This window comes from Halorubrum sp. ARQ200, from assembly GCF_005435115.1.
Lineage (GTDB): Archaea > Halobacteriota > Halobacteria > Halobacteriales > Haloferacaceae > Halorubrum > Halorubrum tropicale.
In genome coordinates, this window is record NZ_SGTZ01000010.1 from 53586 (window position 1) to 106561 (window position 52976).

61 protein-coding genes, 1 tRNA gene and 1 pseudogene (2 of these 63 cut by a window edge) are annotated in these 52976 nt (G+C 69.7%); 14 read left to right on the top strand and 49 right to left on the bottom strand.

The window, feature by feature from the left end:
• Nucleotides 1–507, bottom strand: partial view of an alpha/beta fold hydrolase gene (locus EXE50_RS12005; RefSeq protein ID WP_137705186.1) — the 5' portion only. Its footprint begins 264 nt before the window's first position; only the first 507 of its 771 coding nucleotides appear in the window; it begins with the start codon at nt 505–507; its stop codon lies off the left edge, out of view.
• 214 nt (nt 508–721) lie between these two features.
• Between EXE50_RS12005 and EXE50_RS12010 the strand changes: the two genes are divergently transcribed.
• Together EXE50_RS12010 and EXE50_RS12015 are read left to right on the top strand one after the other, a co-directional pair.
• Nucleotides 722–973, top strand: coding sequence for an Hsp20/alpha crystallin family protein (locus EXE50_RS12010; RefSeq protein WP_053770551.1), 252 nt, complete (start codon nt 722–724; stop codon nt 971–973).
• Complete coding sequence (locus EXE50_RS12015; RefSeq protein ID WP_121600067.1) at nt 970–3237, top strand: CDC48 family AAA ATPase; 2268 nt, start codon at nt 970–972, stop codon at nt 3235–3237. The genes EXE50_RS12010 and EXE50_RS12015 overlap by 4 nt, the downstream gene beginning before the upstream one ends.
• Nucleotides 3238–3282: 45 nt before the next feature.
• Here the strand turns inward: EXE50_RS12015 and EXE50_RS12020 are convergent, their stop codons facing one another.
• Nucleotides 3283–3525 (bottom strand): hypothetical protein, encoded by a 243-nt coding sequence (locus EXE50_RS12020; RefSeq protein WP_137705187.1) that lies wholly within the window; start codon nt 3523–3525, stop codon nt 3283–3285.
• Nucleotides 3526–3948: 423 nt separating this feature from the next.
• Between EXE50_RS12020 and EXE50_RS12025 the strand changes: the two genes are divergently transcribed.
• Together EXE50_RS12025 and EXE50_RS12030 are read left to right on the top strand one after the other, a co-directional pair.
• The gene (locus EXE50_RS12025; protein ID WP_137705188.1) at nt 3949–7104 is read left to right on the top strand and encodes an adenosylcobalamin-dependent ribonucleoside-diphosphate reductase; all 3156 of its coding nucleotides are present in this window, start codon (nt 3949–3951) and stop codon (nt 7102–7104) included.
• A 27-nt stretch (nt 7105–7131) separates the two neighbouring features.
• A complete protein-coding gene (locus EXE50_RS12030) occupies nt 7132–7530 on the top strand; it encodes a hypothetical protein (protein ID WP_137705189.1) in 399 nt (132 codons plus the stop codon).
• A 256-nt stretch (nt 7531–7786) separates the two neighbouring features.
• Here EXE50_RS12030 and EXE50_RS12035 read toward each other — a convergent pair whose 3' ends face one another.
• The 3 genes from EXE50_RS12035 to EXE50_RS12045 form a co-directional block, all read right to left on the bottom strand.
• Nucleotides 7787–8230 carry a hypothetical protein gene (locus EXE50_RS12035; protein WP_053770547.1) on the bottom strand — a complete coding sequence of 148 codons (444 nt, stop codon included), beginning with the start codon at nt 8228–8230 and terminating at the stop codon, nt 7787–7789.
• 86 nt (nt 8231–8316) lie between these two features.
• Nucleotides 8317–9294: an aldo/keto reductase gene (locus EXE50_RS12040; RefSeq protein ID WP_137705190.1), complete on the bottom strand. Its 978-nt coding sequence runs from the start codon at nt 9292–9294 to the stop codon at nt 8317–8319.
• 89 nt (nt 9295–9383) lie between these two features.
• A complete protein-coding gene (locus tag EXE50_RS12045; protein WP_053770545.1) occupies nt 9384–9578 on the bottom strand; it encodes a hypothetical protein in 195 nt (64 codons plus the stop codon).
• 125 nt (nt 9579–9703) lie between these two features.
• On the opposite strand from EXE50_RS12045, the gene EXE50_RS12050 reads away from it, so the two are divergent.
• Entirely contained in the window at nt 9704–11380 is a 1677-nt protein-coding gene (locus EXE50_RS12050; RefSeq protein ID WP_137705191.1) for a cryptochrome/photolyase family protein, read from the top strand.
• Between the two features lie 40 nt (nt 11381–11420).
• Here EXE50_RS12050 and EXE50_RS12055 read toward each other — a convergent pair whose 3' ends face one another.
• Both EXE50_RS12055 and EXE50_RS12060 read right to left on the bottom strand, forming a co-directional pair.
• Complete coding sequence (locus EXE50_RS12055; RefSeq protein WP_053770543.1) at nt 11421–11666, bottom strand: hypothetical protein; 246 nt, start codon at nt 11664–11666, stop codon at nt 11421–11423.
• Between the two features lie 75 nt (nt 11667–11741).
• Complete coding sequence (locus EXE50_RS12060; RefSeq protein ID WP_053770542.1) at nt 11742–11921, bottom strand: hypothetical protein; 180 nt, start codon at nt 11919–11921, stop codon at nt 11742–11744.
• A 98-nt stretch (nt 11922–12019) separates the two neighbouring features.
• Between EXE50_RS12060 and eif1A the strand changes: the two genes are divergently transcribed.
• Complete coding sequence (gene eif1A, locus EXE50_RS12065) at nt 12020–12310, top strand: translation initiation factor eIF-1A (protein ID WP_004597376.1); 291 nt, start codon at nt 12020–12022, stop codon at nt 12308–12310.
• Nucleotides 12311–12693: 383 nt separating this feature from the next.
• Nucleotides 12694–13593 carry a RimK family alpha-L-glutamate ligase gene (locus EXE50_RS12070; protein ID WP_053770541.1) on the top strand — a complete coding sequence of 300 codons (900 nt, stop codon included), beginning with the start codon at nt 12694–12696 and terminating at the stop codon, nt 13591–13593.
• Nucleotides 13594–13630: 37 nt separating this feature from the next.
• Here the strand turns inward: EXE50_RS12070 and EXE50_RS12075 are convergent, their stop codons facing one another.
• Complete coding sequence (locus tag EXE50_RS12075; protein WP_053770540.1) at nt 13631–14011, bottom strand: Hsp20/alpha crystallin family protein; 381 nt, start codon at nt 14009–14011, stop codon at nt 13631–13633.
• Between the two features lie 217 nt (nt 14012–14228).
• On the opposite strand from EXE50_RS12075, the gene gap reads away from it, so the two are divergent.
• Nucleotides 14229–15281: a type I glyceraldehyde-3-phosphate dehydrogenase gene (gap, locus tag EXE50_RS12080; RefSeq protein ID WP_137705192.1), complete on the top strand. Its 1053-nt coding sequence runs from the start codon at nt 14229–14231 to the stop codon at nt 15279–15281.
• 93 nt (nt 15282–15374) lie between these two features.
• Nucleotides 15375–16595, top strand: a complete 1221-nt coding sequence (locus EXE50_RS12085) for a phosphoglycerate kinase (RefSeq protein ID WP_053770538.1) — start codon at nt 15375–15377, stop codon at nt 16593–16595.
• Between the two features lie 28 nt (nt 16596–16623).
• Here EXE50_RS12085 and lrp read toward each other — a convergent pair whose 3' ends face one another.
• Complete coding sequence (lrp, locus tag EXE50_RS12090; protein ID WP_004597351.1) at nt 16624–17082, bottom strand: HTH-type transcriptional regulator Lrp; 459 nt, start codon at nt 17080–17082, stop codon at nt 16624–16626.
• Nucleotides 17083–17208: 126 nt separating this feature from the next.
• Between lrp and glnA the strand changes: the two genes are divergently transcribed.
• On the top strand, nt 17209–18579 hold the full coding sequence (gene glnA, locus EXE50_RS12095) for a type I glutamate--ammonia ligase (RefSeq protein WP_053770537.1): 1371 nt from the start codon (nt 17209–17211) through the stop codon (nt 18577–18579).
• A 138-nt stretch (nt 18580–18717) separates the two neighbouring features.
• Here glnA and EXE50_RS12100 read toward each other — a convergent pair whose 3' ends face one another.
• The 3 genes from EXE50_RS12100 to EXE50_RS12110 all read right to left on the bottom strand — a co-directional run bounded on the left by EXE50_RS12100 (nt 18718) and on the right by EXE50_RS12110 (nt 22260).
• Nucleotides 18718–19692, bottom strand: a complete 975-nt coding sequence (locus EXE50_RS12100; protein ID WP_053770536.1) for a phosphatase PAP2 family protein — start codon at nt 19690–19692, stop codon at nt 18718–18720.
• Between the two features lie 45 nt (nt 19693–19737).
• Nucleotides 19738–21051: a YihY/virulence factor BrkB family protein gene (locus EXE50_RS12105; RefSeq protein ID WP_053770535.1), complete on the bottom strand. Its 1314-nt coding sequence runs from the start codon at nt 21049–21051 to the stop codon at nt 19738–19740.
• A gap of 78 nt (nt 21052–21129) precedes the next feature.
• Nucleotides 21130–22260 carry a tRNA (guanine(26)-N(2))-dimethyltransferase gene (locus tag EXE50_RS12110; protein WP_137705193.1) on the bottom strand — a complete coding sequence of 377 codons (1131 nt, stop codon included), beginning with the start codon at nt 22258–22260 and terminating at the stop codon, nt 21130–21132.
• A 191-nt stretch (nt 22261–22451) separates the two neighbouring features.
• Between EXE50_RS12110 and EXE50_RS12115 the strand changes: the two genes are divergently transcribed.
• Nucleotides 22452–23303 carry a hypothetical protein gene (locus tag EXE50_RS12115; protein ID WP_137705194.1) on the top strand — a complete coding sequence of 284 codons (852 nt, stop codon included), beginning with the start codon at nt 22452–22454 and terminating at the stop codon, nt 23301–23303.
• 105 nt (nt 23304–23408) lie between these two features.
• Here the strand turns inward: EXE50_RS12115 and EXE50_RS12120 are convergent, their stop codons facing one another.
• The 27 genes and pseudogenes from EXE50_RS12120 to EXE50_RS12250 all read right to left on the bottom strand — a co-directional run bounded on the left by EXE50_RS12120 (nt 23409) and on the right by EXE50_RS12250 (nt 40047).
• Nucleotides 23409–24116 (bottom strand): universal stress protein, encoded by a 708-nt coding sequence (locus tag EXE50_RS12120; RefSeq protein ID WP_053770532.1) that lies wholly within the window; start codon nt 24114–24116, stop codon nt 23409–23411.
• Nucleotides 24117–24226: 110 nt separating this feature from the next.
• On the bottom strand, nt 24227–25708 hold the full coding sequence (gene secY / locus EXE50_RS12125; protein WP_053770531.1) for a preprotein translocase subunit SecY: 1482 nt from the start codon (nt 25706–25708) through the stop codon (nt 24227–24229).
• A gap of 1 nt (nt 25709) precedes the next feature.
• Nucleotides 25710–26207 (bottom strand): uL15m family ribosomal protein, encoded by a 498-nt coding sequence (locus EXE50_RS12130; protein WP_121600043.1) that lies wholly within the window; start codon nt 26205–26207, stop codon nt 25710–25712.
• Nucleotides 26204–26668 carry a 50S ribosomal protein L30 gene (locus EXE50_RS12135; protein ID WP_137705195.1) on the bottom strand — a complete coding sequence of 155 codons (465 nt, stop codon included), beginning with the start codon at nt 26666–26668 and terminating at the stop codon, nt 26204–26206. The genes EXE50_RS12130 and EXE50_RS12135 overlap by 4 nt, the downstream gene beginning before the upstream one ends.
• On the bottom strand, nt 26668–27315 hold the full coding sequence (locus tag EXE50_RS12140) for a 30S ribosomal protein S5 (protein WP_006114456.1): 648 nt from the start codon (nt 27313–27315) through the stop codon (nt 26668–26670). The genes EXE50_RS12135 and EXE50_RS12140 overlap by 1 nt, the downstream gene beginning before the upstream one ends.
• Complete coding sequence (locus tag EXE50_RS12145; protein WP_053770528.1) at nt 27308–27865, bottom strand: 50S ribosomal protein L18; 558 nt, start codon at nt 27863–27865, stop codon at nt 27308–27310. Before EXE50_RS12145 ends, EXE50_RS12140 begins: the two co-directional genes overlap by 8 nt.
• The gene (locus EXE50_RS12150; protein ID WP_053770527.1) at nt 27865–28326 is read right to left on the bottom strand and encodes a 50S ribosomal protein L19e; all 462 of its coding nucleotides are present in this window, start codon (nt 28324–28326) and stop codon (nt 27865–27867) included. The genes EXE50_RS12145 and EXE50_RS12150 overlap by 1 nt, the downstream gene beginning before the upstream one ends.
• Entirely contained in the window at nt 28319–29029 is a 711-nt protein-coding gene (locus EXE50_RS12155) for a 50S ribosomal protein L32e (protein WP_053770526.1), read from the bottom strand. The genes EXE50_RS12150 and EXE50_RS12155 overlap by 8 nt, the downstream gene beginning before the upstream one ends.
• Before the next feature lie 3 nt (nt 29030–29032).
• A complete protein-coding gene (locus tag EXE50_RS12160; RefSeq protein ID WP_053770525.1) occupies nt 29033–29566 on the bottom strand; it encodes a 50S ribosomal protein L6 in 534 nt (177 codons plus the stop codon).
• A gap of 2 nt (nt 29567–29568) precedes the next feature.
• Nucleotides 29569–29961: a 30S ribosomal protein S8 gene (locus tag EXE50_RS12165; protein ID WP_004597419.1), complete on the bottom strand. Its 393-nt coding sequence runs from the start codon at nt 29959–29961 to the stop codon at nt 29569–29571.
• A gap of 2 nt (nt 29962–29963) precedes the next feature.
• Nucleotides 29964–30137 carry a 30S ribosomal protein S14 gene (locus tag EXE50_RS12170; RefSeq protein ID WP_004597423.1) on the bottom strand — a complete coding sequence of 58 codons (174 nt, stop codon included), beginning with the start codon at nt 30135–30137 and terminating at the stop codon, nt 29964–29966.
• Complete coding sequence (locus tag EXE50_RS12175) at nt 30134–30658, bottom strand: 50S ribosomal protein L5 (RefSeq protein WP_121600040.1); 525 nt, start codon at nt 30656–30658, stop codon at nt 30134–30136. The genes EXE50_RS12170 and EXE50_RS12175 overlap by 4 nt, the downstream gene beginning before the upstream one ends.
• A complete protein-coding gene (locus EXE50_RS12180; RefSeq protein WP_053770523.1) occupies nt 30651–31370 on the bottom strand; it encodes a 30S ribosomal protein S4e in 720 nt (239 codons plus the stop codon). Before EXE50_RS12180 ends, EXE50_RS12175 begins: the two co-directional genes overlap by 8 nt.
• Nucleotides 31367–31723 (bottom strand): 50S ribosomal protein L24, encoded by a 357-nt coding sequence (gene rplX, locus EXE50_RS12185; protein WP_053770522.1) that lies wholly within the window; start codon nt 31721–31723, stop codon nt 31367–31369. Before rplX ends, EXE50_RS12180 begins: the two co-directional genes overlap by 4 nt.
• 2 nt (nt 31724–31725) lie before the next feature.
• Complete coding sequence (locus EXE50_RS12190) at nt 31726–32124, bottom strand: 50S ribosomal protein L14 (protein ID WP_004597429.1); 399 nt, start codon at nt 32122–32124, stop codon at nt 31726–31728.
• Nucleotides 32124–32468 (bottom strand): 30S ribosomal protein S17, encoded by a 345-nt coding sequence (locus EXE50_RS12195; RefSeq protein WP_053770521.1) that lies wholly within the window; start codon nt 32466–32468, stop codon nt 32124–32126. Before EXE50_RS12195 ends, EXE50_RS12190 begins: the two co-directional genes overlap by 1 nt.
• On the bottom strand, nt 32459–32917 hold the full coding sequence (locus EXE50_RS12200) for a ribonuclease P protein component 1 (RefSeq protein WP_053770520.1): 459 nt from the start codon (nt 32915–32917) through the stop codon (nt 32459–32461). The genes EXE50_RS12195 and EXE50_RS12200 overlap by 10 nt, the downstream gene beginning before the upstream one ends.
• 1 nt (nt 32918) lies before the next feature.
• A complete protein-coding gene (rpmC, locus tag EXE50_RS12205) occupies nt 32919–33137 on the bottom strand; it encodes a 50S ribosomal protein L29 (RefSeq protein ID WP_121563060.1) in 219 nt (72 codons plus the stop codon).
• Entirely contained in the window at nt 33138–34082 is a 945-nt protein-coding gene (locus EXE50_RS12210; protein WP_053770518.1) for a 30S ribosomal protein S3, read from the bottom strand.
• Nucleotides 34082–34546 carry a 50S ribosomal protein L22 gene (locus EXE50_RS12215; RefSeq protein ID WP_053770517.1) on the bottom strand — a complete coding sequence of 155 codons (465 nt, stop codon included), beginning with the start codon at nt 34544–34546 and terminating at the stop codon, nt 34082–34084. Before EXE50_RS12215 ends, EXE50_RS12210 begins: the two co-directional genes overlap by 1 nt.
• Before the next feature lie 3 nt (nt 34547–34549).
• On the bottom strand, nt 34550–34975 hold the full coding sequence (locus EXE50_RS12220; RefSeq protein WP_053770516.1) for a 30S ribosomal protein S19: 426 nt from the start codon (nt 34973–34975) through the stop codon (nt 34550–34552).
• The gene (locus EXE50_RS12225; protein WP_049897897.1) at nt 34972–35694 is read right to left on the bottom strand and encodes a 50S ribosomal protein L2; all 723 of its coding nucleotides are present in this window, start codon (nt 35692–35694) and stop codon (nt 34972–34974) included. Before EXE50_RS12225 ends, EXE50_RS12220 begins: the two co-directional genes overlap by 4 nt.
• Nucleotide 35695: 1 nt before the next feature.
• On the bottom strand, nt 35696–35950 hold the full coding sequence (locus EXE50_RS12230; protein WP_053770515.1) for a 50S ribosomal protein L23: 255 nt from the start codon (nt 35948–35950) through the stop codon (nt 35696–35698).
• Nucleotides 35947–36693, bottom strand: coding sequence for a 50S ribosomal protein L4 (gene rpl4p / locus EXE50_RS12235; RefSeq protein WP_053770514.1), 747 nt, complete (start codon nt 36691–36693; stop codon nt 35947–35949). The genes EXE50_RS12230 and rpl4p overlap by 4 nt, the downstream gene beginning before the upstream one ends.
• A 3-nt stretch (nt 36694–36696) precedes the next feature.
• Nucleotides 36697–37713, bottom strand: coding sequence for a 50S ribosomal protein L3 (locus EXE50_RS12240; protein WP_137705196.1), 1017 nt, complete (start codon nt 37711–37713; stop codon nt 36697–36699).
• 4 nt (nt 37714–37717) lie between these two features.
• Nucleotides 37718–38584, bottom strand: coding sequence for a putative RNA uridine N3 methyltransferase (locus EXE50_RS12245; protein WP_053770982.1), 867 nt, complete (start codon nt 38582–38584; stop codon nt 37718–37720).
• Between the two features lie 170 nt (nt 38585–38754).
• Nucleotides 38755–40047 (bottom strand): annotated as a pseudogene (locus EXE50_RS12250) (PQQ-dependent sugar dehydrogenase).
• 107 nt (nt 40048–40154) lie between these two features.
• On the opposite strand from EXE50_RS12250, the gene EXE50_RS12255 reads away from it, so the two are divergent.
• Together EXE50_RS12255 and EXE50_RS12260 are read left to right on the top strand one after the other, a co-directional pair.
• A tRNA-Gly gene (locus EXE50_RS12255) sits at nt 40155–40225 on the top strand.
• Between the two features lie 439 nt (nt 40226–40664).
• The gene (locus EXE50_RS12260) at nt 40665–41507 is read left to right on the top strand and encodes an aldo/keto reductase (protein WP_137705197.1); all 843 of its coding nucleotides are present in this window, start codon (nt 40665–40667) and stop codon (nt 41505–41507) included.
• 11 nt (nt 41508–41518) lie between these two features.
• On the opposite strand, the gene gfo6 is transcribed toward EXE50_RS12260, so the two are convergent.
• The 6 genes from gfo6 to EXE50_RS12290 all read right to left on the bottom strand — a co-directional run bounded on the left by gfo6 (nt 41519) and on the right by EXE50_RS12290 (nt 47781).
• On the bottom strand, nt 41519–42616 hold the full coding sequence (gfo6, locus tag EXE50_RS12265) for a D-xylose 1-dehydrogenase Gfo6 (protein ID WP_137705198.1): 1098 nt from the start codon (nt 42614–42616) through the stop codon (nt 41519–41521).
• 75 nt (nt 42617–42691) lie between these two features.
• Entirely contained in the window at nt 42692–43261 is a 570-nt protein-coding gene (locus tag EXE50_RS12270) for a redoxin domain-containing protein (RefSeq protein WP_137705199.1), read from the bottom strand.
• Nucleotide 43262: 1 nt separating this feature from the next.
• Nucleotides 43263–45074: an acyl-CoA carboxylase subunit beta gene (locus tag EXE50_RS12275; RefSeq protein WP_053770508.1), complete on the bottom strand. Its 1812-nt coding sequence runs from the start codon at nt 45072–45074 to the stop codon at nt 43263–43265.
• A gap of 99 nt (nt 45075–45173) precedes the next feature.
• Nucleotides 45174–46070, bottom strand: coding sequence for a class 1 fructose-bisphosphatase (locus tag EXE50_RS12280; RefSeq protein WP_053770507.1), 897 nt, complete (start codon nt 46068–46070; stop codon nt 45174–45176).
• The gene (locus EXE50_RS12285) at nt 46070–46873 is read right to left on the bottom strand and encodes a class I fructose-bisphosphate aldolase (RefSeq protein WP_121600031.1); all 804 of its coding nucleotides are present in this window, start codon (nt 46871–46873) and stop codon (nt 46070–46072) included. The genes EXE50_RS12280 and EXE50_RS12285 overlap by 1 nt, the downstream gene beginning before the upstream one ends.
• A 197-nt stretch (nt 46874–47070) precedes the next feature.
• A complete protein-coding gene (locus EXE50_RS12290) occupies nt 47071–47781 on the bottom strand; it encodes a helix-hairpin-helix domain-containing protein (RefSeq protein WP_053770505.1) in 711 nt (236 codons plus the stop codon).
• A gap of 163 nt (nt 47782–47944) precedes the next feature.
• Here EXE50_RS12290 and EXE50_RS12295 point away from each other — a divergent pair, with 163 nt between their 5' ends.
• Nucleotides 47945–48802 carry a 3-hydroxyacyl-CoA dehydrogenase family protein gene (locus EXE50_RS12295; protein WP_137705200.1) on the top strand — a complete coding sequence of 286 codons (858 nt, stop codon included), beginning with the start codon at nt 47945–47947 and terminating at the stop codon, nt 48800–48802.
• Nucleotides 48803–48826: 24 nt separating this feature from the next.
• Here EXE50_RS12295 and EXE50_RS12300 read toward each other — a convergent pair whose 3' ends face one another.
• The 4 genes from EXE50_RS12300 to EXE50_RS12315 form a co-directional block, all read right to left on the bottom strand.
• Nucleotides 48827–49507 carry a phosphate ABC transporter permease gene (locus tag EXE50_RS12300; protein ID WP_137705201.1) on the bottom strand — a complete coding sequence of 227 codons (681 nt, stop codon included), beginning with the start codon at nt 49505–49507 and terminating at the stop codon, nt 48827–48829.
• Nucleotides 49508–49589: 82 nt separating this feature from the next.
• Complete coding sequence (locus EXE50_RS12305) at nt 49590–49868, bottom strand: zinc ribbon domain-containing protein (protein ID WP_053770502.1); 279 nt, start codon at nt 49866–49868, stop codon at nt 49590–49592.
• A gap of 76 nt (nt 49869–49944) precedes the next feature.
• Nucleotides 49945–51261, bottom strand: a complete 1317-nt coding sequence (locus tag EXE50_RS12310) for an MFS transporter (RefSeq protein WP_053770501.1) — start codon at nt 51259–51261, stop codon at nt 49945–49947.
• A 117-nt stretch (nt 51262–51378) separates the two neighbouring features.
• Nucleotides 51379–52976, bottom strand: the 3' portion of a protein-coding gene (locus EXE50_RS12315; RefSeq protein ID WP_053770500.1) for a PAS domain S-box protein. It continues 187 nt past the right edge of the window; only the last 1598 of its 1785 coding nucleotides appear in the window; its start codon lies off the right edge, out of view — the gene reads right to left on this strand; the stop codon is at nt 51379–51381.

A 52976-nucleotide genomic window follows, 5' to 3' on the forward strand; every position in this document is an offset into this window, starting at 1 on the left:
GCGCATGGCCGCCTCGGAGAGCTCGACGTACTCCGCGGGCGCGTCATGGAAGAGCCGGTCCGGCTCGTGGAGCAGCGAGACCGCCCGCTCGAAGTCGTCGGCGAGCGCGTCGCGGAGCGGTTCGGCCACCGCGAGCTTCGCGCCCGTGCCGGCGAGCACGAGGCCGTCGAGCGCGAGGTCCCGCTCTAAGGCGACCCACAGCGCGACCGCGCCCCCGAGCGAGTTCCCGCAGAGGACCGTCGCGTCCGTCGCCTCGGCGACCGCGACGACGTCGTCCGCGTACGCCTCGAGCGCCTCGCGGCCGGCGGACGCCGTCGCGTCGCCGCTGTCGCCGTGGCCGGAGAGGTCGACCGCGACCGCGGGGAAGCGGTCCGCGAGCCGCGCCTGCGACTTCCAGACGTCCTTCGTGCCGCCGCTGCCGTGGACGAGACAGACCGTCGGTCCGTCGCCGCCGCGGTCGAACCGGCGGTACGCAGTCTCGCGGCCGTCGTGGGTGACCCGTTCCATGTCCGAGCGGTTCGGCGCCGAGCGGGATAAACGCCGGAGGGATCCGGCCCGCGGACCGGCGATCCGCACCGGCCCCGAATCCGATCGCTCGACGGCGCCCGATCGCCGGGTGATCTAGTCCGAACCGCTACACTACCGATGCGATCGAAAACACTCACGTCATGCGATTTTGAGCGACAAGTTTATATGTCTTTGCGACTAACTCGTAGTTAGGATGAATCACATACAGACCCGATCGACCGGCGAGGGCGCGCTGCTGCGCCGGTACGAGTACGACGACCGGTGGATCGTCGCCGCCGACCTCGGGGCCGACGACGATTCGGTCACCGTCGACACCGTCGGCGAGACGGCGATCGTCGTCGTGGAGGGACCGGACGGTCCGGTCGAATCGGAGTTCGAGCTGCCGGGGACGGCCGTCGACGCGGCCGTGAACAACGGCGTGCTCACCGTGGAGGGCGAGCGATGAAGCTGACCGTCAAGCCGCTGAAACAGAAGGACGCCGGTCGCCGCCTCGCGGCGATCGACCGCGTCGCGGCCGAGGAGCTCGGGCTCTCCGGCGGGGACATCGTCCGCGTCGAGGGCGGCGACGGGGCCGCGATCGCCCGCGTCTGGCCCGGCTACCCCGAGGACGACGGCACCGGCGTGATCCGCATCGACGGCCGCCTCCGCCAGGAGGCCGACGTGGGGATCGACGACCGCGTCACCGTCGAGGACGTCGACGTCTCGCGGGCGGACGCGGTGACGATCGCCTTCCCGAGCCAGCTGCGGGTGCGGGGACAGATCGCCCCGTTCATCCGCGACAAGCTCTCCGGACAGCCCGTCACCGAGGGACAGACGATCCGGACCTCCCTCGGCTTCGGGCTGATGGGCGGCCAGTCGCAGGCGGTCCCGATGAAGATCGCCGAGACGAGCCCCGGCGGCACGGTCGTCATCACCGACGAGACCGACATCTCGATCTCGGAGATATCCGCCGAGGAGATCGCCGACCGCGGCGACACCGCCGGCGGCACCGGCGAGGGCCCCGACGTCACCTACGAGGACATCGGCGGGCTCGACGACGAGCTCGAACAGGTCCGCGAGATGATCGAGCTGCCCATGCGGCACCCGGAGCTGTTCAAGCGCCTCGGCATCGACCCGCCGAAGGGCGTCCTGCTCCACGGCCCGCCGGGCACGGGGAAGACGCTGATCGCGAAGGCGGTCGCCAACGAGATCGACGCGGACTTCCACACGATCTCCGGCCCGGAGATCATGTCGAAGTACTACGGCGAGAGCGAAGAGCAGCTCCGCGAGGTGTTCGAGGAGGCGTCCGAGGAGTCGCCGGCGATCATCTTCATGGACGAGCTCGACTCTATCGCGCCCAAGCGCGAGGAGGCCGGCGGCGACGTGGAGCGTCGCGTCGTGGCCCAGCTGCTGTCGCTGATGGACGGGCTCGAGGAGCGCGGCGAGGTCGTCGTCATCGGGGCGACGAACCGCGTCGACGCCATCGACCAGGCGCTCCGCCGGGGCGGCCGCTTCGACCGCGAGATCGAGGTCGGCGTCCCCGACCGCGACGGCCGCAAGGAGATCCTCCAGGTCCACACGCGGAACATGCCGCTGACCGACGGGGTCGACCTAGACGAGTACGCCGAGAACACCCACGGGTTCGTCGGGGCCGACCTGGAGTCGCTCGCGAAGGAGTCCGCGATGCACGCGCTGCGGCGCATCCGGCCGGAGATCGACCTCGAAAGCGACGAGATCGACGCCGACGTGCTGAACAGCATCCAGGTGACCGAGGCGGACTTCAAGGAGGCGATGAAGGGCATCGAGCCCTCCGCGCTCCGCGAGGTGTTCGTCGAGGTCCCGGACGTCAGCTGGGACCAGGTCGGCGGCCTCGAAGACACCAAAGAGCGGCTCCGCGAGACGATCCAGTGGCCGCTCGAGTACCCCGAAGTGTTCGAGGAGCTGGACATGGAGGCCGCCAAGGGCGTCCTGATGTACGGCCCGCCGGGCACGGGGAAGACCCTGCTCGCGAAGGCGGTCGCCAACGAGAGCGAGTCGAACTTCATCTCGATCAAGGGGCCGGAGCTGCTGAACAAGTACGTGGGCGAGTCCGAGAAGGGCGTCCGCGAGGTGTTCAGCAAGGCCCGCGAGAACGCGCCGACGATCGTGTTCTTCGACGAGATCGACTCGATCGCCACCGAGCGCGGGCAGAACTCCGGCGACTCCGGCGTGGGCGAGCGCGTCGTCTCCCAGCTGCTGACGGAGCTCGACGGGCTCGAATCGCTGGAGGACGTGGTCGTCATCGCGACGACGAACCGCCCGGACCTCATCGACTCGGCGCTGCTGCGCCCCGGACGGCTGGACCGGCACGTCCACGTGCCCGTCCCCGACGAGGCGGCGCGCCGCCGGATCTTCGAGGTCCACACGCGGGACAAGCCGCTGGCGGACGACGTCGACCTCGACGCGCTGGCGCGCAAGACCGAGGGGTACGTGGGCGCCGACATCGAGGCGGTCGCCCGCGAGGCGTCGATGAACGCCTCACGGGAGTTCATCGGCAGCGTCACCCCGGAGGAGGTCGGCGAGTCCGTCGGTAACGTCCGCGTGACGATGGCCCACTTCGAGGACGCGCTGCGCGAGGTGAACCCGAGCGTCACCCCCGAGACGCGCGAGCGCTACGAGGAGATAGAACAGCGGTTCAAGCGGTCGGAGGTCGACCGCGACGAGGCCGAGCCGGGCGCCGCGTTCCAGTAAGCCGAGCGCCCGTCCCGTTGGCGGGGCGGCTCCCCCGTCGATTCGTTATACGACGCCCAGCGTCGACAGCAGGTAGAACGCGGCCACGACGACGATACCGATCGTGACGAGCCGCCACGCGAGCTTCAGCACGAACTTGCCGACGACGATGATCAGCGCGACGGCGACCAGGGCGACCAGCAGCTGGCCGATCTGACTGCCGAGCAGCGCGGCCTGTGCCGGCGCGACGAGTCCCGCGAACGCGAACGACGGTGCGGTCATGTCCGGGGTCACGGCGAGGCCGGGCATAAGCTTGTGGGACGAGGGCGGACCCAGTTGTCGATCGTTGATATATCGGCGGCGAGAACTGCGTCGAGCCCGCCGCGCGCTCCGCCCGAGGACGGACACAGAGAGACGAGCGGCCGTCGTTACCGGGGAAATCGCCGGCCGACAACCCCCCTTTTGTTCCGGTGGGAGGCCGCTTCCGTCGCACGGTTTGGTCGTTCGACGACCAGTTTCACTCCGGTCTACCCATGCTTATGTGTACGGAGTCCGTCCCTTACCGACGTACCGTAGTCAGCGTCAGACGCGCCGGACCGACGTTACATACCGAATCGGACATGTAGATGCCGGGCAGGTCCGAACATCCGAACCTACAAGGGCCCGCCTCGCCAGTACACCAACACTACAGATGACCCATATCCCACGCCAAGCCAGCGGGGTGGCCGCCGAATGAGCAGCGACGGCGTCACCGCGGACGGAGTCGAGCTACCGATCAAACGCACCACGGGCGACACCATGGAGGAGCGGCTCACGGGCAACGCCTACCACAACATCCTGCCCGCGCGCTACCTCCGGAAGAACGCGGACGGCGAGCCGGCGGAGGACCAGGAGGAGCTGTTCGACCGCGTCGCGCGCAACGTCGCGCTCGCGGAGGCCGTCTTCGAGGCCGAGAAGCAGGGCGTCGAGGTCACCGTCACGCCCGACCAGCTGAAGCCCGACCACCCGCGACGCGACGAGCTCGCCGAGGAGGTCTTCGGCGCGGGCACGACCGCGGCGGACGACGCGGAGACGACGCTCACCGCCCACAACGTCAACAAGTTCGCGTACGAGACGGTCGTCCCCGAGCTGCCCGAGAGCGTGCGCGACCACGTCGAGGCGACGGCGGAGACGTTCCGGCAGGGGATGGAGTCGCTCTCGTTCATGCCGAACTCCCCCACCCTGATGAACGCGGGCGACGAGCTCCAGCAGCTCTCCGCCTGCTTCGTCGACTCGCCCGGCGACGACATCACCGACATCCACCAGACCGCCAAGGAGGCGGCCGAGGTGTTCCAGTCCGGCGGCGGCATGGGGTACGCGTTCTGGCAGCTCCGCCCGTACGGCGACTCGGTCGGCTCCACCGGCGGCATCGCGTCCGGTCCGATCACGTTCATGCGGACGTTCGACCAGATGTGCGAGACCATCGCGCAGGGCGGCGCGCGCCGCGGCGCCCAGATGGGCGTCATGCGGGTCTCGCACCCCGACGTCATCCAGTTCATCCACGCGAAGAACAAGGACGTCTCCCTGGCCCACTCGCTGCGCCTGAACGACCCCGACGACTTCACGCACAACTCCTTCGCGGACGCCTTAGAGGAGGCCCGCGACCTCATCGACGAGGACGGGAAGGTGCCCGAGCACCTCCGGAACGCCGTCGAGGGACACCTCTCGAACTTCAACATCAGCGTCGGCGTCACGGACGACTTCATGGAGGCGCTGGAGAACGACGAGGAGTTCACCTTCACCAACCCGCGCACGGAGGAGCCCCACGTCGCGACGCCGGAGACGAAGGAGCTGTACGACATGTTCGGCCTCGGCGAGCACGTCGAGGTCGGCGAGGAGCTCTCCGTCCCGGCGGCCGAGATCTGGGACCACATGATCGAGGGCGCCCACGAGAACGGGGAGCCGGGCGTCGTCTATCTCGAGCGGATCAACAAGGAGCACTCCTTCGACGTCGAGGAGCATCCGGAACACCGGATCCTCGCGACGAACCCCTGCGGCGAGCAGCCCCTCGAGGAGTACGAGGCCTGTAACCTCGGCCACATCAACCTCTCGACGCTCGCCGACCTCAACGCGCCGGACTGGCGCGTCTGGTCCGACGAGCACGCCGACGAGTACGACTCCGAGGCGGCCGCCGTCGAGGCGTTCCTAGACGAGGCGATCGACTTCGAGGCGTTCGACGAGCGGATCGCGTACGGCACCCGCTTCCTCGAGAACGTCGTCACGATGTCCGACTTCCCCGTCCCGGAGATCGAACAGAAGGTCCGGGACATGCGGAAGATCGGGCTGGGGATCATGGGGCTCGCGCAGCTGTACGTCCAGCTCGGCGTCCGCTACGGCTCCGAGTCGGGCAACGAGATCGCCCGCCAGCTGATGACCCACATCAACCACGAGTCGAAGCTCGCCTCCCACGAGCTCGCCGAGGAGCGCGGGACGTTCAACGACTGGGCGGACTCGAAGTACGCGAACCCGACCGAACACCGCGACTGGTTCGAGCACTACACCGGGCTCGACGCCGACGAGTGGGCGGACGGCTTCCCGATCCGCAACCACAACACGACGACGATCGCCCCGACGGGCACGACGTCGATGATCGGCAACACGACCGGCGGCTGCGAGCCCATCTACAACGTCGCCTACTACAAGAACGTCTCCGACGACGTCCAGGGCGACGAGATGCTCGTCGAGTTCGACGACTACTTCCTGCGCACCCTGGAGGCCAACGACGTCGACGTCGACGCGGTCAAACAGGAGGCCCAAGAGCAGATGGCCGAGAACGCGTTCGACGGCGTCGAGGGGTTAGAGACGGTGCCGGACGCGATCGGCGAGCTGTTCGTCGTCACCGGCGACCTCTCCGCGAAGGACCACGCCGGCGTCCAGGTCGCCTGTCAGAAGGGCGTCGACTCCGCCATCTCGAAGACGGTGAACGCGCCGAACGACTCCACGCTCGACGACGCCAAGGAGGTCTTCGAGTACATCTACGAGAACGGCGGGAAGGGCGTCACCTACTACCGCGACGGCACCCGCTCGAAGCAGGTGCTCACGACCCGCGCGCAGAACACCGAGTTCGCCGACGAGACCGAGGCCGCCGAGACCATCGTCGAGCAGATCAACGACGTGTTCGGCGGCGTCGAGGCGTTCCTCGACAACGAGGACGTCCGCGCGGCGATCGACGCCGAGGTCGCGGACCTCCTCGAAGCGACGGAGCAGCCCCGGATCGACTACAGCGAGCGCAGCCCGCGCCCCGACTCCCTGAACGGCGTCACGCAGCGCGTCGAGACGGGCTACGGCAAGCTGTACGTCACCATCAACGAGGACGAGAACGGGCTGCCGTTCGAGCTGTTCGCGAACATCGGCCACTCCGGCGGCTACACCAACTCCTTCACGGAGGCGCTGGCGAAGGTCATCTCGACGGCGCTGCGCTCCGGCGTCGACCCCGAAGAGATCGTCGACGAGCTTCAGGGCACCCGGAGCCCGAAGGTCGCCTGGGACAAAGGCGAGCAGATCCAGTCGATCCCGGACGCCATCGGCACCGCACTGCGGCGCTACCTCGACGACGACGTCGACAAGGGGATCCCCCAGCAACAGAGCCTCGACGACGTCGAGGAGGCCGCCTCCGGCGCGGGTCGTCCGAGCCAGACCGACGGCGGCGCGGTCGACGCCGGCACGGCGACCGACGCTCCGAGCGGGCCCGGGCCGGCGGCGGACGACGACGCCGCGGGCGCGGACGACTCGACGCAGGAGCTCATCGCGGCGGGCGAGTCGCCCGAGTGCCCCGAGTGCGGCGGCATGAATCTTTACTACTCCGAGGGCTGCAAGACGTGCGAGTCGTGCGGCTGGTCGGAGTGTTAAGCTAACACACCTCTTCTCTCGTGTTTTATGACGAATAGTTCGACGCCCGAACACCGGCACGCTCATCCAGACGCCGATTACTCGGTTCCGGTAAAGTACGGACGCTCCCGAGTCAACGTGGAGATAGGTATTACTGACGGGAGCGTCGACTGGTTTCTCGTTCAACTGGAAGAGAACATCGGGGAACAGTACGGAGAGCGTGACTGGCGACAGGTCGCTCGGTTCGACCACCACCCTGATTCAGCGTGGGGGCACGACGTCGAGTCGGAACGTCTCCACCTTGACCTATATCGAGGCGGCAAGAAAGTTGACGTTCAGCGCGGGTTCCCGGCAGTAACGGCGGAGAACGCGCCAGCGTACTGTGAGCGATTCCTCACAGAACGTGCTGACGACCTTCTCGAAAGATACGGTCCGCAAAACGGCTAATACCTACCGCTCTTCTTCTGGGACCGATTCCAAGTCGTCGAGTTCTGGAATCGGTTTGTCGTCCGCGGAGAACGTATCCACTGGTTCATCCGTTTTTTCGGATAAAACTGCCTCCGCGGATTTTGTTTCGTGTGTAGGCATGTTTTCGTACGCTGGAATTGTTTCCCTTAGACAAATAGCTTGTTACTGATTTTCGTGGAGCTCGATCTAAACACTGTATCGTACTGAGTGGAATAAAAGAGGCGACGGCTCGCGTTTAGTCGTCTTCGAGCGCCTGCGCGATGCGCTGGAGCTGGCGGGTCGCGTCGCGGACCTCGTCGCGGAGCTGGCGCACCTCGCGGACGAGCTCCTCGTTGCCGCCGTCGTCGCCGCGGGGGCCCTGCTCGCCCTGCGCGCCGGGGCCGCCGCCCATGCCGGGCGGGCCGCCCGCGCCGCCGGGACCGCCGCCGCCCATCATGCCGGACATCATCTGCGCGAAGGGGTTCCCGCCGCCGCCACCGCCCATCCCCGGCGGGCCGCCGCCGCCCATCATCTCCTCGGGGTCGGGGCGGTCGCCCTCCTCCCGCTCCTGCTCGCGTCGCTCGCGGATCTCCTCGACGCGCTCGCGGAAGGACTTCTCCTCGCCGTCGTCGCCGTCGGCGGCGTCGCCCTGTTCGCCGGCCTCGCCGTTCTCGGGGTCGGTGGCGTCGTCGTCTGCCATGCGCCACGGTTCGGCGGCGCCGCCGAAAAGGGTTGCCGTGGCGTCCGCGACGGTGCGTTTATAACCCGGGGCGGCCGGTCGGCCCCTCACTCGTGGCCGGAGACGCGGACCGGCTCGTACGGCGCTTCGAGCCAGTCGAGGTCGGAGTCGGAGAGGTCGACGTCGAGCGCCTCGACCGCGTCTTCGAGGTGTTCGACGCTGGTCGTTCCGACGATGGGCGTGTCGACCCACTCCTTGTGGAACAGCCACGCCAGGGCGATCTGCGCCATCTTCACGCCCTTCTCGGCCGCGAGCTCCTCGACGCGCTCGTTGACCTCGCGGCCGCCGCCCTCGCGGTACGGGTGCGCGTAGAGGTGCTCTTCGGTCTCGCCGCGGAGGGTGGCGTCCACCTCCTCGTGGGGGCGCGCCAGGTAGCCGCGCGCGAGCGGGCTCCACGGCATCACGCCGACGCTCTCCTTCTCGCAGAGCGGGAGCATCTCGCGTTCCTCCTCCCGGTACGCGAGGTTGTAGTGGTTCTGCATCGTGGCGAACCGCTCGTACCCCTCGCGCTCGCTGACGCGGAGCGACTCCGCGAACTGGTGGGCCCACATCGAGGAGGCCCCGACGTACCGCACGTCGCCGCGCCGCACCGCGTCGTCGAGCGCGGCCAGCGTCTCCTCGATCGGGGTGTCGTCGTCCCAGCGATGGATCTGATAGAGGTCGATCGTGTCGGTGTCGAGCCGGTCGAGGGAGTTCGACAGCTCCTGTTCGATCGCCTTCCGCGAGAGCCCGCCCGAGTTCGGGTTCGACTCGTCCATCTGGAAGTACCCCTTCGTCGCCACGACGAACTCGTCGCGGTCGTGGCCGTCGAGCGCCTCGCCGAGGACGCGCTCGCTCGCGCCGTTCGAGTACATGTTGGCGGTGTCGAAGAAGTTCACGCCGAGCTCGATCGCGCGTTCGACCAGCTCTTTCCCGTCTTCCTCGTCGAGGACCCACTCGCGCCAGTCGGGGTCGCCGAAGCTCATACAGCCGAGACAGATCTTCGAGACGGTCGTCCCCGTGTTCCCGAGCGTCGTGTATTCCATGCCTCGATCAGTGCGAGGCGCGGCAAAAAGCTACGCGCGGCGGCGGAGGGGGCCGGGAACCGATCGGATCGCCGGCGGGCGTCGGCGCGTCAGTTACGGAACGACGCGGTGTACACGAGGAACGCGCCGGTGAGGATGACGAAGGCGAGGAACGTCACGAGCGCGAGCACGTTCGCGATCGGCGAGAGGGGGTCGAGGAACGACTGGCCGGTCGAGTCGAGTACCAGGACGGCGAGGAGGGCGGCGATCAGACCGAGCAGCCAGTTCGTGAGGATCTCGTCCATGAACCGCCCGACACGCGGGGGCGACAAAAAGCCGCGGATGCCGCGACGGTGCGGGACGCTCGGCGATCGGGGGAAATCCGCGGCGCCGCCGGAGCTATGTCGGTGGCGCCCGTGGATCGGGTACCGTGAGCGACCGGACGACCTGCTGGCTGCTCGGCGACCAGCTCAACCCCGACCTCGACGTCCTCGACGCCGCCGACGACGTGCTGCTGATCGAGGCACACGGCTTCGCCGACCGGAAGCCGTACCACGCCCACAAGCTGACGCTCGTGTTCTCGGCGATGCGGCACTTCCGCGACGAGCTCCGCGAGCGCGGCCACGACGTGACCTACGTGCGGGCCGAGTCGTTCGGCGAGGGGCTCGACGAGTTCTTCGCGGAGCGGGACGCGAACGGAGGAGACGGCCCGCGCCTGCGGCTCATGCGCCCCGCGAGCCACGACGCCGGCGAGCGGCTCCGCGGGCTGGTCGCCGAGCGCGGCGGGACCCTCGACCTCGTCGACAACGAGCTGTTCTGGACGACGCCGGCCGACTGGCGCGAGTGGGCGGGCGACGGCGACGGACCGCTCGTCGGCGACGACGGCGCCGCCGAGCGCACCTTCCGGCAGGAGAACTGGTACCGGCACGTCCGCCGCGAGACGGGGGTGTTGATGGACGACGGCGACCCGGTCGGCGGGGAGTGGAACTACGACGACCTGAACCAGGAGACGCCGCCCGACGGCTGGGAGCCGCCGGCGCGACCGGCGTTCGAGCCGGACGGGCTGACCCGCGAGACCCACGCGTGGGTGTGCGAGCGGTTCGACACGTGGGGGAACGACTCGCTCGACGAGTTCGCGTGGCCGGTGACGCGCGACGGGGCGCGCGAGGCGCTCGACCGCTTCGTCAGCGACGGGCTCCCCGCGTTCGGTCGGTATCAGGACGCGATGGTCGGCGGCGAGCCGTTCTGCTCGCACTCGCTGCTCTCGCCGGCGATCAACCTCGGCCTGCTCGACCCGCGCGAGCCGGTCCGGGCGGTCGAGCGCGCCTACGCGGAGCGCGGCGTCGACCCGGGCGGGTACGACCCGGCGGAGCACGGCGCGTCGGGCGGGGCGACGGCGTCGCTCGACGACTTCGGCGACGGCGCGGAGTCGGCGGAGTCAACGGAGCCGGCGCCCGTCCCGCTCAACGCCGCGGAGGGGTTCGTCAGGCAGGTGATCGGCTGGCGAGAGTTCGTGCGTCACGTCTACCGCGAGGCGATGCCGGAACTGGCCGACGCGAATCAGTTGGGACAGGACCGGGACCTCCCGCCCGCCTACTGGGACGGCGACACCGACATGCGGTGTCTCTCCGAGGCGGTCGACCACGTCCGCGAGTACGGCTACGCCCACCACATCGAGCGCCTGATGGTGCTGTCGAACTTCGCGCTGGTGTACGGCGCCGACCCGGCCGAACTGAACGAGTGGTTCCACCTCGGGTTCGTCGACGCGTACCACTGGGTGACGACGCCGAACGTCGTCGCGATGGGGTCGTTCGGCACGGACGTGCTCTCCTCGAAGCCGTACGCCTCCTCCGGGAGCTACGTCAACCGCATGAGCGACCACTGCGCGGACTGCCCGTACGCCGTCTCGCGGACCACCGGCGAGGGCGCCTGCCCGTTCAACGCGCTCTACTGGGACTTCCTGAAGGAGAACGAGGATGCGCTGCGCGGCACCGGGCGGATGGGGCTGATGTACTCGCACGTCGACGGCAAGGACGACGCCGAGTGGGAGTCGATCCGCGAGCGCGCGGCCCGGGTGCGCGAGCTGGCGGCCGACGGAGAGCTGTGAGCGTTCGGGGAGCGTGCGGGACCGAGGGGAGAAGTAGGTCCTACTCGCCGCTCGCGAGCCGGCGCAGCCGCGGGAGCGCCTGCTCGTAGCCGAGGCCGACGAGTCCGACGTACAGCGCGATCAGTCCCATGCCGACGGCCCACGCGCCGAGCACGAGGTCGCCGCCCGAGACCGCGGAGAGCCCGAACCGTTCGAGCACGACGCCGACCGCGGCGGCCGCGCCGGCGCCGACGGTGACGGCGAGGAGTTCGACGAGTTCGACCGCGACGGCGGGTACTTCGACCATACCGGAGGGGAACGGTCGGTGATTATGACTCTTTCGAGACGCCGGGATTCCGCGCTCGGGGCGACCGCGGCGGCGTCACTTCAGTCCGAACGACCGCATGGCGGTGTCGACGAGCCCCTTCGCGATCAGCGCGAGGCCGGCGAGCAGCACCATCACGGCGCCGGCGATGACCGGGTCGCGGACGGCGATGATCCCGACGGCGGCGACGACGACGACGAGGCCGGCGATGCCTTCGAGTCCGAGCGTGTCACGCATATCGTCGGGTGGTCGTCGGTCGTGCTTAAAAGGGGCGGATGCGCGCTCCGGCGGAGAGCGGCCCTTTTATTTCGACGAGCGCGTATCACCGCGTACGCATGAGCAACGGAGACGGCGGCGGTCGGAACGACCTCCGGATGCCCGACGACGACGAGGTGTTCGCGGAGGTCGTCGAGATGCTCGGCGCGAACCGGGTCAAGGTGCGCTGCGCGGACGGGAAACAGCGAACCGCCCGCATCCCCGGTCGCATGCAGAAGCGCGTGTGGATCCGCGAAGACGACATCGTCCTCGTCGAGCCGTGGGACTGGCAGGACGAGAAGGCCGACATCTCGTGGCGCTACGAGAAGAGCGAGGCGGAACAGCTCCGCGAGGAAGGCCACTTACAGTGAGTCGTCGAGGGTGAGTTGGCGATTGAATCCTTCGGGTGTCGGACCATTTATAAATAAATAACTGGCCGCGGATCGGCGGCGAACAACGCCGAAGCCCCAGCCGGGAGGCGGCCGTACGCTCGCTGCGCTCCTCGGTCGCTCACTTCGTTCGCTCCCTGTGGTGCTTACGTCGCCTACGGCCGCCTCCCGGCTGCCCCTTCGAGTCCCGCCCCGCACAGCACCGCACCTCACGCCTCCCCAGCCTCGTCGCTCCCTCCGGTCGCGACTCCCTCGCGCGTGCTCCTCGCGCCCGAGGGGCGCTCGGAGGCACGCGCCACCGCGAAATGTTGTCGCCGTCGTCGCGCTCGCACCGCGCTTAAGTCCGAACGGACCCCAGCGAGCGTATGCTCAGGCTCGCGATGACCACCGACGCGGAGACGTTCGAGCGCGTGCGCGGGCCGCTCGCGGACCGCGGCATCGACGTGGGCCACGTTCAGGCGAAAGAGCGGACGCTGCGGGTCTCGGAGGGCGAGGCCGGCGAGGGAGTCCCGGCCGACCCCGACGAGTTCGAGGGGTTCGACGTGGGACTCGTCTACCCCACCCGCCTGATGGAGGGCGCGGTCGTCGACGAGCGCCTCGGCGTCCCGTGGGTGAACGGCCGGGACGCGGTGGTGACCTCGCGGAACAAGGCGGGCGTGCTGGCCGCGCTGTCGGCCGCGGGGCTGCCCACGCCGAAGACGACGCTCGTGTCGAACCCCGTCGACGAGTCGGCCGTCGTCGACGCCGCCGCGGAGTTCTCCTATCCCGTCGTCGTGAAGCCGAACTCCGCGACCCGGGGCGTCGGCGTCGCGACCGCGACCGACCTCGACTCCCTGCTCGGCGTCGTCGACTACCTGAACCTGATCCACGACTATCGCGCCACCGGCGACAAGTCGTTCCTGATCCAAGAGTACCTCCCCGACGCGCGCGACTACCGCGCGATGGTCGTCGACGGCGCGTACGCCGGGGCGGTCGAGCGCGTCCTCGACGACGACGCGCTCGCGGCCGGCCGGTGGAAGCACAACGTTCACCGCGGCGCGACCGCCCGCGGCGTCGACCTCGACCCCGAGGCGCGCGACCTCGCCGAGCGCGCGGCCGCGGCGCTCGGGATCGACTACCTCGGCGTCGACCTGCTCGCGACGGGCGACCGGCTCGTGGTCAACGAGACGAACGCGCGGCCGACCGTCGACGCCGCGACGAAGTACGAGGACGGCTTCTACGACCGGTTCGCGGCGCTGATCCGACGGACCGCCGATGACGGGTGAAGAGCGGGGGCGCCGGGCGATCGGGGGCCCGACCGACTCAGGCCAGGTCGATCGACGCGCTGTCGTCGTCGCGGTCGAACGAGACCTCGAGGACGCCGTTGTTGAACGTCGCGTCCGCGGAGTGCTCGTCGACGGGGGCGGGGAGCTCGACCGTCTCGTCGTACTCGCGCCGGTCGGAGACCGCGGAGATGGTGAGCGCCTCGCCGTCGCAGCGCAGCGAGAGGTCGTCCTTCGAGACGGCTGGGAGGTCGGCGACGAGACGCACCGACTCCTCGGTGGTGTACGCGTCGACGTGGGTGTCGGAGCCGAACCCGGCGTCGTCGGCCGACGGAGCGTCCGCGTTGGCCATCTCGTTCATCATCCGCTCGATCTCCTCGAAGAAGTCTCCGAACGGATCGTCGCGGTCGTCTCTGTCCATACCTTCCGTGAAGTCGGTGACCCCGATAAGCCTTCTGTCGGTCGCCGTATCGGCCCCTATCCGCCTCGCGCCGGGGGTCGACGGCCGACGTCGGGCGACGGCGCTCGGTCGACCGCGCCGGCGATAGGCGATACCGGGCGTAACAAATTCTAACGATTATGACGGTCTCGGCGCGACTGGGCCGGATTTAAGTAGTTGCGTCTCGGCTTTTTCGAACATGAGTAAATCGTATCTGTCTGCCGGTGACGACGTGAGCGACGACGAGGTCGTGCGGGTGGGGCTCAACGGCTTCGGTCGCATCGGGCGCAACGTGTTCCGCGCGGTGGTGGAACACCCGCGGATCGAGCTCGTCGGGATCAACGACGTGATGGACTTCGACGACATGGGGTACCTCGCGAAGTACGACACCGTCATGGGCCGGCTCGACGGCGTCGAGCGCGACGGCGACGAGCTGACCGTCGGCGGCACGTCGGTCCCGCTGTTCAACGTCCAGGACCCCGCGGACCTCCCCTGGGACGAGCTCGACGTCGATGTCGCCTTAGAGTGTACGGGGGTCTTCCGTACCCGCGACGACGCGAGCGCGCACCTCGACGGCGGCGCGGACACCGTGATCATCTCGGCGCCCCCGAAGGGCGAGAAGCCGGTCAAACAGCTCGTCTACGGCGTCAACCACGACGAGTACGACGGCGACGACGTGATCTCGAACGCCTCCTGTACCACGAACTCCATCACGCCGGTCGCGAAGGTGCTCGACGCGGAGTTCGGCATCGACGCCGGCACCCTCACCACCGTCCACGCCTACACCGGCTCCCAGAGCCTCATCGACGGCCCGATGAGCAAGCGGCGCCGCGGGCGCGCCGCCGCGGAGAACATCGTCCCAACGTCGACGGGCGCCGCGGGCGCCGCCCAGAAGGTCCTCCCGCAGTTGGAGGGGAAGATCGACGGGATGGCGATGCGCGTCCCGGTCCCGACCGGCTCGATCACCGAGTTCGTCGTCAGCCTCGACGAGACGGTCACCGAGGAGGAGGTCAACGCCGCCTTCCGCGACGCCGCGGACTCCGGCCCGCTCGCGGGCGTCCTCGGCTACACCGACGAGGAGGTCGTCTCCTCCGACATCGTCGGCCTCCCCTTCTCCAGCTACGTCGACCTCCAGTCGACGAACGTCGTCGCCGGCGGGAAGCTGCTGAAGATCCTCACCTGGTACGACAACGAGTACGGCTTCTCGAACCGGATGCTCGACATGGCCGCGTACGTGCGCGACGAGGCGTAAGCGCGGCCTCCCGTCCGACCCCGAACCGCTTCCCGACGGCACCGCAGCCCAGGAGCGCCACCGCTTAAGTGACTCATCGACGACCGTTCACCCATGCCAGCCTTCGACACCATCGACGACCTCCCGGCAGACAGTCGCGTCCTCGTCCGACTGGACCTCAACTCCCCCATCGAGGACGGCGACCCGCAGGACAACCGCCGGTTCGAGCGCCACGCCGAGACCGTCCGCGAGCTGGCCGACGCCGGCCACCGCGTCGTCCTCATGGCCCACCAGGGGCGGCCCGGCCGCGACGACTTCACGTCGCTCGCCGGTCACGCCGACATCCTCGCCGACCACGTCGGCCGCGACGTGGCGTTCGTGGCCGACACGTACGGCGAGGCGGCGCTGGACGCCATCGACGCGCTCGGCCCGGGCGAGGTCCTCTTACTGGAGAACACCCGGATGTGCGACGACGAGCTCCCGGAGGCGTCGCCCGAGGAGAAGGCCGAGACGGAGTTCGTTGAGACCCTTGCTCCGCGCTTCGACGCGTACGTCAACGACGCCTACTCGGCGGCGCATCGGAAACACGCCTCGCTGGTCGGCTTCCCGCTCGCCCTCCCCGCGTACGCGGGCCGCGTGATGGAGACCGAGTACGAGGCTAACACCGCCATCGCGACCCGTGAGTTCGACGGCCCGGTCACGATGGTCGTCGGGGGGACGAAGGCGACGGACGTGATCGGCGTGATGGACGCCTTGGACGACCGCGTCGACCGCTTCCTCCTCGGCGGCGTCGCCGGCGAGCTCTTCTTACGCGCCGCGGGGCACCCCGTCGGGCGCGACGTGGGAGAGATGGACCTGTTCGACGAGCAGTGGGAGGGGAACCGCGAGCTGATCGAGTCGGTCCTCGACGAGCGCGGCGACGCGGTTCGGCTGGCGAGCGACCTCGCGTACGAGGGGGCCGACGGCGACCGCGCCGAGGTCGCCGTCGACGACATCGAGGAGAAGCGGGAGGCGTTCCTCGACGTGGGCGCCGCGACGGTCGCCGACTACGAGCCGGCGATCCGCGAGTCCGACGCCGTCTTCGTGAAGGGCGCGCTCGGCGTCTTCGAGGACGAGCGGTTCGCCGACGGCACCGTCGGCGTCCTCGAGGCCATCGCCGAGACTGACTGCTTCTCGGTCGTCGGCGGCGGCGACACCTCGCGGGCCATCGAGATGTACGGCCTGAGCGAGGACGACTTCTCGCACGTCTCCATCGCGGGCGGCGCGTACATCCGCGCGCTGACGGGCGAGCCGCTCCCGGCGGTGGAGGTCCTGGAGGCGGCGGCGGACCGGTAGGCGGGAATCGGTCCGGAGACGGGGCGAATTACTCCTCGACGTCCAGGTCGAACTGCTCGTTTTCCGTGACCGCGTTGAGGACGACGCTCGTGTTCGACTCGCGGATGTCCGCGTCCGTGAGGATCGACTTGATCTGGTCGTTCATGCCGTCCGTGTCGGTGAACTTCCCGATGGCGATCACGTCGTAGTCGCCGGTGACCTCGTAGACGCTCACCATCTGCTTCTCCTGGCGCAGCTTCTCGGTGACGTCCGGCAGCGCGCTCCCCTCGACTTTGAGCTGGAGCACCGCGGTCACGTCGTAGCCGAGCTTGTCGTAGTCGACGACGGGCGTGTACCCGCGGATCACGCCTTCCTCTTCGAGGTCGCGGAGGTGGTTCGAGACGGTCGTCACGGACACGTCGAGCTCGTCGCCCAGGCTCCGGAGGCTCGCGCGGCCGTTGCTGAGCAGCGAGTTGATGAGCTTCGCGTCGAGGTTTTCGTACGTCATCACACCCAACCACGCTTTCGGGGGTTTAGAATTTTACGAACGTCCAGCAGTTTTGCCTGTCCGGCGGTTCATGCGCCAAGCGATAAGGCCTTTATACTGGCAGATAACGAATCAAACGTCCAGAACATGACGGACGAACAAGCGAAACCGGACGGCGGCCTCACGGCCGAGGAACAGGCTGTACTCGACGAGATCGAAGAGAAGAACGTCGACTTTCTGCGGCTACAGTTCACCGACATCCTCGGCGTCGTGAAGAACGTCTCCGTGCCCGCCCACCAGGCGGAGAAGGCGTTCACCGAAGGCATCTACTTCGACGGCTCCTCCATCGAGGGGTTCGTGCGTATCCAGGAGTCGGACATGCGGCTCGTCCCCGACCCCGACACGTTCGCGGTGCTCCCGTGGCGCAGCGACGGCGACGGCGACAGCGGCGCCGCGCGGCTCATCTGTGACATCGTCGACACCGACGGGGAGCCGTTCGCCGGCGGTCCGCGGCAGGTGCTGAAAAGCGTCCTCGCCGAGGCCGAGGAGATGGGCTACTCCGTCTCGATCGGTCCGGAGCCGGAGTTCTTCCTGTTCGAGAAGGACGAGGACGGCAACGCGACCACGATCCCGCACGACAACGGCGGTTACTTCGACCTCGCCCCGAAGGACCTCGCGTCCGACGTGCGCAAGGAGATCATCTTCACGCTAGAGGAGATGGGCTTCGAGATCGAGGCCTCGCACCACGAGGTCGCCGAGGGCCAACACGAGATCAACTTCAAGTACGACGACGCGCTCTCGACCGCGGACAACATCGCGACGTTCCGCGCCGTCGTCCGCGCCGTCGCCGAGCAGCACGACCTCCACGCGACGTTCATGCCCAAGCCCATCGCCGACATCAACGGCTCGGGCATGCACAGCCACATCTCGCTGTTCGACGAGGACGGCAACGCGTTCGCCGACGACGACGACGAGTTCAACCTGAGCGAGACCGCGTACCAGTTCATGGGCGGCATCCTGAACCACGCGCCCGCGTTCACGGCCGTGACGAACCCGACCGTGAACTCCTACAAGCGGCTGGTGCCCGGCTACGAGGCGCCGATCTACGTCGCCTGGTCCGACACGAACCGCTCGGCGCTCGTCCGCGTCCCCGACGCCGCGGGCGTCTCCGCGCGCTTCGAGGTCCGCAGCCCCGACCCGTCCTGTAACCCCTACCTCGGGATGGCGTCGCTCATCGCCGCCGGCCTCGACGGGATCAAGACCGGCGCCGACCCCGGCGACCCGGTCCGCGAGGACATCTACGAGTTCGACGACGAGAAGCGCCAGGAGTACGGCATCGAGACGCTGCCGCCGAACCTCGGCGCCGCCGTCGAGGAGTTAGAGGCCGACGAGGTGCTCCAGGAGGCGCTCGGGCCCCACACCTCCGAGAAGTTCGCCGAGGCGAAGTCCCAGGAGTTCAGCGAGTACCTCACACAGGTGTCGCAGTGGGAGGAGGACCGCTACCTGGAGACCTTCTGAGGCGACGGCGCGGCCGCTCGGCGCACGGCACTCGTTCGACTCGCCCTCGATTTTTTGCGGTTCACCGCCACGCTCCCCGACAGGTCTCTGTACGTCCGGTCGGGCCGTCGGGACGCGTGAGAGAACGTTCGCGACCGCTCAGGCCGTCCGCCCCGCGTATCGGGGCAGCGCCGGTAGCGCGACGACGGCGACCACGGCGGCGGTGGTCGCGACCAGCGTCACGGGGAGGGTCCCCGCGAGCGCGTCGGCGCCGACCCAGAGCCCGCCCGTGACCGCCAGCGCCGGGACCGCGACCCGGACCGGGACCGCGGGCTCGTCGCCCTCGACGAGCCGCCAGCCGACCGCGCCGCCGGCGCCGGTGGCGATCCCGACCCCCGCCTCGACGACCTTGCCGGTGTACCCGCCGGCGACGGCGACGGCCAGCGCGCCGGCCGAGACGACCGCCGCGAGGAGGAACGCCGGCGCGGGGTTCAGGTCGGCGGTGGGGCCGGCGGCCGTCTCCGCGCTCGCCGAGCGGCGGACCCGCGGGTCGCCGGCCAGCCACAGCGCGACGGCGACCGTCCCCGCGCCGACGGCGAGCCCGGCGAGCACGTCGACGAGGAAGTGTACCTCGATGACCACCCGCGAGGCCGCGACGGCGACCGCGACCGCCCCGGCGGCGAAGTAGCGGGCGCGGTCCGTCCAGAGCCGGTCGTACAGCAGCGCCAACGCGAGGTACGCGGCCGCGCCGCCGGTGGCGTGGCCGCTCGGGAATCCGAACCCGTCGGAGAGCACCTGCGCCTCGTACCACCCGGTCAGCAGCGCGGGGAGCCACGTCGGCACGTCGGCGGGCGGCATCGCGCCGGGCGGCCGGGGGACCGCGAACCACGCCTTGCCGAGCGCCGTCGCGGCGTACGCGCAGGTGACGGCCGCGATGGCGGTCGCGCCGGCGCGGCGCGGCGACCCCGCGACCCCCTCGCTCGCGAACCAGTAGCCGACCGCGAGCAGCGCGAAGAGGAACCACGGGTCCGCCAGGTGGGTGACGGCCGCGAAGAGGACGACGACGAACTCGGGGAGGGCGTCGACGACCGCGATCTCGCCGAGCCCGCGGTCGGGGGCGACGATCCCCGTCACGGGTCGGTCACTCCGGGAGGCGTCGACGGCGCGGCGGTCGCCGCGTCAGTCATCCCCGCGGCGGCGGGCGTAGTCGAGCGCCTTGCCGGGCGTCTCGATCAGGTTGAGGCCGATGCCGACGACGACGAATATCGTGTACAGCCCGAGCGTCGACAGCCCGAGGACGACGATGGCGCCGACCGCGTAGATCCCCTGTAGCGATGTCAGCGCCGCGAGCGTCAGCACCGTCCCGTACAGCAGCACGAGGTACGGTCCCCAACCGCGGGCGTGACCGCGCCGCATCCGCGAGCGGACGTACCGCTTCAGCTCCGACTCGACCTCCGGTTTGTCGACCGTGCGGCGTTCCACGTCGTCCTCGAACTCGTCGAGCTGCGACCGCAGCTCGCGGACCTCCGCTTCGAGGGCGGCGACGTCCGGCGCGCCGCGCGGCCGTTCGCCGTCGTCCCCGTCGGGGTCCGACTCGCCGTTCATACCCGTGGGTCGGTCGCGGTCCTGTTGTAACTGCCGGTCCGCGGCGTCGTTCGGGAGGCCGGCGGGCCCGACCTCGCGCTCGTACGGGCGGCCGTCGCCGGCGCCCCCCCGCTCGGCGAGCACGACGTTGACCACGCCGCCGAGGACGACGACGACCGCCGCGAGGTACAGCCAGGTGACGAGGAGGAGGATCCCGCCGATGACGCCGTACGCCTGATACTGCGCGGCGCCCGCGGCGTACACCTGGAACCCGGCCTGAAGCAGCGTCCAGCCGACGGCCGCGAACGCCGCGCCCGGCAGCGCCTCGCGGACGCCGACCGCCGGCTGCGGGAGGAGGTAGTACATCGGGAGGAACACGACCGCGAGGAGGACGGGCAACGCGAGGACGCTCGCGACCTCAACCAGCGGGAGCGCGTCAGCGGCCGCGACGAACGCGCCGACGGCGACCATCGCGCCGAGGCCGAGGCCGACGCCGACGACGACCGAGGCGGCGTCGGCGACCTGCTTGAGGAACCCGGGCGTCTGGTCGCCGCCGTACAGCGAGACGAACGCCGTGTCGAGCCCGCGGAACACCTTCAGCGTCGACCAGAGCAGCACGCCGACGCCGAGCAGGCTCGCGCCGGTCCGGCCGCCGGCCGAGGAGACCGCGAGGACGACCGCCTCCTCCCCGGCCGGCGTGAGGAAGTCACCGGTCGCCGCGACCAGCTGCGCGGCGATGGTCTCGCCGAAGACCGCGGTGGCGACGACGACGAGCAGCAGGAGCGCGGGGACGAGCGAGACGAACGCGTAGTAGGCGATGGCCGCGGCGAGGAACGTCACCTGGCGGTCGACCGCGAGGTCGGCGACGCGCCGGACCGTGCCGAACGCGCTGCGCGAGTGTCGGGACACGCCCGGCAGTTCGACCGAGGGCGACAAAAACCAGCGGGTGCCGGCCGCGCGACGGGGTCCCCGCCGAGGCCGGCGTCGTCAGTCCGCGTCCTCGCCGAGGACCGCCTCGCGCATCTCGGGGATCGAGGCCGTGCTCTTGACCGCCGTGCCGCGGTAGTGCGCGCGGCTCGCCTCGTGGCCGGCCCCGCGCAGGCGCTCGACGAACTCGTCCATCCCGATGGCGGGCTCGCCCCACTGCTTGTACAGCCGGTGCTGGTCGTAGTGCGTGGGGGTGTCGAGCTCGCGCGCGACGGTGCCCAGGAGCTTACGCGCGCGTTTCGCCTCGCCCATGTCGTCGGTCACCTCGCGGCGGACGGCGCGCGCGAAGTCGGGGTCGGCGACCGGCCCGAGCCAGATGGGGCCGGCCGTGAGGACGCGGTCGCCCCCGCACTCCGGACAGGCGTCGACCGGGTCGGCGACGTGCCCCGGCGTCGCCGCGCGCCAGAGGCAGTCCTCGCAGTGGTCGACGTACCCGACGCCATCGAGGCAGTCGTCCGCCGCGCGGGCGCCCGACTCCAGTTCGAGGTAGGTCCGCGCGTAGTGGCGGGAGACGTGCGAGAGGACCGGCGTCGCCGCCTTGTCGTAGCGCGCGGCGGTCCGGACGAGCGCCGAGATCAGCGTCCGGAGTCCCATCTCCGGGTGGTAGTCGGTGTTCCGCGGGACCGCGCCGTACTTGCGGATCCCGCTCTGGAGGTGGGCCCCGCACAGCGGCGCGGTGTCGGTGGCGGTGACGCAGACCAGGTTGCGACCGTTCGCGAACGCCGCGTCCGCGAAGGGGATCGGCGTGCCGTACGGGTCGAGGTCGACGACGTCGAACGGGCCCTCGTCGTACAGCAGGGCGTTGACGTCGCGGTGGACCGCCTCGCCGTCGAGGTCGTTGACGTCGAGGTTCGCGGCGGCGAGTTCGACCGCCTCCTCGTCGACGTCGGCGCAGGTGACCCGGTACCCCTCGGCGGCCGCGCGGACGCCTCGGATCCCCGAGGCGGCCATCGCGTCGAGGTACGAGGCCGCGCGCGGCTCGCGGTCGCGGTAGGCGCGCAGCGTCGCGACCGTCACGTCGCGGTTCAGTTCCTGGGTCGGGTTGAAGAAGACGCCGCCGCCGGTGCCCTCGCTGGCGCCGTCGCGCGCCTCCGGGACGGAGACGGTGAGTCCGCCCTCTTCGATGTCCATACCGTCGATTCGGCCAGCCCGGGCTAAAAGGACCCCGCTCCGGGACCGGCGGGCCGCCGAAGCGCCGAACGGCGCCCGGGGACGGAGACAATGAGTGGCTTTTACGCCGTCGGCGCGGAAGGTAAACGTATGAACGGAGACGCCGCACGGGGACGGCCCGCCGCAGTCGACGACGGAACGGAGGGGCGAGGATGGTAAGTCCGGCGCGAGTGGACGCGATAACCGACATCGCGTACGGCGCCCTGATCGTCTTGTCGATCGTGTTGATCGCGACGACGCAGATGAACAACGTCGCGATCGCGTTCGGGATCGGGGTGTTCGCCTCCTACGTGATCCACGTGGTCTGGAAGATGGCGCGGTTCGACCCGGACTGGATGACCCGCGAGGTGGCGGACCAAGTCGGCAAGAAGGTCGAGGAGAGCGTCGGCGAGACCGTCGACAAGGAGGTCGAGAAGACCGTCGGTGAGACCGTCGAGAAGACCGTCGGCGAAACGGTCAACAAGGAGGTCGAGAAGACCGTCGGCGAAACGGTGAGCAAGGAAGTCGAGAAGACCGTCGAGGAGACCGTCGGCGAGAAGGTCGAGGAGACGGTGAGCAAGGAGGTCGAGAAGAGCGTCGGGGAAACCGTCGAGAAGACCGTCGGCGAGACCTTCAACAAGGAGGTCAGCGAGGTCGCCGACGACGTGAGCGACACCGTCAGCGAGGAGGTCACGGGCAAAGTCGAGGAGACCGTCGGCGAGACGGTTGAGAAGACCGTCGAGGAGAAGGTCGGCGAGGCCGTCGAGGAGAAAGTCGGCGAGACCGTCGAGGAGAAAGTCGGCGAGACCGTCGAGGAGAAAGTCGGCGAGACCGTCGAGGAGAAAGTCGGCGAGACGGTGGAGAAGACCGTCGAGGAAACGGTCGGCGAAAAGGTCGAAGAGACGGTGGAGGAGACCGTCGAGGAAACGGTCGAAGAGACGGTGGAGGAGACCGTCGAGAAGACCGTCGGCGAAACGGTCGAAGAGAACGACGACGAGGAATCCGAGCGGCGCGGCGAGTCGTAGCTCTTCTCGGGCGGTGACGTCCGACTTCCGTGTCGGTGGTGTAGCGCGACCCGGTTCCCCGTCGGCCGCGTATCAGAGCGACTGACGCGACGGCGTCGGCGGGCGTCAGTAGTCGCGGTCGACGACGATCACCGGGTCGTCGGTCTCGTTCGCGATGCGGTCGGCGAGCGTCCCGAAGACGTGATCGCCGAGGGTGGACTCGGGTTCGTACATCACGACCGCGTCGTAGTCGGCCGCCACGCGGAGGATCTCCTCGTCGTGCTCGTCCCCCTCGACGACCAGCGTGTCGAGCGCCGCGGCGTCGAACCCGTCTTCGATCAGGCGGTCGCGCGTCTCGGAGACGATCTCCTCGCCGCGCTCGCGGGGCTGCTCGCCCTCGACGACGTGGAACAGCGTGATCCGCTGGGTCGAGTCCTCGCTCAACACGCGGATGAACCGCGGGAGCCGTTCGAACTCCGCCACGTCCGGGAGCGGCACGAGGATACGCCGCACGCCGTCGGTCGGCGCGGGGTCGAGTTCGGCGGCGCACCCCTCGTCGGTCGCGACCTGCTGGATCGCGGCGGCCCGGTCCTTCCCGAACACCAGCCGCGTCCGGACTGACGCCCCCGCGTTGGCGAAGGCGTCGGCGACCTCGTCGAGCGTCGCCCGCGCCGCCTCGCCGAACTGCTCGCGGGCGGAGCTGGCCGGCGTCTGCTCCGGGAGGGCGTAGTGCCCGAGCACCACGACGTCAAGCGACGAGAGGTCCTCGATCAGCAGCGGCGACAGCGGCTCGGGGTCCGGGAGTTCGAGCGGCACGAGGATCGTGTCTGCCATGCGGCACGATTGGTCGGCGGGGACAATAAACGCGGAGATCCCGGGTCGAACGGACGAACCGGCGGCTGGGAGGGGCGGTACTCGACGCGAAAAGGATGTGTCGCGGAGCGCTACTCGTTTCCGAACATCTGGCGCATCATCGGGTGCATCTCCATCAGCTGCTCTTCCGCGATCTCCTCGTACAGCTTGTACGTGATAGAGACCGCCAGCAGCAGCCCGGTTCCGGAGACCTGACCGATGGTGCCGAGCAGGTTCGCCATCACGGCGAGCAGCCCGACGAGGGCGCCGCCGATGACCGTCACCTGCGGGATGTACCGCTCCATGACCTTCTCGACGACCTGCGGGTTCCGACGGAACCCGGGGATCTGCATCCCGGAGTTCTGGATCTGCTTCGCGGTCGCCTCCGGCCCCATACCGGTGGTCTCGACCCAGAAGATCGCGAAGATGGCGCCGCCGACGATCATGAACGTCAGGTCGACGGCGAGCCGGACCGCGATCATCCACGGCTCCACGGAGGCCGGGATCTCGCCGAGGAACCACATCCACTGTCCGCGGCTCTGGATGGGGTTCAGGTAGTAGAACAGCCCGGAGATGGGCTGTCCGGCGTCGCTGTACTCGCCGAGGAACGCCGGCATCCCCGCCCACTGCGAGGAGAGGATCTGGCCGAGGAACTGGATGTTCGCCTGCAGCGCGCGAACGAGGATCATCGGCAGGACGGACGCGTAGATGAGCTTCACCGGGAAGCGTCCGCGAGCGCCCTTCACGCGGGCGTGCGACAGCGGGATCTCGACGCGGACGGACTCCGCGTACACGACGATCCCGAAGATGAACACCGTGGTGAAGAGTGCCAGAATGTTCCCGGGGTCGAAGAGGAGGTTCTGGAGCCCCTCGGCGGTGAACGGCGACATCGACACCGGCACGTTGCCGAAGATGACGCCGTACCAGCTCGCGAAGAAGCCGGACGCGCCGAGCGCCGAGAAGCTGAAGAAGCCGCCGACGATCTGCTGGCTCACCGACGCGATGATGAACAGCCCGACGCCGGAGCCGACGCCCCACTTGCTCACGATCTCGTCCATGAACAGGATGAGGATGCCGCCGACGAAGATCTGCGCGAAGATCAGCAGCTGCACGCCGAACGTGCCGATGCCGAGCGCGCTCGCGACCGCGTCGTCGGCCGGGAGGAAGCTCCCGGTGAACACCATCGGCGCCGCCGTCAGCGCCGAGACGATGATCACGAGCAGCTTCTGGAGGCCCTGATAGAGGACCTGGTCACGCGGGTCGTTCTCCGTGTCGAGCCCGAGGAGGTTCGCACCGCCCAGCAGCTGGAGGACGATGGACGCCGTGACGATCGGTCCGATACCGACCTGCAACAGCGACCCGGACGATCCGGCCAGCACCGACCGGAACTGCCCGAAGAAGTCCGACCCCTGCCCGACCGCCAACCCGAACGGGTTGATGTTGGTCAGGAAGAAGTAGACGATCAGGATTCCGGCCGTCCACGTGAGCTTCCGCTTGAACGGGACGTGCCCCGCGGGCCGCTCCACGACGGGCATCCGCGAGAGCACCGGTTCGGCGGCCTCCTTCCAGCTCATGTTACGCCTCGTCGTTCTCGTCGTCGGAAGTGTTTTCCGGTTCGTCAGCGGGCTCTTCGGCGCGCTCCGAGAGCGTCGCCTCGCCGCCGGCCTCCTCGATGAGCTCGACCGCACCGGCCGTGAACGCGTCGGCCGTGACGCGGAGCTCGCGCCGGACCTGCCCGCCGCCGAGCACCTTCACGACGTCCGCCTCGTGGCCGTCCTCGACGACGTCGCGCGCGTCGAAGACGTACGCGTCGCCGTCCTCCTCGGCGAGGCCGTCCGCGGCGTACAGCGCCGCGTCCTCGTCGAGCTTCTGGACCTTCACTTCGAGGACCTCCGTCTGGGCGTCCTCGGGCCGCTTGAACCCGTGCTTGCCGAGCGGGCCGTAGTTGTGGTACTCGTGTTTCGCGCGACCGGCCGCGCCGCGGCCGCCGCGGTGACCGGCGCCGCGCCGATTCTTGTGCGTGCCGCCGCCGTGCGTGCGAGAGCCGCGCTGTCGTCGTTTCTTGCTCGTCATCGCATCGCCTCCAGGAGACTGTCGATCTCCTCGGTGGTGTGTTTCCCGAGCTCGCCGCCCTCGATCACGGGGTGTTTGATGCCCTCGTGACCGCCGCGGGGCGCGTGGAGCCGGAGCGTCGGCGAGAGGCCCTGCTCGCGCAGGGTCGTCTCCTCGTCGACGAGCGCTTCGGCCAGCGCCTCGAGGTCGGCGTAGTCGGTGTTCGATCCGATCCACTCGTCGTCGACGTCGGCCGAGCCCTCGAGGGGCTCGCCGCGCCGCGCGACGGTCCGCGCGACGGCCTCGGCGCTCGGTTCCCCGAACGCGACGACGTCGTTGACCTTCGTGATCATGCCGCGGTACGAGTCCGTCTCGGGGACGAACGTCGCGTGGTTGACGCGCCCGACGTTCAGCATGCCGAGCGTGTCCTCGACGTCGTAGTCCAGGTTGACGTCGCCGCGGAGCTGAACGATCGCCTGCATCACTCGCTCACCTCGTCGTAGTGGACCTCGCGCGCGTGCTGCGGAGTGCGGGACTGCGCCGCGTTCTCCAAGGCGTTGAACGTCGCCTTCGCGAGGTTCACCGTCGTGCGCGTGTTGCCGTCGGAGTTCGTCCAGGCGTCCTCGACGCCGGCGAGCTCTAAGATGTTGCGGACCGTCTCCGCGGCCGCGAGGCCTAGCCCCTGCGGGGCGGGCTTGATCTCGACGGTGACGGAGCCGGCCTTCCCCTTCGCCGTGCGGGTCAGGGAGTTGGTGCCGCCGGGCTGGTCCTCCCAGGACCCGGAGCCGCGGTCGACCGAGATGATGTTCAGCTTCGCGACGTCGATCGCCTTCTGGATCGCGCCGCCGACCTGGTCGTCGCGGGCCTGCGCGTAGCCGAGGTAGCCGTCGCGGTTGCCCACGGCGACGACGCAGCGGAACTTCACGCGGCGGCCGGAGTCGGTCATGCGCTGGACCATGTTGATGTCCAGCACCTCGTCTTCGAGCCCCGGGAGGAGCTGGTCGACGATCTCCGCCTCCTTCAGCGGGAGGCCGGACTCGAGCGCCTGTTCCATCGACGTGATGTCGCCGTCCTGTACCTTGCGGCCGAGTCGCGTCCGCGGTTCCCAGCCGTCGTTGTGTCTACTCATGGTCCTCCTGGATTGTCGCGAGCACGTCGTCGAAGTGCTCGGGTAGCTCGCTGGCGTCGAACTCGCCGCTGTACAGCGGCTCGTCGAGCTGCTCTGCGTAGTCGGCGATGTGTTCGCCGCGCGTGCGCGACCAGTCGGCCAGCACGTCGTCGTTGTGCGGGATATCGAGGCCCGCGTCGATCGCTCCTTCCTGTACCGCGAACGTCTTGTTGCCGGGCGTCGCCGTGTTGAGCCCGATGTCGAGGACGGCCTCGTCGAGGCCGGCGTCGACGGCGCGGGCGCCCGCGAGGAAGCCGGTGAGGTACGCGCTGGGGAGGTTGCCCGTGGGGGCGTCCCAGCCGTACTCGCCGAGCTCCTCGCTGGAGGCGGCCGCGTGGGTCTCGTCGCCGTCGGGTCCGGGGGTCACCAGCTGCGCCCTGACGTGAGCGTTGCTCACCCGGGCGACCAGGCGAGGCTTGCCCGATTTCAGCAGGCGCAACCTCTGATGGTAATCCGTCCGCACCTCGCGGCGGCGCCGCATCGGCACCTTGTATCGTGGTCCTGTCGCCATTAGTCCGTCACCTCGTAACCGTACTGCGTCTCGATGAACGCCTCGAGACGGGCGACGTCCTCGAAGTCTCCCCCGCTTGCCTTGTTGTAGAGCGTGCGGTACTCGGAGGCGTCGAGCACGTCTTCCTCGTCGCGAAGCTCCTTCAGGCGGGCCCGCTGTGCGCGGATGCGCGCCTTCCAGTCGTCTTTCGTGTTCTGCCGCGCGCCGGAGCGCCCCTTGCGGGAGCCGGCGCCGGACTGGTGTCCGTACGAGCGCTTGTCGGCGCGCTCGCGGGCGCGACCGCGCGAGTTCGTCTTCGCGTCCTTCGCGCGGATCGTTCCCTGGTCGATGAGCTCGCGGACGTCCTCGCGGGTGATCGCGTCCGCGATCTCCTCCTGTGCGTCGGGGTCGAGCCAGACGCGGCCCTTGCCGACGTCGAGCTCGTCCGCTGCGAGCCGTTTCTGCGCCTTCAGATCACTCATCGTTGACCTCCACTTCGACGTAGGTCGGGTTCAGCACGCGGATGCCGCGCTCCTCCGCCTCGTCCTCGATCAGTTCGCGCTTGCGACCGCCGACCTTCGAGGCGATCCGCACCGCCTGCGTGTCGCCGTCGACGCCCTCGAGGTCGTCCGTGTTGTGAACGCGGACCTCCTCGAAGCCGCTCGGGTGCAGGTCGCGCGACGCCTTGGGCGAGCGGAAGCCGGCCTCGACGACCGGCCCCTTCGACTTCATGCGGCGGCGCTGCTTGGAGAGCCCGCCGCGCGGCTTGCGCCACGACGTCGGGATCCGCTTTTTCTTGTGGTAGTCCTGCCGGTTGAACTGCGGTTTCCCCTCGCGGTGCTTCTGCGCGAGCGCGCGAGCGGTCTCGTCGTCCAGTTCCGGCGTCTTGTCGGCGTGGCCGCGGGGGCGAAGCTCCGTCTCGACCGCCTCGGACTCCTCGGCCTCGTCGGCCGCCTCCTCCTCGTCGGTCTCGTCTTCGATCTCCGCGTCCGCCTCCTCGTCGACCTCCAGTCCGCCGACGTCGGCCTTGATACGCGCGGCGAGCGCGTTGCCGACGCCGTCGACCTCGGAGAGCTCCGACTGGGAGGCGGCCTTCACGTCCTCGACCGTCTCGTAGCCGGCCTCGCGAAGCGCGTCCGCCTTCGAGGGACCGACGCCGCTGATGTCTTCCAGTTCGTCTGCCATTGGTTAGGCACCTCCGGTGGGCTTCTCGACGATGTACACGCCGTCCTGGAAGACGCGCGTGTCCTTGTCGGTCACCTTCGTCAGCTGTTCGATGTCGGCGGCGGTCTGCCCGACGGCCTCCTTGTCGGAGCCCGTCAGCGTGACCGTCTCGCCGTCGACCTGTACGTCCGTGTCTCCGCGGATCGGGGTGCGCCGCGCGGCGCTCTCTCCGAGGAAGTTCTCGATGACGACCTCGTCGCCCTCCACGTTCACCTGCATCGGGAAGTGGGCGTAGTACACTTCCATCGCGTACTCCCAGCCCTCGGTGACGCCGTGGATCATGTTGGCGACGTGGCTCTCGAAGGTGCCGACCGTGGCGTTGGTCTTGGCGTCCTCGTTCTCGGTCGCGATGACCACCGCGCCGTCCTCGACAGACACGTCGACGTCGGGGTACCAGAGGCGTCGCGTGACGCTTCCGTTGGGCCCCTCGACGGTGAGTTCGAGGTGGTCGGTCTCGGCGGAGACGTCGTCCGGAATCTCGATTTCGACTCTGTTCATTGTTAGTAGACGTATGCGATCACTTGGCCGCCGATGCCCGCTTCGCGGGCCTCGTAGTGGCTCATGACGCCGTGGCTCGTCGTGACGATGAGCGTCCCGTAGTCACGGGCGGGGAGGTATCGCTTCTCCCACTTCTCGAACTCGTCAGCGCCCGCCGAGTAGCGGGGCTTGACGGCGCCACACTCGTTGATCGCGCCTTTCAGTTCGACCTCGAACTTCCCGGCCTTCCCGTCGTCGACGTACTCGAAGCCGTCGACGTACCCGCGGTCGTAGAGGACCTCGAGGACGGAGCCGATGATGTTCGAAGCGGGCTCTACCGTGTACGACAGGTGGCCAACGCTCTCGGCGTTGTCCATGCCGGCGAGCGCGTTGGTGAATGGATCGTTTCCCGTCATGATCAGCTGTACTTCTCGAATCCCATGTCTCGGGCGACCTCGCGGAAGCACTGGCGGCAGAGGTTGATGTCGTACTTGCCGACGAGTCCCTGCTCGCGGTCGCACCGCCGGCACGTGTGCCGGGAGTCGGTGCGCTTCGCGGCGTGCTCGCCCGTGTCGTTGTTCGCTTCGCTCATTCGCTTACCTCGACGTCGAAGTTCGTTTCGAGGAACGCGGCCGCGTCCTCGGCTGTCATCCGGTGGCGGGCGGGGATGGTCCCCGTCGCCTTGTCGCGTTTCGAGACGCGGTAGCCGGGACGGACGATCGTTGTCGTCACGTCGAGGCCGTAGATCCCGGTGTTGGGATCGTACTCCTGGCTCGGGAAGTCGGTGTGGTCCTCGACCCCGAAGCTGAGGTTACCCGTGTCGTCGAACTGGCTCCGGCCGACGTCGACCAGGTCCAGCGCGGTCTCGAGGAACGCGTGCGCGTCCTCGCCCCGCAGCGTCACCTTCACGCCGATCGGGTCGCCCTTGCGGATCCCGAACTCGGCGATGGTGCGCTTCGAGGTGGTCCGGACCGACTGCTGGCCCGTGATCTCCTCGATGATCTGCTCGGCGTCGGCGAGGGGCTCTCCGCCCTGTCCGACGCCCATGTGGACGACGACCTTCTCGAGGTACGGCTCGCGCATCTCGTGGTCGGCGCTCTCGGCTTCACTCATCCGAATCACCCGCCTCGTCGTCGTCCGTGAAGTTCTCGTCGATCACGACGACGTACTCCTCGATCGTCTCGTAGCCGCCGCCGTCGCTGGCGACGGTGACGGTGTTGTCGCCGGAGCCGAGCGTCACGTCGATGTCGTCGATCTCGCCGATCTGACCGGCGTGCTGGCCGGCGACGGCGGTGACGAGGGCGCCCTCCTCGTACTCGAAGTGGGCGACGATCTCCTTCGTCTCGTTGTCGACGACGATCGAGTCGTTCGTCTCGTAGTCCGCGTCGTCGTCCACGCGGACGTTCGTCCCGTCGTGGAGCGTCAGCTGGACGACCCCGCCGGGGACGACGGTCTTGTTCGTGATCTTCCCGAGCCGGCTGCCCGCGGCCTCCTCGTCGACGGGGGTCAGCGCGAGCCGACCGCCCTCGTCGGGGAAGACGCGGAAGTACTCCCCGCGCTCGGGGAACGCCAGGATGTCGAACATCCCGATCGGACGCTGCTCGTCCGAGATGGCGTCCCCGTTGACGAGGATCGAGTCGTTGTTCAGCGCGTAGCGCGCCTCCTTCGTCGAGTCGACGTAGCCGAGCACGTCCCGCAGCAGGACGACGAGGGGAACGCCCGCCTCGCCGTGCGGGCCCGCGCCCGCCTTCACCGTGAACGTGTTCGTCTTGCGCTCGACCGGCCAGGAGTTCGGTACTGACAGTCGCTTCTGGTGTCGCGTCATTCGTTGTCCTCCTGGAGCCGCGCCTCGCGGCGCTCGTCTTCGAGGTCCAGTTCGGTCACCCGGACGTTGCTCGCCGGGATGGGGCGGGGAACCTCCTCCCCGTCCGCCTTCTCGACGGTGACGTCCTCGACCGTGATCCGCTCGGCGGACAGGTCGACGGAGACGACCTCCGCCTCCGTGCCGGCCGCGTCGCCGCGAAGCACCTCGACGGTGTCGCCGGCGTTGACGCGGACGTTCCGCTGTCCGTACTCGTCGCGGAGATCCTCGGTGAGGGTGGCCCGGACCTGGTTCTGCCGCTCGTGGAGCGGCGCGGTCTCCGACCGTTTTCGTTGTTTGCGTGGCTGGTTCGTCATAGTTAGACGATCATCGTCGCGGTCGAGGCGATGCTCCCGAATCGTTCGGCGACCTCGCGGGCGACGGGGCCTTTGATCTCCGTGCCCCGCGGCTCCTCGAGGTCGTCGATGATGACGGCCGCGTTGTCCTCGAACTTCACGCGCGTGCCGTCCGGACGGCGGATCGGCTTGCGCTGGCGGACGACGACCGCCTCCAGCACCTGCCGCCGCATCTCCGGCGTCCCTTTGGTGACCGAGACGGTCACCTTGTCGCCGATCCCCGCCTTCGGGTGGCGGTTCTTCGTGCCGGAGTAGCCCGACACGGAGATCACCTTCAGCTCACGGGCGCCGGTGTTGTCGGCGCACGTAATCAGCGAGCCCTTCGAGAGCCCCTGCGTGACGTCGGCCTTGAGCGCCTCCATCACTGATCACCCGACAGGATCTCGACGACGACGTGGGACTTCGTCTTCGAGAGCGGTCGCGTCTCCGCGATTTTCACTTCGTCACCGACTTCGAGCGAGTCGAGCACGCCCGGCACGTGGGCCGGGATGCGCGAGCGACGCTTCATGTACCGGTCGTATTTCGGTACGAACACGTCGTACTCTCGCTCGACGATGACGGTCTTTTCCATATCCGTCGACACGACCGTTCCCTCGCGGGTCTGGCCGCGGACGGAGAGCTGCCCGTAGAACGGGCACTTCTCGTAGTCGTAATCCTCCGGGTTGTCTGGCTCCGGAGGCGTGGGTACGTCGATTCCTATCGCCATTGTGTGGCACCTCGTTCGGTGCGTTCGGCGGGCCGATGTCGCAACCGATCGCCATCCACCGTCGCGTAGACCGCGTCTTTGCACTCGCCTCGTCGGCTCGCCGGGCCCGCGCCGTCACCGTCGACGGCGCTTTCGGACCCGGACGGGCCAGACTGACGGGGGCGGACCCCCGTAGTATCCGACCCGAGTTGGGACGCGGACCCCGGCGACCCTCCGTCGCCGGCGGCTTCATCTGTGCGAGCGGTCGGCGTCTCGACGACGCCGAACTCGAACGTCGCGCCCGACTTGGGCACGCGCTTGTCCCCCGACCCCGTCCGGACCACGAGGGTGCCGAACGTCTCGTCGAGCACGCGACCCGCGATGCCCACGTGGGCGTCGCTGTCGGCGTCGACCACCCGAACCGGGAGGCCGACGAGCTCGTGTCGAACGAGCGTGTCGGGGGAGATCATCTTACTGTTCCTCGTCGTCGAAGTCGCCTTCTTCCGCCTGGATCGTCTTGATCCGCGCGATGGTCTTCTTCAGCTCGTTGACGCGGCCCGGGCTCTCCGGCATGCCGCCGGCCGCCCGCTGCGCCTTCGAGTTGAGCAGCTCGGTCTCGAGCTCCTCGAGTTCGACCTGCCGCTCCGCCGCGGTCATGTCGCGGATCTCGTCGGTGTAGAGGATCGCCATTTACTCGTCCCCCTCGTCTTCCTCGTCGGCCGCCTCCATCTCCGCGACGAGGTCGGCCGCCTCGGACTCGATCTCTTCGTCGAGGTCGTCGAGCTCGTCGGCGTCGACGTCCTCGTCGACCGGTTCCTCCGCGGCGACGTCGGTCGCCTCGGCGGCCGTCTCCTGGGTCTCCTCGACGACCTCTTCGACGACCTCCTCGTCGATGACCTCCGCGGGGTCCTCGTCGGGGACGTCGACGTCGGCGTCGCCACCCACGTCCGGGACCTCGTCGGGGTCCTCTTCGAGGAGCGACTCGACGCCCTCGTCGGCGTCGGCGTCGACCGCCGCCTGCTCGACCTCCGGGACCTCGGCGTCCTCGCGGACCTGGAAGTCGTCCGGGAGCGTCGCACCCGGCGGGATGATCTTGACGTTGACGCCGATCGTCCCGAGCTTCATGACGGCGACGCCCTGGCCGTGGTCGACGACCTCCTCTGCGGGCTCGCCGTTGTGCTTGATGTAGCCGCGGTTGAATTTCTCGACGCGCGAGCGCGCACCGGTGACCTTCCCGGACAGGACGATCTCGGCGCCCAGCGCGCCCGCGTCCATGATGCGGTCGATCGTGGTGTGACCGGCCTTCCGGAAGTACCAGCCGCGTTCGAGGGCGTTCGCGAGACGGTCCGCGACGATCTGGGCGTTCAGGTCGGGCTCGTCGACCTCCTGAACGTCGATCTGCGGGTCGTCCATGTCGAAGCGCTCCTCGAGCTCGGTGGTGATCTTGCGGATGTTCTTCCCGCCCTTCCCGATCACCATGCCGGGCTTTTCGGCCTTCAGGACGATCTGGGTGCCCATCGGCGTCTGGGCGACGTCCATCCCGCCGTAGCCGGCGCGGCCGAGCTCGTCCGCGAAGAACTCGTTGATCTGGGAACGGCGAAGGCCGTCCTCGATGAATTGGTGTTCGTCAGCCATTAGTTGTCAGCCTCCGGCTCCTCGATGATCAGTTCGACGTCCGCGAGCGTGGTGTTCCACTCCGTCGCGCCCGCGGCGCGGGGGTTCCGGCCGGGTCGCTCGCCGACCTTGTGGGGGGCCACGTGTTTGATGACCATCTCCTCGCCGTCGAACCCCTGTTCGTCGGCGTTGTTCTTGACGTTCTCCAAGAGCTTGAGGAAGTCCTTGGCGGCCTTCTCGGGGTACCGTCCCGCGTCCCAGCCGTCGACGTCGGAGCGGTGTCCCGCGCCGGCGTTGTGCTGGCGCATCGGGACGGACGACTCCTCGTCGATGACCTCCTGGAGGAACTCCTCCGCGTCGGCGACCGTCTCGCCTTTGATCTCTCGGGAGATCTCCTTGCTGTCCTTCACGCTGATGGGCCGGTCGCGGAGCATCCCCTTGGCGGTGGTCTCCGGGTCGGCCTCGACGCTGTAGTTGATTCCCATGGGTTACTTGAGGGGCACGAACTTCGAGGACCGGGTCGCGCCGATGCCGGCCTGACCGTGTTCGACGGTGCTTCGGGTGAGGTGGAACTCACCGAGGTAGTGCCCGATCATCTCGGGTTCGACCTGAACGCGCTCGAAGCTGTGTCCGTTGTACACGGCGAAGGTGACGCCGACGAACTCCGGCAGGACCGGCATGTCGCGCAGGTGCGTCCGGATCGGGTCGTCCGCCGTCGTCTCCTTGTCGCGGCTCCGGACCGTCTCCAGCAGCTTCTGCTGTTCGGTGCTGAGACCGCGAACGATGCTTCGCCGCTGGCGTGCGGGGAGCAGTTCCGCGACCTCCTCTACGTCCATCTCCTGCAGCTCGTCGAGCGAGTGACCGCGGTAGGCGAACTCCTTGCCCTCGCGGCCGGTTCGGTAGTCTGAACTCATTTGTTGCCACCTCGTCCGGTGCGCTTGGATGCGATGTCACCGACCTTGCGTCCCGGCGGGGCGTCCCGCGAGACGGACTTCGGCTGGCCGGGGTGTTGGCGACCACCGCCACCGAAGGGGTGGTCGACGGCGTTCATCGCGACGCCGCGCACGCGCGGATACTTGGTGCCGCGCGCTTTCATCTTGTGGTGCTTGTTGCCGGCCTTGACGAAGGGCTTCTCCGTCCGGCCGCCGCCCGCGACCACGCCGATCGTGGCGCGGCACTGGGGGTCGAGTCGCTTCACTTCGCCGCTGGGGAGCTGGACGACCGCGACGTCGCGGTCGTGGGTGAGAAGCGTCGCGGACACGCCGGAGGCGCGCGCGAACTTCCCGCCGTCCCCGCGGTTGCTCTCGACGTTACACACGGGTACGCCCTCGGGGATCTCCGCCAGCGGGAGCGTGTTGCCCGGCTTGATCTCCGCCGAGACGCCGACCTGGATCGTCTCGCCGACGCGCACGCCTTCCGGGGCGAGCACGAGGCGACGGTCGTCGTCCTCGAACTCGACCTCCGCGAGGGGGGCCGAGCGGGCCGGGTCGTGTTCGATCCCGACGATCTCGCCGGTGATCGTGTCCACGTCTTCGAGCTTCTTGTGCGACAGTTCCGCCTTGTAACGGTGCGAGGGGGCCCGGAACGTCGGGCCGCCGCGTCCGCGCCGTTGTCCTTGGATTCGTCGTCCCATCTCAGAACACCCCGATGCGCGAGGCGATTTCGGTCGCGTCGTCGTCCTCCGACAGGGTGACGATCGCCTTCTTCTCGCCCTGCGGCGTCACCTGCGTGTTGACGTTCGCGACGCCCACGTCGTAGCGCTCGGCGACCTCGGAGGTGATCTCCGGCTTGGTCGCGTCGACGTCGACGAGGAACAGCAGCTTGTTGTTGAAGTCCATCTCGTTCATCGCCTGCTCGGTGACGATCGGATGCTCGATGATCGAGTTCATCGGTCGGCCACCTCCGCGACGGCGCTTTCGGTCCACAGCGTGAGTCGGCCCGGATGCGCGCCCGGCGCGAGGTCCTCGGCGTTGACCTCGCGAGCGGTCGCGACGTCGACGCCCGCGAGGTTGCGGGCGGCGCGGGACGGCTCCTCGCTGGTGACGACGAGGACGGACTTCGGCTGGCGGTACTTGCGGCCGCGGGCCTTCCCCTGTCCGGCGCGGACGGAGCGGCCCTCCTCGGCGCGCTCGATGTCGGCGTCGACGCCGACGGCCTCGAGGACGCCCAGGGCCTCCTGGGTCTTCTTCAGGTCCTCGAACTCGTCGCTCACGACGAGCGGGAGGTCGAGGTCCTCGTCGAACGCGTGACCGCGCTCGGCGACGAGCTCGGCGTCGGTCGTGGCCGCGATGGCCGACCGGATGGCGAGCTGTCGCTCCTTGTCGTTCAGTTGCTTCGACTGGTCCTTCTCGGCCTTCGGCGGGTGCGCGGCGCGGCCCGACACGGCGTGCGGGACGCGGCGGGCGACGTTCTCCTGTCGCGGCACGTGCGCGAGCCCGCGCCCGGAGCCGAACGACTCGGCGGGCGTCCGCAGCCCGGCGAACTCGTCTGCCCCGTAGGCCTGCTTCCGGTTTGCCTGGGCGGCGCCGACCGCGCGACCGATGAGGTCCGGTCGGAACGCGGTCTCGAAGACGGCCGGCAGCTCGATGCTGCCCGCCTCGTCGCCGTCCAGGTCGTGTACTGTTGCGTTCATTGGTTATCCCTGGTTGGATTCGGTGGAAACGTACCGGACCTCGGGGTCGAGGCGCGGCTGGTCGTTCGGCCGGATGGCCGGGCGGAACCGCAGCAGACGCTGGTCCGGTCCGGGCAGCGAGCCCTTGATGAGCGCGTACTCGCCGTCGACCTCGCCGTAGTTGACGAAGCCGCCGTCGACGGAGGCGTCCGACCCCTCGCCGAAGTCGATGAGGCGCTTGTTGAGCTCGGTGCGCTGGTGGTAGCCGGTCTGGCCCTGCTGGGGCACGGTGGAGCGGACGCGGGAGGGGTTCCACGGACCGAGGTTGCCGATCCGGCGCCGCCATCCCTGGCGGGCGTGTTTGCCCTTCCGCTTCTGAACGCCCCAGCGCTTGACGGGACCCTGCGTCCCCTTCCCCTTCGTGATGCCGGAGACGTCGGTGTACTGCCCGGCGCGGAAGACGTCGCCGAACTCGTGGGCGCCGCCCTCGGCGACCAGGTCCAGCGCGAAGTCGGCGCGCTCCTCGAGGGAGCCGCCGCCGACGCGCGTCTCCATGACGTCGGGCTTCTTCTTGGGGACGTTCGAGAGCTCCGAGGGCGCCGTGTGCGTGATGACGCGCACGTCGTCGACGACGCCGTCGTCGAGCAGCGCGCGCAGCTCGTCGGCGTTCTCCTCGAAGGTGTCTTCCGCCGGCAGGTCGAGCGCGCGGTCGAGCTCCTCGTGGAACTCGGTCGCCCAGACCTCTTCGACCGGCTTCTGTCCGTACGGCGTGTCCTCGTAGGCTCGGACTGCGACGGCGTACATCGGCGGCGTCTCGACGACGGTGACGGGGACGGCCTCCTCCATCCCTTCACGCGGCGAGTTCGCCTCGTCGTTGACCATCATGACGTGGGTCATCCCGGCCTTGTAGCCGGCGAATCCCTGCAGCGCAGGGGCCCCGTCGTCGTCTGGCCACGAACGGATGCGCGGCACCTCGCTGTCTGCGCGGGTGCGCGGGCCGTAGCCCAGCGAGCCTTTTCGTGGTCGGCTTGGTTGTGGCATGTGTTTACTCCGTGAGTGTGAGCGAGCCGAGGGTCGCGAACAGAGCCTCCTCCGTCCGGACGACCTCGCTCGCTTGTGCCGGGATCGTGTTCAGCCAGAGGTCGAACCCCGGATCGGGTTCGACCGAGCGGCCGTCGGCGACGGCCGCCCGAATGCGGTCGGGCGAGAGCCCGAGCATCTCCGGAAGCCCCCGCTCGGGCGCGCCGAAGGCGACGGTGTAGCCGCCGGCCTCCCGCGCGTCCGAGACGAGGTCGCCGAGCCGCGAGACGGAGAGTTCCGCCCCGTGTCGCGACGTCGCGACGGCCAGTCCGTCGCCGGCGAGCGCTTCCGACAGGTCCGCGGCCACGACCTGGAAGCCGACCTCCGGCTTCCCGGTGATGCGGGCGCGGACCGGTTCTCTCGAAGAGACCCTGATGGTGACGCGCTCCCCCCGCTCGACCTCCATTCCGGAGGGGACGAGCAGGGAGATCGGGTGTTCCCGCAGCGGGGAATTGACCCGGACGCGGCCTTCAGGTCCGACCTCGGTCACGAGTCCCTGTGTTTTCGACTCTCCCCCGCTAGGGGTCGAGCCGGTCCGCCACGGCACGCGGAGCGGGGGAAGCACGCCGACGTACCGGAGCTCGTCGCGTTGCCCCCAGAGGTCCTTTCGGAGCTCCGGCGGCGTCGCGGCGTACCCCAGTACGGTGCGGACGTACTCCCCGCCCCGTCGACCCTCGCCTTCCCTGTCGGGGAAGACGGCGAGCCGATCCGCCCGGAACACCGCCGCCGCACGGGCGACGTAGCCGAGTTTGCGAGTCGCCTCGCGGTCGTCCTCGGCCTCCCGGACGAGCGAAGACGGAACACATATCGTGAGCCCGTCTTCGGTACGCATCGTGGCGAGACTGTACCCCTCGATTTCAGACGGCACCGTAAAAGGATAGCGGTCCCGATTTCGGGCTGTGCCGCGTTCACACGGGGTTTGGCGCGGGATCTGGCCTCCGAATCGTGCCAACCGTCACCGCGGTGACCGGGACCGATCCCGAACGACCCGAGCGGTCGAGGTCACGCCGGGACGATCCGGGCGACCGGCGCGTCGCCGGCGTCGACCGCGACGTAGAGGTGCCCGGTCTCGGGCTCGACCGCGACCGCGCGCATGCGCCACTCCCGGTCGTCGAGCAGCGGTTCGCGCTCGGTCACGACCGCGTCCTGTCCGTCGCCGTCGACGGTGAACCGCCCGAGGTACTGCGCCGCGAGCGTGCCCGCGAACAGGTCCCCGCGCCACTCTGGGAACGCGTCGCCGTCGTAGAAGACCGCGCCGCTCGGCGGGAAGCCCCCGGAACCGCACGGCCAGTAGTGGACCGGCGCGGTCACGCCGTCGCGCTCGCCGTGCCCCGGCGCGACCGGATCGTCGGTCCCGTACCGGCACGCCTCGCTGGCGACCGGCCAGCCGTAGTTGCCGCCGGCCTCGATCACGTTGATCTCGTCGCCGTCGCGCTCGCCGTGCTCGCACTGCCAGACCGCGCCCGTCTCGGGCCGCACCGCCATCGCCTGCGGGTTCCGGTGCCCGTAGCTGTACAGCGCGTCCGCGGCGTCCGCGTCGCCGGCGAAGGGGTTCTCGGGGTGGGGGTCGCCGTCGGGCGTCAGCCGCAGCGTCGCGCCCAGGTCGTTCGAGCGGTCCTGCGAGACGTGGTCCGGTCCGAAGTCGGTGTCGCGGCGGTCGCCGACGGTGACGAACAGCGCGCCGTCGGGGCCGAACGTCACCCGCGACCCGAAGTGGAGATCCGTGCCGCGGAACGGCTCGGCGACGAACAGCGCCTCGAACCCGTCGAGCGCGGGCGCGTCGCCGTCGAGCGAGAGCCGGCCGGCGCCGAGGTGAGTGGTCGCGCCCTCCGCGCCGTCGCCGGCCGGGCTGTCCGCGGCGCGCGCCGAGTACGTCAGGTACACGCGCGGGTCGGCGGGGTAGTCGGGGTGGACCGCGACGTCGAGCAGGCCGCCCTGTCCCGCCGCGAACACCTCGGGCGCGCCCGCGATCGACTCCATCGTCCCGTCAGCGGGGTCGGCGAGCGAGAGCCGCCCCGGGCGCTCGGTGACGAGCAGGCGACCGTCGCCGGGCAGGAACGCGAGCCCCCACGGGTTCTCGAACCCCTCGGCGACATGTTCGACGTCGTAGTCCACGTCGCCGCCGTCGTCCGGCAGAGGGTCCTCGTCGGGGGCGTCGCTCCCGTCGTCGTTGGGGCCGCTTCCGGTTCCGTCGCCGAGACAGCCCGAGAGCGTCTAGAGGGCGGCGGCGCCGGTGAGCCCGCCGGCCGCGCGGAGGGCGGTGCGTCTGTCGATGCGGTCGGAAGAGTCGGGCATCGTTCGAGTTCGGATCGACGTGGGGGCGCGACGCCGATGACCCTTCCGCCGGCGCTCGTTCGGAACCCTTATATCTCCGACCCGGGCTACAATCGGATGCGAAGCACGCACCGGTAGTGTAGTGGTATCACGCAACCTTGCCATGGTTGCAACCCGAGTTCAAATCTCGGCCGGTGCATTTTGCGAACGAAGTGAGCAAAATCACCGAGAGAGATTTGAACGCTATCAGTCGCGCGCAGTGAACGCAGTGAGCGAGCACGTCTGATTCTGAGTTCAAATCTCGGCCGGTGCATCTTCTCGCTGCGCTCGAAGATCCACCGGCCTGACTCCCGCTCGCGGGAGTCTCGGCCGGTGCCGTTCCTAATTACATAAGTCGAACCGAGAGGGATTCCTGCCGGTCGCAACAACCCGAATAGTTAGGCCTCTCGCGGCACCGCACAGCACCTCACGCCTCCCCAGCCTCGTCAGTCCCCGTCGCTTCGCTCCGGCGACTGACTCCCTCGCACGCGCCGCTCGCGCCCGGCGGGCGCTCACGGGCGCGCGCCACGGCGTCGTTTTGATCGGGGCATCGTTCCCCGACCGGTAGTTTCAATCGGCGATCCGCCGAAGCCGTTCGCGTGACCGTTCCAACGAAGACGCTCCCGAGCGGCGCAGAGCTGCCGGCGCTCGGACTCGGCACGTACGACCTCGACGACGGCGAGACCGTCGACAGCGTCCGCGCGGCGCTCGACGCGGGCTACGGCCACATCGACACGGCCGAGGGGTACAAAAACGAGGAGGCCATCGGCGACGCCCTCGCGGCGGGCGGCGTCGACCGCGACGACGTGTTCCTCACCTCGAAGGTGCTCGCGAAGAACCTCAACTACGAGTCGGTGATCGCATCGTGCGAGGCGTCGCTCGACCGCCTCGGGGTCGAGTACCTCGACCTGTACCTGATCCACTGGCCGAACCCCGCCATCTCGCTGCGCGAGACGCTCCGCGCGATGGCCGAGCTTCGTGACCGCAGGCTCGTCCGCGACATCGGCGTCTCGAACTTCAGCGCGTACCAGCTCAGCTGCGCGCACCACATCTCGGACGCCCCCATCGCGGTGAACCAGATCGAGTTCCACCCGTGGTTCCAGCGCCCGGACCTCGTCGAGTACTGCCGCGAGATCGACACCGTGGTCGAGGCGGCGGCGCCGCTCGCGCGGACGGACGTGTTCGGCGACGAGGTCGTCGCGGAACTGGCCGAGAAGTACGACAGGCATCCCGCGCAGGTCGTCGTGCGGTGGGCGATCGACCGCGGCGTCGTCCCGCTCCCGCGCTCGTCGACTCCCGAACACGTCCGGGCCAACGCCGAGATGGACTGGGAGCTGGACGACGCCGATCGGCGGCGGCTTGACGGGCGCGACCGGGATCGGCCGGTGTACGACACCCCGGCCCGTGACTGGACGAGCGACGTGTACGGGATCGAGCAGTAGCGGGCCCGAGGTTACGCCGCGTCGCCGAGCGCGACCGGCTCGCCCGTCTCGGCCGACTCGTAGACGGCGGCGAGCGCGCGGCTGTCGGTGAGCGCGTGCTCGCCGTCGGCGTGGAACGGCTCGCCCGCGAGCAGCTGGTGGCCGAAGTACCCGAACTCCGCTTCGATCTGGTGGACCTGGTCGAACTCCACGTCGACCCGGGTGCCGTCCCGGACGACGGCGAAGCCGCGGTCCTCGCGCTCGTAGAACGCCGGGTCCAAGATCAGTCTGGCGTCCGTGCCGGTGACCTCCAGCCGGCTCGCGTGTTGGGCGTTCTGACTCACCGAACACTGCGCGTCGACGCCGCCGGGGAACTCCAGCCTGAAGGTCGCGTGCTCGTCGACGTCGGCGAACGCCGCGTGCTCCGAGCGCGTGCGGCCCGACACGCGAACCGGGTCCTCGCGGAGCGCGAACCGGGTCGTGTTGATCGGGTACACCCCCAGGTCCATGACCGCGCAGCCGCCGGAGCGGTCCGGGTCGAGCCGCCACTGGTCGTGGTCGCCGCCGAGCTCGCCGAGCATCGTCTGCGTCATCGTCGCGTGGACGCCGACCACGTCGCCCGCGACGCCCGCGTCGATGAGGTCGCGGAGCCGCCGGACGGCCGGATCCGTCTGCATCCGGTAGCCGACCATCAGCGGCACGTCGGCGTCGCGGCACGCCGCCACGAGCCGGCGCGCTCGCTCCGGCGTCGCCTCCAGCGGCTTCTCGCAGAGGACCGCCTTCCCCTGGTCGGCGGCGGCCTCGACGTACTCCAGGTGGGTCGCGTTCGGCGTCGCGACGTACACCGCGTCGTATGCGTCCGCGACCGCGCCGGCGCGGAACTCGTCGGGCGTCACGCCGGTCGCCTCGCGCTCGGCGGCGACCGCCTCGACGGCGGCGGCGTCGACGTCGGTGACGACGGTCGCCTCGGTGTACGCCGACCGCGCGATCCCCGGCAGCGCCCACTCCCGGGCGAACCAGCCGAGCCCGACGACCGCGACGCGGACCGGGTCAGTGACGGCGGCCGGGTCGAGCGTCTCCCAGTCCCGGCGCGTGAACTCGTCGAGGTACTCCGCGAAGGCGGCTTCCATGCCGACCCCTCGGCGCGGGGGCGTCAAATAACCACGGCGACGCCGTCCGCCGGCGGGCGTCCGGGCCCGCGCCGCTCACCACTCCCCGTCGTAGTCCACCCGCGGCCGCGCGGCGTCGACCCCGAGGTCGCGGAGCGCCCCGGTCGCGCGCTCGACGGGCGCGGGGTCGACGCGGTCGAGCGCGTCGTCGGCCGCCGCCGCGAACCGGACCGTCCAGTCGCCGTCGACCACGACCGCCGCGCGGCGCGGGACGTCCGAGTGGCCCTCCCACGAGTCGGCGAGCAGGTCGTACGACTCGGCCGCGCCGCCGTGGAAGTCGGCGACGACCGGGAATGAGAGGTCGAACCGGTCGGCGTACGCGAACGCGGCGTACAGCGAGTCGCCGGTGAGCGCGACGACGGCGAGGTCGTCGCGGTCGTCCCAGCCGGCGTCGCGGACGGCGGCGAGCTCGGCCGTACACGTCGGGACGAACGTCGCGGGCGCGAACAGGAGCGCGACCGCGTCGTGCGCCTCGACGAGCCGGAACAGCGCGAGTTCGACGGCGGCGCGGTCCGCGGAGCCGTCGCCGACCGCGTCCCGCCCGGCCGGTCCGACCGCGACCGCCGGCGCGGCGAAGTCGGGCGCGGTGGCCCCCTCGTCGATCACGTCACAGCACCGTCCCGTGTTTCTTGTCGGGCAGGTCCTTCCGAACGTCCTCATAGAAGTCGAACCGCGCGGCCAACTCGGCGCGGAGGTCGGACGGGGGAACGATCTCGTCGATCACGACCTCGCTGGCCATCCGGTGGACGTCGATCCCCTCGCGGTACTCCTCGCGCAGGCGCCGTTCCTCGGCCGCGCGCTCCTCCGGATCGTCTATCTCGGCGAGCTTCCGAGCGTAGACGGCGTTGATCGCGGCCTCGGGACCCATGATCCCGATCTCGCCGGACGGGAGACCGATGACGCTCTCCGGGTCGTAAGCGGGCCCGCCCATCGCGTAGATCCCCGCGCCGTACGCCTTCCGGACCACGACGGTCTGCTTCGGCACCGTCGCCGAGGAGGTGGCGTAGATCATCTTCTTGCCCTTCTCTAAGATCGCGTCCTTCTCGACCTGCGAGCCGGCCATGAAGCCGGGCGTATCACAGAGGTACAGTATGGGGATCTCGTAGGCGTCGCAGGTCCAGATGAACTCGGCCGCCTTCTCGGCCGCGTCCGGGAAGATGGCGCCCGACCGCTCCGTCGGCTGGTTGGCGACGACGCCGACCGGCCGCCCGTCGATCCGGCAGAACGCCGTGACGATCTCCGGGCCGTACCCCTCCTTCAGCTCGAACACCGACTCGGCGTCGGCGATCCGGTCGAGGAGGTCGTGGGCGTCGTACGGCCGGTTCGGCGCCTCGGGGATCAGCTCGTCGATCCCGTCGGGCGAGTACTTCGGCGGCTTCGTCTCGCGCGTCGGGGGCTTCTCGCCGGCCCGGTCCGGGAGGTACCCGATCAGCTCGGCGACCAGCTCGCGGGCGTGCTCCTCGTCGCGCGCGATCAGGTCCGCAGAGCCGGACTCCTCGGCGTGGACGCGCGGGCCGCCGAGGTCGTCTAAGTCGATCTCCTCGCCGGTGACCATCTCGACCATCCGCGGGGAGGCGATCGCCATCGCGGACATCCCCTCGACCATCACGGTGAAGTCGGCGAAGACGGGGGTGTAGGCGGCGCCGGCGATACACGGCCCGTAGAGGACGCAGATCTGCGGCACCGCGCCGGACAGCATCGAGTGGTTGTAGTAGTACTTCCCGATCCCCTCGCGGTTGGCGAAGAAGCCGGTCTGCTGGTCGATCCGGCCGCCCGAGGAGTCCATCAGGTAGAGGACCGGGTTCCCCGTCTTCAGCGCGCGCTGTTGCATCCGGAGGAACTTCTCGACGCCCTTCGACGCCATCGACCCCGCCTTCACGGTGAAGTCGTTGGCCATGAAGTGCACGTCGCGGCCCTCGAACTCGGCGGCGCCCGTCAGCAGGCCGTCGCCCGGGAGGCGGTCGCCGCCCGCCTCGTTCCGCTCCCCGTCGTCGCCCGCGGGCGCGTCCGGGTGCCAGTCGTCGAAGGCGGCGAACTTCCCGTCCTCGAACGTCACGCCCGTCGGGTCGCCGTCGGCCGCGTCCGCGTCGCCGGCGCCGCGGGTCCCGCCCTCGCCGCCGAACCAGAGGTCGAGGCGGTCGCGGACGAACAGCTTCCCCTGCTCCGAGAGCCGGTCGCGGTACTTCTCCGGGCCGCCCTCGCGGATGTCGGCTATCTCGGCGCGGAGGTCGCGCTCGCGGTCGGTCGGCCCGAGGTCGTCGTCGAGCGGGTAGCTCGGTTCGGACGGCTCGGCGCTCGCGACCGGCGTCTCCCCGTCGCCGACGTGGACGTCGACGTCGACGCCGAGGTGTTCGGCGAGCGACTTCGCTATCGCTTCGGCCTCCTCGGGGGTCGCCGCCGCGCCGACGTGGACTTTCATGGACGCAAGATTTGCGGTAGATCCTAAACAGTTTTCCATGCGAGATTCGGCCCGGACCGCCGGGACCGCCCGCGCGGAGCCGCCGCCTCGGTCGCCGTCCTAGTCGCCGACCGCCGCCTCTAGCCGGTCGATCAGCGCCTCGTTGCCGACGTACAGCGGCGTGCGCTGGTGGACCGCCTCGGGCTCGACGTCGAGGATCGAACCGGTCCCGTCCGAGGAGGCCCCCCCGGCGCGCTCGATGACGTAGGCGATGGGGTTCGCCTCGAACTGGAGGCGGAGCTTCCCCTCCGGCGCGCTCCGGAGCGCGGGGTACGCGAACACCCCGCCGTAGGTGAGCACCTGGTTCACGTCGCCGACCATCGCGCCGCCGTAGCGGAGCTTCAGGTCGTCCTCGACCGCCCGGGCGTACGCGCGGAAGTCGGCGGGCCAGTCGGGGACGCGCCCGCCGAACCCGTAGACGGTCGGCGTCGCCGGGAGCGTCAGGTCGCCCTCGACGACCGAGCGCTCGACCCCGTCGCCGTCGGGCGCGCGCTCGACGACCTCCTCGCGGACGCCCGCCTCGTCGGCGACGACCATCGTCGTGATCGGCCCGTAGAGGACGTAGCCGGCCGCGACGAGGTCTCGGCCGCGCGCGGGCAGCGGGGCGTCGTACACCCCGACGACGGTCCCCATCGCGTTGTTCGACCGCAGGTTCGACGAGCCGTCGAGGGGGTCGATCGCCACGGCGTAGGCGTCGTCCGGCCCGCCCCCGACCGGGCCGCCCGCGTCGACCGCTTCCTCGCGCTCCTCGCTGACGAACGAGCCGACGCCGTCTATCGCGGTGAACGCGTCGCCGAGCAGCTCGTCGGCGTACAGGTCGCCCGCCAGCACCGACTCGCCGGAGGCGTTCTCCATCCCGCTCTCGACGCGCCGGCCGGGGAGCGCGGCGCGGATCTCGGGCGCGGTCGCCGCGACCGCGTCGAAGACGGCCGCGACGGTCGGGTCGGAGGAGGCCATCAGTCGTCGCTCTCGGCGATCGCCAGCGCCTCGGCCGGGTCGACCTCGTCGAAGATCACGGCCTCCAGCGCGTCGAGGATGCGCTCGGGCTCGTCGCGCTGGAAGACGTTGCGGCCGACGGCGATGCCGGTGGCGCCCGCGTCGATGGCGTTCGAGACGTTCCGGAGGAACGCCTTGTCGTCGCGCATCGTCCCGCCGGACATCACCACGTCGGCCGGCCCGGCCATCTCGACGGCGTCGCCCATCGCCTCGGCGGAGCCGGGGTACTTCACCTTCACCACGTCGGCGCCGAGCTCCAGGCCGAGCCGCGCGCCGTACGAGATGACGTCCGGGCTCCCGTCGTTGCGGAGCCCCTGTCCGCGCGGGTACGACCACATGACGACGGCCATGTCGTGTGCGCGGGCGCCCTCCTGGGCCTCGCGGAACTCCTCGGCCATCTCGACCTCGTGGTTCGACCCGCCGTAGACGGTGAACCCGACCGCGTCGGCGCCCAGCTCGGCCGCGTACTCCGCCGTACAGTTGACCGCGCTGTCCGGCTCGCCCATCCAGAGGTTCGAGGTCCCGTTGAGCTTCAACAGGAGGTTCACCTCGTCCTCGTAGTGGGGGTAGTACGCCTCCGCGAGCCCCTTCTGGACGGCCAGCGAGGTGACCGCCTCGTGGGTGGCGAGCTCGAAGACCCGCTCCGGGTCCGCCGTGTCCGGGTTCGGCTCGAAGTCGACCGGCCCGTGTTCGAGCCCGTGGTCGTACGCGAGGATGAGCGACTTGCCGTCGCGCGAGATGTCGTCGGCGGCGTGAGGAAGCATCGGGCTAATCATACGCACACATATATAAAAAGGACGGTGGTGAACGGCGACCGTTCCGTCGAGAGAGTGGCTAAAATGAGGCCGCTACTGCCCCTTCGCGTGGATATTAGATAACAATAACACTACGGGAATAGTAAATTTCTGGCCGTCATGAACGGTGTCTGAAACTCTTCGCAGCGGATCGCGGGCGGGGTGAGTCAGTGTTGGGCGTCGCGCGCCGCTGCGTGCCAGCGGTTGACACGGTCAGGGTCGAGCGCTAACACGTCGGCGACGCGGTCGGGATCCGCCGCTGCGAGGCTCCGGACGGAGTTGATCCCGGCGTCCGCCAGTAAGTCGACCGCGTTCCCGTCGGCGGCGACCGCCGAGAGCGTCGACAGCGGCGTCGGCGCTGACCGCTTGCGCCACGCCGCCTCGGCCGCGGCGGGGTCACCGCTTCCGTCGGCCGCCGCGGCGTCGTCGAGCGCGTCGTCGTCGTTCGGGGGAGCGTCGGCAGCGCCACCGACCGACGGCCAGTCGCCGGTTGCCTCCCAGTCGCCCGTAGTCGAGTCCGCACCGTCGCCCGCGTCGTCCGGTTCGGGGTCGACCGGTTCGGAGCCGTCGGACGCCCAGTCGCCGGCGCTGGCGGCCACCCAAGCCGCTTCCTCGCTGCCGAGTCCGCGGACCTGCGATGAGCGGCGGTCGAGTCCGTCGCCGGCCTCGAACGACCACGACAGGGAGTGCTCGCGACGGATCTTCGCCGCGACGCCGGGGTTCACGCCGGCGTCGACGAGGCCGCGGTACGAGACGCCTTTCTCTCGGAGTGTGGCGGCGGTCAGGTCGGCATCCGAGAGAACCCTCTCTGTCGCCGGCCCGATCCACTTGAGGTCGACGAGTTCTTCGCGCCCGCGGTCCGCGGCCTCGTCGTCCATCTCGATTTAAACTTAGCGGACGTTCTTAAGAATCTTCCCCCGACGACGACGCTGAATGATAATTAGCGGGACCGTAACGCGTCCGTGACGTGTCGCCGCGGCCGGGACGCGGAGCCGCGTCGCCTCCGCAATACTTACGATCCGCGCGGGGGTTGGACATGGCATGCCGTCACTCTCTGAGGTCGAAGCGATCGGTGTCGTGGGGGCCGGGACGATGGGCAACGGGATCGCGCAGGTCGCGGCGACCGCGGGCTACGACGTGGTGATGCGCGACGTGGAGGCGGAGTACGTCGAGCGCGGCCTCGACAGCGTGGAGGACAGCCTCGACCGGCTGGCCGCGAAGGACGCGCTCGACGAGGAGCCGGACGCGATCCGCGACCGAATCACCGGCACGACCGACCTCGACGACCTCGCGGCCGCCGACCTCGTTATCGAGGCCGTGATCGAGGACCTCGACGTGAAACGCGACGTGTTCGGCGACCTCGACCGCGTCACCGACGACGGCGTCGTCCTCGCGACGAACACCTCCACGCTGTCTATCACCACCATCGCGAGCGCGACCGACCGCGCGAGCGACGTGGTCGGCCTCCACTTCATGAACCCCGTCCCGATCATGGACGGCGTCGAGGTCGTCGTCGGCGAACGCACCGACCCCGCGGTCGTCGACTTCGCGCACGCCTTCGCCGAGGACCTCGGCAAGGAGACGTGGGAGGCCGACGACAAGCCCGGCTTCGTCACCAACCGGATCCTGATGCCGTGGATCAACGAGGGGATCCGCGCGTACGACGAGGGGGTCGCCGACAAGGCCGACATCGACCGCGGGATGAAGCTCGGCACGAACGTCCCGATGGGTCCGCTCGAACTCGCCGACCACATCGGCCTCGACGTGGCGCTCGACGCCAGCGAGACGCTCCACGACGAGCTCGGCGACCGCTACAAGCCGGCGTACCTCCTCAAGCGCAAGGTCGAGGCGGGCGACCTCGGCAAGAAGACCGGCCGCGGCTTCTACGAGTACGAGTAGTCGGAGATCGGTTCCCGAAGGGCGCTACGCGCCCTTCGCGCCGCCGTCGCGGTCGTCGTCGGCCGTCCACCGGCGCGCGCCGGGCAGCAGCCCGACGAGCTTCGTCACGTAGCCGAACCGGAAGAGTCCGAGCTGCGAGAGCGTCCCGAGGGCGAACACCGCGAGGAACGCGGGCGCGGAGAGGTCGAAGAGGAGGGGCTCGACGGTCGTCTCCGCGGCGGCGGTCTCGAAGCTCGCCGGCGTCAGCGACCGCGAGGCGAACGCCGCGCCGATGAGCGCCGTCGAGACCACGAGCGTCGTCCGCGTGAGGACGAACCCGAACAGCGCGCCGACCGCGACGCCGGCCAGCGTCGCGCCGACGAGCAGCGCCGTCCCCTCGAGCCCCGCCGCGTCGGCCGCGTAGAACGGACCCACCGCGAACCGCCCGGCGAACCCGCCGACCACGGCGCCGATTCCCAGCACCGCGAACGAGAGCCCGGCGTACGCGAGGAAGCCACCGAGGAGGCCGCCGACCGCGACCGCGCCGGCGGTCAGGACCGCGCCGTCGACCGCGACGAGCCCGACCACGTTCGGCGCGAACAGGTAGCCGGCGCCGGCGCCGACGAGCAGCCCCGTCAGCGTCACCGCGTAGACGGAGACCGCCGCGCCGACGAACGCGAGCGCCAGCCCCGCGAGGACCAGACCGCCGGTGAGTGGGGTGAGCATGTCCGTGAAGTGGCGCGCGCTGGTACTTAAATTGTCGTAGCCGCGGCGACGGGAAGCGCGCGACCCGAGCCGCGACCCGCCGTCACCGCGAGCGGCTCGCGGTCTGTCGATCGAGGTAGCGCGTGTAGCCGCCGACCGCCAGGCCGAAGCCGACGACGAGCAGGACGAACCCGAGGAGGCGGCTCGTCCCGACGGTCATCACCGTCAGGACGACGCCGAACAGCAGCGCGAACACGCCGGCGACGACGACGCCGACGTCGAGCAGCGGGGAGGGCTGGATGGTCCGGCAGTGGGGGCAGATCCGCGCGTCGGCCGGGATCGGCTCGCGGCAGTCGACGCAGCGGAGGCGATCGCTCGACACGCGGGGCGGTTCGGCCGGGACCGACTAAAACCGCTGGGGGTCGCCCCGGCGCTCGCTCAGTCCACCCTCTCCCCGCTCAGTCCGCGCCCGGCGCGGCGCTCGGCTCGTCGCCGACGTCGAGCGTCTCCTCGACCTGCGTGAACACCGCGACGAGGCCGAGCGCGGCGGCCGCGGCCCCGACCGCGAACGGGACGACGAAGCCGAAGCCGTAGAGCCAGCCGGAGGCGAGGGGCCCCAGGGCGACGCCGAAGCCGAAGCCCATGGTGAGCACGGAGAGGGTCGTCCCCGACTCGCCCTCGCGGGCGAGGTCACCGGCGAGCGCGAGCGACGGCGCGAACACGCACGCGACCGCGATCCCCTGCCCGAGGCGGACGAGCATCATCAGCGCCGGCTCCGTCACGATCCCCTGGAGGAGGGTGGTCGGGACGAGGAGGACGAACCCGGCGAGCAGGAACGGCCGGCGGCCGATCCGGTCGCTGGCGCGTCCCACCGGGACCTGGAAGATCACGTTGGCGATCGTCACGGCCGCGAACTGGGCGCCGAACCAGATCGGCGCCTGGTCCAAGCGGACGTTCACCTGGTTCTGGAGCGTCGCGAACAGCGCGATACACGCGCCCATGGCGACGGTCGCGAGCCCCAGCGTGAACACGGGGTCGAGCAGGCGGTCCTCGCCGCGGACCCGGATCGACACGTCGTCGCCCGCCTCGGCCTCGACGTCGGCGTCGCGGACGAGGAAGAACACGAGCGTGAAGCTGAGGTACGCCCCGGCGCAGGCCGCGACGAACGCCGCGTCGAAGCCGTCGAGGACCGGGAGCCCGACCGCCGAGAGGTCGTACGGCCCGGCCTCGACGACGGCGCCCGCGAGGACGGGCCCGAAGCCGAAGCCGATGAGGCGGAAGGTGTTGTACACGCCGAAGTTCCCGCCGCGGTCGGTGTCGCTCGCGGCGTACTCGTTCACGAGGGCGACCGTCGCGGGGATGATGAGCGCCGCGCCGAGCCCCTGGACCGCGCGCAGCGCGACCAGCACGGGATAGCTCGTCGCGACCGTGTACAGCCCGCTCGCGGTCCCGAGGAGGAGGATACCGGCGAGGACGAAGGGGCGTCTCCTGCCGACCCGGTCCGACAGCCGCCCGGTGAACGGCTGCGAGAGGCTGTTGAGGAAGCCGAAAAGCGAGAGGACGATGCCGATGAGCAGCGGCTCGGTCAGCGTGACCGCGGCGGCGCCGACCCCGATCTCCGCGCCGAGGAGCCCCTCGATGTCGACCACGTCGCTCGTGATGTACAGCGGGAGGACGACGATGAGGAAGGAGTTCCCGGCCGCGCCGACCATCCGCGCGAGCGCCAGCACGATCACGCGCCGGTCGGTCTCGGCGATGTCGGTGAGCGACCCCATTCACTCCGAGTTCGGAACGGAGGATAAAGGCGCTTGTGAACGGGGGGAGTCGATCCGCTTTCGGGCGGGTCGGCGGCCGCCCGGGGCGGAGTGGCGGGGCAGAGGGCCGGACAGCGCTCAGGCCGTCGCGGGCGTCCGCTTGTCGACCCCGCGGACCTCGAACCGCGCGCCGCCGTCCGCGCCGGTCGTCGCGTCGACGGTCCAGCCGTGCGCGGTGGCGATCTCCTGGACGATCGCGAGTCCGAACCCGGTGTTTCCCCCGGAGTCGCTCTCGCCGGGCTCGAAGAGGGAGTCGGCGACGGCGGAGTCGATCCCCGGCCCGTCGTCCTCGACGTAGAAGCCGTCGGAGAGGTCGCCGACGCGGATCGAGACGTCCCCGCCGACGTGGTCGACCGCGTTGCGAATCAGGTTCTCGAAGAGGTTCCGGAGCCGGTCGGGGTCGGCGAGCACCTCGCGCTCCGTCTCGACGGAGAGCGTCGCGTCGGCGGTGTCGACGGTCGACCAGCTGTCGGCGACGACGTCCGCGAGGTCGACGTGTTCCGGGTCGCCGACCGTCTCCCCATCCCGCGCGAGGGTGAGCGTGCGCTCGACGATCGACTCCATCCGTTCGAGCGCGTCGAGCGCGGCGTCGAGGTTCGCGGCGTCGTCCGACACCTCGCGGGCCAGCTCGACGCGCCCCTGCGCGACGTTGAGGGGGTTCCGAAGGTCGTGCGAGACGATGCTCGCGAAGGAGTCGAGCCGGTCGTTCTGCCGTTCGAGCGCCGCCTCGCGCTCCTTGAACTCCGTGATGTCCTCCTGGAAGCCGACCCAGTGCGTCACGGTACCGTCCGCGTCGCTGATCGGGGCGATGCTCACGCGGTTCCAGAACTCCGTCCCGTCCTTCCGGTAGTTCAACAGCTCGACGCTCGTCGACTCCTCGGCGTCGATCGCCTCGCGGAGCTCCTGAACCGACGCTTCCTCGGTGTCCGGCCCCTGAAGGAACCGGCAGTTGACCCCGATCGACTCCTCGCGGTCGTACCCCGTCATCTCGACGAAGCGGTCGTTGACGTACACCATCGGGTTGTCCTCCTGTTCGGGGTCCGTGATGGTGATCCCGACGGGCGCCTCGTCGAGCGCGCGGGTCTTCGTCTCCAGCTCCTCGCGGCGCTCGCGCTCGTCGGACACGTCGCGGAGGATGCCGACGCTGCCGTCGAACGACTCGCCCGCGTACGGGAGCGCCGCCATGTGGTCCCGGCAGGGGATCGGCTCGCCCTCCTTGGGGACGATGTCGACGCCGAAGTGCTGGACGTCGGGCCCGTCGGACGAGAGGATCGTTCCGAGCCGGTCTTCCGCCTCCTGAACCGCGGCGTCGTCCTTGATGAACCCGGGCGTCTCGCCGATGATCTCCTCGCGGTCGTACCCGGTGAGCTCGGCGAACGGCTCGTTGACGAACCGGAACTCGCCGGTCTCGTCGACGACGTAGACCGGGTAGCCGAGCGCCTCGATGACCGTCGAGTAGCGGTCGGCGATCTCCTTCGTCCGGTGCTCCTCGACCGCCTGGTCGACGCGGTTCGCGAGCCGGCGGAGCTGCTCGGGACCGCCCTTCTGGAAGTAGCCGGTGACGCCGGCGTTGAGCGCCTGGCTCGCGATCTCTTCGCTCCCCTTGCCGGTGTACAACACGAAGGGGACCTTCTGGTGGCGATCGCGGAGGGCGTCGAAGAACTCCAGCCCGTCCA

What these genes read in the sequence shown, in the direction of transcription:
- EXE50_RS12010 (WP_053770551.1), top strand. Translation starts at nt 722, where the DNA reads ATGAATCACATACAGACCCGATCGACCGGCGAGGGCGCGCTGCTGCGC.
- EXE50_RS12015 (WP_121600067.1), top strand. Translation starts at nt 970, where the DNA reads ATGAAGCTGACCGTCAAGCCGCTGAAACAGAAGGACGCCGGTCGCCGC.
- EXE50_RS12020 (WP_137705187.1), bottom strand. Translation starts at nt 3,525, where the DNA reads ATGCCCGGCCTCGCCGTGACCCCGGACATGACCGCACCGTCGTTCGCG.
- EXE50_RS12025 (WP_137705188.1), top strand. Translation starts at nt 3,949, where the DNA reads ATGAGCAGCGACGGCGTCACCGCGGACGGAGTCGAGCTACCGATCAAA.
- EXE50_RS12030 (WP_137705189.1), top strand. Translation starts at nt 7,132, where the DNA reads ATGACGAATAGTTCGACGCCCGAACACCGGCACGCTCATCCAGACGCC.
- EXE50_RS12035 (WP_053770547.1), bottom strand. Translation starts at nt 8,230, where the DNA reads ATGGCAGACGACGACGCCACCGACCCCGAGAACGGCGAGGCCGGCGAA.
- EXE50_RS12040 (WP_137705190.1), bottom strand. Translation starts at nt 9,294, where the DNA reads ATGGAATACACGACGCTCGGGAACACGGGGACGACCGTCTCGAAGATC.
- EXE50_RS12045 (WP_053770545.1), bottom strand. Translation starts at nt 9,578, where the DNA reads ATGGACGAGATCCTCACGAACTGGCTGCTCGGTCTGATCGCCGCCCTC.
- EXE50_RS12055 (WP_053770543.1), bottom strand. Translation starts at nt 11,666, where the DNA reads ATGGTCGAAGTACCCGCCGTCGCGGTCGAACTCGTCGAACTCCTCGCC.
- EXE50_RS12060 (WP_053770542.1), bottom strand. Translation starts at nt 11,921, where the DNA reads ATGCGTGACACGCTCGGACTCGAAGGCATCGCCGGCCTCGTCGTCGTC.
- eif1A (WP_004597376.1), top strand. Translation starts at nt 12,020, where the DNA reads ATGAGCAACGGAGACGGCGGCGGTCGGAACGACCTCCGGATGCCCGAC.
- EXE50_RS12070 (WP_053770541.1), top strand. Translation starts at nt 12,694, where the DNA reads ATGCTCAGGCTCGCGATGACCACCGACGCGGAGACGTTCGAGCGCGTG.
- EXE50_RS12075 (WP_053770540.1), bottom strand. Translation starts at nt 14,011, where the DNA reads ATGGACAGAGACGACCGCGACGATCCGTTCGGAGACTTCTTCGAGGAG.
- gap (WP_137705192.1), top strand. Translation starts at nt 14,229, where the DNA reads ATGAGTAAATCGTATCTGTCTGCCGGTGACGACGTGAGCGACGACGAG.
- EXE50_RS12085 (WP_053770538.1), top strand. Translation starts at nt 15,375, where the DNA reads ATGCCAGCCTTCGACACCATCGACGACCTCCCGGCAGACAGTCGCGTC.
- lrp (WP_004597351.1), bottom strand. Translation starts at nt 17,082, where the DNA reads ATGACGTACGAAAACCTCGACGCGAAGCTCATCAACTCGCTGCTCAGC.
- glnA (WP_053770537.1), top strand. Translation starts at nt 17,209, where the DNA reads ATGACGGACGAACAAGCGAAACCGGACGGCGGCCTCACGGCCGAGGAA.
- EXE50_RS12110 (WP_137705193.1), bottom strand. Translation starts at nt 22,260, where the DNA reads ATGGACATCGAAGAGGGCGGACTCACCGTCTCCGTCCCGGAGGCGCGC.
- EXE50_RS12115 (WP_137705194.1), top strand. Translation starts at nt 22,452, where the DNA reads ATGGTAAGTCCGGCGCGAGTGGACGCGATAACCGACATCGCGTACGGC.
- EXE50_RS12120 (WP_053770532.1), bottom strand. Translation starts at nt 24,116, where the DNA reads ATGGCAGACACGATCCTCGTGCCGCTCGAACTCCCGGACCCCGAGCCG.
- secY (WP_053770531.1), bottom strand. Translation starts at nt 25,708, where the DNA reads ATGAGCTGGAAGGAGGCCGCCGAACCGGTGCTCTCGCGGATGCCCGTC.
- EXE50_RS12130 (WP_121600043.1), bottom strand. Translation starts at nt 26,207, where the DNA reads ATGACGAGCAAGAAACGACGACAGCGCGGCTCTCGCACGCACGGCGGC.
- EXE50_RS12135 (WP_137705195.1), bottom strand. Translation starts at nt 26,668, where the DNA reads ATGCAGGCGATCGTTCAGCTCCGCGGCGACGTCAACCTGGACTACGAC.
- EXE50_RS12140 (WP_006114456.1), bottom strand. Translation starts at nt 27,315, where the DNA reads ATGAGTAGACACAACGACGGCTGGGAACCGCGGACGCGACTCGGCCGC.
- EXE50_RS12145 (WP_053770528.1), bottom strand. Translation starts at nt 27,865, where the DNA reads ATGGCGACAGGACCACGATACAAGGTGCCGATGCGGCGCCGCCGCGAG.
- EXE50_RS12150 (WP_053770527.1), bottom strand. Translation starts at nt 28,326, where the DNA reads ATGAGTGATCTGAAGGCGCAGAAACGGCTCGCAGCGGACGAGCTCGAC.
- EXE50_RS12155 (WP_053770526.1), bottom strand. Translation starts at nt 29,029, where the DNA reads ATGGCAGACGAACTGGAAGACATCAGCGGCGTCGGTCCCTCGAAGGCG.
- EXE50_RS12160 (WP_053770525.1), bottom strand. Translation starts at nt 29,566, where the DNA reads ATGAACAGAGTCGAAATCGAGATTCCGGACGACGTCTCCGCCGAGACC.
- EXE50_RS12165 (WP_004597419.1), bottom strand. Translation starts at nt 29,961, where the DNA reads ATGACGGGAAACGATCCATTCACCAACGCGCTCGCCGGCATGGACAAC.
- EXE50_RS12170 (WP_004597423.1), bottom strand. Translation starts at nt 30,137, where the DNA reads ATGAGCGAAGCGAACAACGACACGGGCGAGCACGCCGCGAAGCGCACC.
- EXE50_RS12175 (WP_121600040.1), bottom strand. Translation starts at nt 30,658, where the DNA reads ATGAGTGAAGCCGAGAGCGCCGACCACGAGATGCGCGAGCCGTACCTC.
- EXE50_RS12180 (WP_053770523.1), bottom strand. Translation starts at nt 31,370, where the DNA reads ATGACGCGACACCAGAAGCGACTGTCAGTACCGAACTCCTGGCCGGTC.
- rplX (WP_053770522.1), bottom strand. Translation starts at nt 31,723, where the DNA reads ATGACGAACCAGCCACGCAAACAACGAAAACGGTCGGAGACCGCGCCG.
- EXE50_RS12190 (WP_004597429.1), bottom strand. Translation starts at nt 32,124, where the DNA reads ATGGAGGCGCTCAAGGCCGACGTCACGCAGGGGCTCTCGAAGGGCTCG.
- EXE50_RS12195 (WP_053770521.1), bottom strand. Translation starts at nt 32,468, where the DNA reads ATGGCGATAGGAATCGACGTACCCACGCCTCCGGAGCCAGACAACCCG.
- EXE50_RS12200 (WP_053770520.1), bottom strand. Translation starts at nt 32,917, where the DNA reads ATGATCTCCCCCGACACGCTCGTTCGACACGAGCTCGTCGGCCTCCCG.
- rpmC (WP_121563060.1), bottom strand. Translation starts at nt 33,137, where the DNA reads ATGGCGATCCTCTACACCGACGAGATCCGCGACATGACCGCGGCGGAG.
- EXE50_RS12210 (WP_053770518.1), bottom strand. Translation starts at nt 34,082, where the DNA reads ATGGCTGACGAACACCAATTCATCGAGGACGGCCTTCGCCGTTCCCAG.
- EXE50_RS12215 (WP_053770517.1), bottom strand. Translation starts at nt 34,546, where the DNA reads ATGGGAATCAACTACAGCGTCGAGGCCGACCCGGAGACCACCGCCAAG.
- EXE50_RS12220 (WP_053770516.1), bottom strand. Translation starts at nt 34,975, where the DNA reads ATGAGTTCAGACTACCGAACCGGCCGCGAGGGCAAGGAGTTCGCCTAC.
- EXE50_RS12225 (WP_049897897.1), bottom strand. Translation starts at nt 35,694, where the DNA reads ATGGGACGACGAATCCAAGGACAACGGCGCGGACGCGGCGGCCCGACG.
- EXE50_RS12230 (WP_053770515.1), bottom strand. Translation starts at nt 35,950, where the DNA reads ATGAACTCGATCATCGAGCATCCGATCGTCACCGAGCAGGCGATGAAC.
- rpl4p (WP_053770514.1), bottom strand. Translation starts at nt 36,693, where the DNA reads ATGAACGCAACAGTACACGACCTGGACGGCGACGAGGCGGGCAGCATC.
- EXE50_RS12240 (WP_137705196.1), bottom strand. Translation starts at nt 37,713, where the DNA reads ATGCCACAACCAAGCCGACCACGAAAAGGCTCGCTGGGCTACGGCCCG.
- EXE50_RS12245 (WP_053770982.1), bottom strand. Translation starts at nt 38,584, where the DNA reads ATGCGTACCGAAGACGGGCTCACGATATGTGTTCCGTCTTCGCTCGTC.
- gfo6 (WP_137705198.1), bottom strand. Translation starts at nt 42,616, where the DNA reads ATGGAAGCCGCCTTCGCGGAGTACCTCGACGAGTTCACGCGCCGGGAC.
- EXE50_RS12275 (WP_053770508.1), bottom strand. Translation starts at nt 45,074, where the DNA reads ATGAAAGTCCACGTCGGCGCGGCGGCGACCCCCGAGGAGGCCGAAGCG.
- EXE50_RS12280 (WP_053770507.1), bottom strand. Translation starts at nt 46,070, where the DNA reads ATGGCCTCCTCCGACCCGACCGTCGCGGCCGTCTTCGACGCGGTCGCG.
- EXE50_RS12285 (WP_121600031.1), bottom strand. Translation starts at nt 46,873, where the DNA reads ATGCTTCCTCACGCCGCCGACGACATCTCGCGCGACGGCAAGTCGCTC.
- EXE50_RS12290 (WP_053770505.1), bottom strand. Translation starts at nt 47,781, where the DNA reads ATGGACGACGAGGCCGCGGACCGCGGGCGCGAAGAACTCGTCGACCTC.
- EXE50_RS12295 (WP_137705200.1), top strand. Translation starts at nt 47,945, where the DNA reads ATGCCGTCACTCTCTGAGGTCGAAGCGATCGGTGTCGTGGGGGCCGGG.
- EXE50_RS12300 (WP_137705201.1), bottom strand. Translation starts at nt 49,507, where the DNA reads ATGCTCACCCCACTCACCGGCGGTCTGGTCCTCGCGGGGCTGGCGCTC.
- EXE50_RS12310 (WP_053770501.1), bottom strand. Translation starts at nt 51,261, where the DNA reads ATGGGGTCGCTCACCGACATCGCCGAGACCGACCGGCGCGTGATCGTG.